The sequence below is a fragment of the Paenibacillus algorifonticola genome (assembly GCF_050481745.1).
GTDB classification, from domain to species: Bacteria; Bacillota; Bacilli; order Paenibacillales; family Paenibacillaceae; genus Pristimantibacillus; species Pristimantibacillus algorifonticola_A.
The window spans coordinates 1-52,749 of the sequence record NZ_JBCNGR010000051.1 but is presented as its reverse complement, the minus strand read 5'-3'; the positions used below and the strand labels follow the sequence as shown (position 1 = coordinate 52,749).

The window sequence follows — 52,749 nt, the reverse complement described above, 5'->3', positions numbered from 1 at the left end:
TCTCAGACACGCCCTAGTCAATTTCAAAATAAAAACGCTAAGCCATCGGACGACGTGGCTTAGCGTTTTTATTATTGGCAGGGGCATATTGGGCAAAGCCGCCGCATACATATAAAGCGGGAGCGAAGTTTCAAGTCACTTACAGAGGAGAAGCCGGAACGAAGGAGCATTTTGAACAGCAATGGAGGTATGAAAATGAGCGCTGAGCTACTCATTCAATTACTCGTGCTTGTCATCATGATCATCGGGCTGGCGAACAAATCGGGAGACTCCTGAAAGCAAAACGCTTAGGGAGGACGGAAAGCTGGGGCATGCGAACGTGCTGCTCCGGCTTTTTGGCGTGTTTATTAGCAAGCGGGCATGAGCAGCGGGGAAGACTTGCTTTTCTAACTAAAAGGTTATATACTTACAAATATAAAGTTACAATATAACTTGAAAGGGTGTTTAGAATGAATGTAAAAGGAATCCACCATTTATCTGCCATGACAGGCAGCGTATCTTTAAACTATAGCTTCTACACGCAAGTTCTTGGCATGAGACTGATTAAGAAGACGGTAAATCAGGACGACACCTCGGCTTACCATCTCTTTTATGGGGATGAGAGAGGCAATCCGGGTACCGAATTGACGTTTTTTGATTTTCCCGGCATTGGCAGCAATCGTCCTGGTGTAAGCAGCATCTCCGGTACGTCGCTGCGAGTAGCAAGCGACAAGGCGCTGGAATATTGGCTCCAGCGTTTCGACCAGCATGAGGTTAAGCATTCGGAAATAACATCGTTTGCCGGACGCAACGTTATCTTTTTTGAAGATCCAGAAAGGCAGCAGCTTGCCCTTGTCTCTGATGAAACGAACAGCGGTGTTGCAGCCGGAACACCTTGGGATCGCAGCCCAGTGCCGGTAGAATACGGGATTACAGGTCTCGGTCCAGTAAAGCTGACTGTCCGCAAGCCTGATTCAACCGTTGCCGCTCTTAAGCTGCTAGGCTTCAAAGAAACAGGGCGCGTTCCTGCTCTCTTCGAAGGACAGGACGATATTATCATTATGCAGGCTCATGAGGGCGGCTCTGGCTCTGAAGTACAGGTAGAGCCGCGCAGCGATTTATCGGTTGCTGGCCTTGGCAAAGGCGGCGTTCACCATGTTGCTTTCCGTGTAGAGGATAAGGAAGAGCTTATGGCATGGATCGACGTATTGAATAAAGCGGGCCTGCAAAACTCCGGCTTCGTGGAACGCTACTACTTCCGTTCGTTATATTTCCGTGAGCCGAATGGTATTTTGTTTGAATTGGCTACAGATGGTCCAGGCTTTGTGACGGATGAGCCTTTCGAGACGCTTGGCGAATCGCTGGCGCTTCCTCCATTTCTGGAACCGCGCCGCGAAGCAATCGAAGCACGGCTTAAACCAATAGATACGACGCTTAAGGCATAAGGCCTATTGAAATGAGGCTTGCTGAGTTGTCATTGTACTCCAAATTCTTTTATAATATGTATAAAGGAAATGGAATGGGGGAATGGGAATGAAGTTGTCTGAAAATGCGGTGCTGATCATTGAAGAGGAAGATGTTTCTGGAATGTATTGTTATCGCGATCGTGACGGCACAGATTTCATAGATGGCTTTAAATTTGAATTGCATCTTCAGGATATTGTCATTAAGCCTGGAAGCATTGCCGCTGTGCAGTTCCCAGAAGAATTGTACAATCAACCCGAAGATATCAAGCAGGCTGTATATACAGCGATTAAGGAATTGGAACAAGAAAAGGGGTAAATACTTGCCCAAAATCCAATTATTACAAAACCTGATTTTTTAGGTTCAATGGAGCATTCGGAAGCATTTCCGGATGCTCCATTTTATTTTGTGCTTAAACGGTGGTTGACATTTGAATAAGGTCTACTTATTATTATACCCATAGGGGTATACGTACCTGATATTTGAACTATAAACTATATTGGAGGTTTTTCTATTGTCGCAATTAGACGAAATGAAAGCGAATTATCAGCTCGATTGCAAAGGTCTTGCTTGTCCGCTGCCTATTGTCCGCACGAAAAAAGCAATGAATGGGCTAGCAGAGGGGCAGGTTATAGAAGTTCAGGCGACAGACAAAGGCTCCCTAGCAGATTTCCAAAGCTGGGCACGTACGGTAGGTCATCATTATTTAGGCACTGTTCAACAGGGTGATATACTGAAGCATTATTTGCGGAAGCTTAGCTCAGGCGAAACGGGAGACTCAGCAGATTTTGCGATAACGATTAGCAATGAAGAGCTGGAGCAATTGCTCACTGATGGCAGCAGCGGATTGGTGCTTCTGGATGTGCGTGAGCCAGCCGAATATGCTTTTGGCCACATAAATGGGGCGGTATCACTGCCGCTTGGCGAGCTGGAACAGCGCGTAGGAGAGCTTGACCAAGCCCAAACTATTTATGTGATCTGCCGTTCCGGCGTTCGCAGCAGTCTCGCTTGCAAGCTGCTGAACAGCAAAGGCATGGAGAAGGTGGTTAATGTATTGCCGGGAATGAGTGGCTGGCAAGGCACGACAATTTAGGCTGGCAATCGGAGAAGGAGTGGATAAGAGTGACAGAGCAAAGGAAGGTTACAGCAATGACCAGCGAGCAGTTGGCGAAATACATCTTGAAGAGGCAGTCCTTATGGATTTTGGATGTTCGTAATCACGAAGACGCTGCCGATTGGAAAGTGGAAGGTGAGGCGTTTCAATATGCAAATATTCCGTATTTTGAACTGCTTGAAGGGGTAGAGGCTGCGCTTGAGCAAATTCCTGCCGATGAGGAAACACTCGTCGTGTGTGCCAAAGAAGGCTCATCGATTTTTGTCGCTGAGCAGCTCGCCGCATATGGCAGACTAAATGTCCATTATTTGCAGGGTGGAATGAAGGAATGGAGCGAATATTTGCATCCGGTAAAAATCGGAGATTTGCCAAGCGGGGGCCAGCTGTTTCAATGGGTCCGTTTGGGTAAAGGATGTCTATCCTACATGATTGTATCGCAGGGTGAGGCGGCAGTTATCGACGCCGCCAGAATGACAGACGTTTATGAACGTCTGGCTGGCCAGCTGGGCGTTAAAATCACGAATACGATAGATACGCATTTGCATGCTGATCATATTTCTGGAGGCAGAAGGCTAGCCGAAGCGAATGGAGCAACATATTGGCTGCCGCCAAAGGATGCGGAAGAGATAAGCTTCGTCTATAACAGGCTGGACGAATCCACTGCAGCGGCTCACGGCATAATGGAACTAATAAGAGCGCTCTATTCACCAGGGCATACGATTGGCAGCACCTCACTCATTGTGGATGATACGTATTTGTTAAGTGGGGATATTTTGTTTATTTCCTCGATCGGGCGGCCCGATCTAGCTGGTCAAGCTGAGGATTGGGCCATGGATTTGCGCCATACCCTGTATGAAGGTTATAGGCAGCTGGCAGATACGCTAATTGTACTGCCTGCGCATTTTGGCCATATTTCCGAGCTTGGCGAGGACGGAATGGTTTCAGCGTCATTAGGCGAGCTATGTCTTCATAATCCTGGACTGCAAATGAGCGATGCGGCTGAATTCAGACATGCCGTGACCGATTTTCTGCCTGCGCAGCCTCACGCGTACAAAGAAATACGGCAAGTGAATATGGGGAAACTGCAGCCGGATGTAGACGAGCAGCGTGATATGGAGCTGGGCCCTAACCGTTGCGCCATTCACGATTCATAAATAAAGATCGGAGAAGGCTATATTTTTTTCTTCTCCATATACCTATAGGGGTATTAGTATACTTGGCAATTGAAAAGGAGTGGACGTTAAAAGCGATGGCAGAGAAAACGACGATTGTATTGTTTAGCGGAGAGTTGGATAAAGCGATAGCTGCATTTATTATTGCGAATGGGGCGGCGGCTTATGAGCATGAGGTAACGATTTTTTTCACCTTCTGGGGACTAAATACTCTTCGAAGAGATGAGTACATCCAAACAAATAAAGGCTTGCTGGAAAAAACGTTTGGCTGGATGATGCCTCGCGGCTCCAGACGTCTAGGGCTTTCAAAGATGAATTTCGCTGGAATGGGTCCAAAGATTATTCAGCATTTGCTGAAAAAGCATAATGCGCTTTCACTGCCTCAGCTCATTGAGCTTGCCCAGGAACAAGGTGTCAGGCTCGTCGCTTGCACGATGACGATGGAACTTCTAGGCCTTCAAGAGCAGGAGCTAATGGATGGCTTGGAATATGCAGGCGTTGCGGCCTATTTGGGCGACGCAGCAGAAGCCAAAGTCAACTTGTTTATCTAAAGGATGATTTAAGCTGCCGATTGCTTTATAATACCTGTACAGGTATAGGAATGAACGGAGGACAGGTTATGGATTATGAATACACAGATGAGATCAAAAAGCGGCTGCGCCGAATAGAAGGACAGGTTAGAGGGGTACTCCGCCTAATGGAGGAAGGCAAGCCGTGCAAAGATGTTGTCAGCCAAATTTCCGCTGTACGCAACGCATCGGATAAGGCGCTTGCCCAGATTGTCGCTGAAAACTTGCAAAAATGCATTATGGATGAACAGGAAGCTGGTAGAGATCCAGGCAAGCTCGTGCAGGAAGCAGTAGAATTGCTAGTCAAAAGCCGTTAAGTGCAAACGCAAAAAGACAGGAAAGCTCGCACTAGCGGGCTTTTTGTCGTATATAGAGAAAATGAAACAAAAGAAAATATTATATTTTTTGTAATCATGTAGAAAATAAAGGGTGTTTATGGTAAAGTTCCTTTAAGACCCTTTTTTGAATACGCTTCCATTTTATCGTATCTGTATAGGACAACCTATTAAAAAGGAGGAATTAAAGTGACAAAGAAACGATGGTCAAAAGCTTTTTTAATGTGCTTGGCTTTTACTTTGCTGCTCGGGGGGATAAGCTTGGGGCAGGGGGAGCAGGTTAGTGCAGCGGACAATTATAAATTTGATTTCGGCAATGGTGGTGTGGCCTCTGGTTACATTGGCGTCTCCGCTACGCTCGGCTATTCGGCTGCGACAGGCTATGGCTTCAATACACCAGCCAATATGCAAAATGTAACCGCTTCCGGATCGGGCGCAGGCAGTGATGCGGTACGCTTCCTGACATTCGGTACAAAAAGCACAAATACGTTTAATGTAAATTTGTCGAACGGCTTGTACGAAGTGAAGGTTATGCTTGGCAATACGTCAAGAGCGAGCGTGGCCGCAGAAGGCGTTTATCAAATTATGAATATGACAGGCAATAATGCAACGGACTCTTTTCAAATCCCAATTACCGATGGGCAGCTGAATATTTTGGTTACGGAAGGCAAGGTGGGCACTGTTTTTACGCTTAGCTCGCTGGAAATTACGAAAATCTCGAACAATCCGGTAACGAACCGGACAATTTATATTGGCGGCGACTCCACGGTCGCAAATTATTATCCCCTGGCAAGCAGCGTACAGGGCGGCTGGGGACAAATGCTGGGGCAATATGTAAACGGCAATACGTTCAAGGTACGGAATATGGCGACAGGCGGGCAATTCGCGAGAGGGTTCCGGGATGATGGACAGCTGGAAGCGATTTTAAAATATATTAAACCGGGCGATTATTTCATTCTCCAGTTCGGCATTAACGATACGACTGCCAAAAATGAAACGACCGAAGCGCAGTTCAAGGAAATTATGCGCGATATGGTTACTCAGGTCAAGGCGAAGGGAGCGACTGTTGTGCTTTCTACGCCGCAAGGCCGCGCAACTGATTTTAATGCGAGCAATGTCCACAGCTCAACGGGCAGATGGTACAGAGCCGCGACAATGGCGCTGGCTGCCGAGGAAAATGTGACGCTTGTAGATCTCAATGTGCTGAGCTCAGCGTATTTCACCTCCATTGGCCCTGCAGCGACATTGAACCTGTATATGACGGGCGATTCGCTGCATCCAAACTACGCAGGTGCTCAGAAGCTCGCTCAGCTTGTGAAAAACAATCTAAGCAGCCAAGGCTTGAGCGGATTTTAAGGAAATAGCCGGTGTGCAGCGAGAAATTCGCAACACGCCGGCTATTATTTTATTTAAAATATTGGAAAACATATGATTTTTCTATTCTTTCTCTATATTACACCCTCGAAACGGTAGCTTCGCCGCCAGAGGACGGCGATGGCCGTTTACGCTTGCTGCCCAGCAGATTAGTGCCGACTACCCCCGCAATAATAAACAACGAACCGATGACATGATACACCGTCAGCTCTTCACCAAGGAAAAGGGCACCGCCCGCCATCGATACGATCGTCGATAAATTGGTAAACACGCTCATTTTTGAAGCTTCAATCCGCCCCAAAATGTAGTTGGACGTCAGAGAAGTGATGAGCGAGGAGATAACTCCTAAATAAAAGATGGATAGCAGAAACGATCCGCTGCGCAGAGGCGTAAGGAAGCTGTCCATCGTCCCCGCAGTCGTGTGCTGTACCAACGATATAGAGAGAAACACGCCAAAACCAATCCCAAGCATCAAATACGTAAGTTCAGCTGGGCTAAAATGCTTGGAAAGCGAACGTGCCAGCACGCTATAGCCGGCAAAAGCGAAGCAGGTCAGAAACAGCAGGGAAATGCCCAGCATATTGGATAAATCGATGCTGCTGCCCTTCATCATGAAAATGAACACAACGCCGAATACTGAGAGGAAAATCGATAGCTTTTGCAGCAAGGATGTCCTTTCTCTCAGAAAGATGGAAGCGATGATCATCGTCACAACGGGCGTAAAGGCATATAAAATGCCGCCTTCAGCTGAGCTTGCATGCAGCAGGCCAAAAGCCTGAAGGGTAAAAAAGCCGAGCGGATACATCGCTGCAAGCAGTAGCGCTTTAAATAGAGGCTTGCCGCGATAATTCAGCTTAATCATGCCTAGTGCTACAGGAATCGTCATGATGAGGAATGAAAATGCAAACCGGAACGTGAGCGTATCTAGCGGCTGGGCGCTTTCGAGCGAGAGCTTGGCGAATAAAAAGGAGAAACCGATAATAACGGCATTTAATACAGCGAATATATAAGCGAGCTTAATACTTTTATCTTTCATAGGTATGACTTCCTTCCTAAGGTTAAGCGAGGTCGTGTTCGCGAACGGCTCATCTGTTACATTAAAGATAAACCATTCGGCAGTACCGCACGATAGCTGATTGAGCTAACTGTATCAATACAGTTAGGCGGTATGCGGTATAATAGGAGCAGGGAGGGACAGCATGAAAAAGTATTTTTCAATTTTATCCGACATGGAAGAGAAAATTCGCGACGGGCATTACCGTCCTGGCAGCAAGCTGCTGTCTGTTCGCAAAGCTGCGGAGCAGTACGGGTGCAGCACAAATACGATTACCCGTGCGTATACAGAGCTGGAGAAGCGCCATGCGATTTATTCTATCCCGCAGAGCGGTTATTATGTGGTAGACAAGGATGGCGGGGGAAGCGGGCAAAAGGAAGACGGCCTTCAAAGAGAGGGCATTGATTTTTCATCAGCATCGCCGGATTTGTTTGTGTTTCCGTACTTGGATTTTCAGCATTGCTTGAATAAAGCCATTGATACGTACAAATATCATTTGTTTACGTATGGCGATCCTCAAGGAATGGTTGAGCTTCGCGAAACGCTCGTTCGCCATTTGGCAAATGATCAGGTGTTTGCGAAAACCGAGCGGATTTTCGTGACGTCAGGCGCTCAGCAGGCGCTGGAAATATTAGCGAAAATGCCTTTCCCAAACGGCAAACGAACCATTCTCGTCGAACAGCCCACTTATAATCTTTATTTGCAGTTTCTGGAAATCGAGCAGCTGCCGACGGCGGTCATTGCCCGTACCACAGCAGGAATCAGCATGCAGGAGCTGGAGCGGCTTTTTCGCGATGAGGATATTAAATTTTTTTACACGATGTCGCGTTATCACAATCCGCTGGGCACTTCCTACACAACCGAGGAGCGAAAAGCAATTGCTGCCTTGGCGAAAAAATACGATGTCTACATTGTCGAGGACGACTATATGGCAGATTTGGGGGTTGAACGGGGGTTTGACCCGATTTATAGCTATGATTTGACGGGACATGTCGTTTATTTAAAAAGCTTTTCGAAAATCATTTTTCCCGGCCTGCGCCTTGGTGCTGCTGTATTGCCGGAGCAGCTTATTGAAACGTTTTACCGCCATAAAAAATACGGAGATACGTCATTCCTATCCCAAGCGGCTTTGGACATTTATATTAAAAATGGGATGTATGAACGCCATAAGCGCGCCATAAGCAGCCTGTACACCTCGCGAATGCTGGTACTGAACGAAGCGCTTACAAGGCATAATGGAGCAGGTCTCATTCAAGCCTCTGGAGTGAGCTCGGGCATCTATACCCAATATAGACTGCCTATTACCGTCAATATGGAGCAGCTGATGGAACGGCTATCGGCCAGACATATTCGGGCTGTCGACGGGAAAGGCTTCTATTTGCCGGGGTATCTGGAGCGGGAGAAGTTTTTGCGAATCAGCATCTCCCGGGCCAGTGAAGGGCAAATTGAAGAGGGCATTGCGGCTATTGTGGGGGAAGTAAAGCGGGCAAATCATTTTTATTAACGCGGATGAGCTATATTGCTCTATTCATAGTAGAGTGGGGCAAGCTTAACACCTTGAATAAAGAGGCTTCAATTTAAAAAGTGATTTTGACAAGTTTTAATGTAAAATAAAATTATTTTATGGAATTAACGATTTATCTACCGTTAAGTTTAATTTATGAGTTGTATTTATTTAAAAAGAGAAAAGGCAGGGAAGAGGGGCTTGCACGCCCGTTTCTCTGCCTTTTAAAAATGGACTGACAATCAGCAACGAAGTTACGCCTCTATTTGAGCGGCTTGCTGCTGCTTAATGTTGGCGCATGAGCTTTGCGCAGTGGGATAAGGATAGTCAAGCTGACCAAGGTGACGAAAATGGTGGCGCCCATATCGGATAAAATCGCGATCCACAGCGTGAGCCAGCCTGGTATGGTCAGCAGCAGCGCCAACACCTTAAGGCCGAGTGAAACCGCAATGTTGAAGCGAATCACCCGGTTTACCTGCTTGGCAACGGATATAGCCTCGGGCAGCTTGCCCAAATGATCCTGCATGAGCACAATGTCTGCTGTTTCAATAGCACTGTCTGTGCCCTTGCCCATGGCAATGCCAAGCTGGGCAGAGGCAAGAGCAGGAGCATCATTGATGCCGTCACCGATCATAGCGACTTTGCCGCTTTCCCCAAGCTCTTTAATGCGTGCGACCTTATCCTCAGGGAGCAACCCTGCGTAGAAAGTAGACACCCCGACAGCCGAAGCTACCTTATCGGCCGTTTTTCGGTGATCGCCCGTCAGCATGACGGTGCGTTTAATGCCCTGCTGATGAAGCGCAGCGATGACCGCATGGCTTTCCTCGCGAATTTCGTCAGCGATTCCGAACAGGCCAAGCACTCGTTTGGCATTTGCAACAATAACGAGCGTGAGTCCAGATGCTTTCATCTGCTCGATTGTGCGGCGCACCTGATCAGGAAAGCTTAAATGCGCGATGCTTTTCTCATTGCCGAGCCAGTAGCGCTCTCCATCAATGACAGCTTCCATTCCACGTCCGGCTACATTGATCATTTCCTCTGGCTCTGGCAAGTTGACTCCACTCTCTTCCACAGCTTTCATCACCGCTTTAGCAAGTGGATGGGAGGAGGAGCGTTCCAATGCGCCGGCAATCTTATAGAAAAGCTGCTCCTCATAAACTTCCATCTGTACGACATGCGGTTCGCCTTTGGTTAAGGTGCCTGTTTTATCAAAGGCAATCGTATCGATTTTTCCAAGCTGCTCCAAATATACGCCGCCTTTAATTAAAATGCCGTTTCGCGCATTGCGCGTAATACCTGAAACAATGGCGATGGGCGAAGAAAGAATAAGAGCACATGGGCAGCCAACAATCAGCACAGAAAGGCCTTGATAAAGCCATTTTGTCCAATCCCCTTGCAGCAGCAAAGGAGGGAGCAGAGCAACCAGCAAAGCAATGGCCATAATAAGCGGCGTATAATATTTGGCGAATTTATTAATAAACAGCTCGGTTGGCGTTTTTGTTTCCTGAGCTTCTTCTACCAAATGCAAAATCCTCGCTAGCGAGGAATCCTCATAAGCTTTATCAATTCGAATGATCAGTACGCCTTCATTGTTGATGCTGCCGCCAAATACGGTATCCCCAGCTGCTTTGTCGACGGGTAGCGATTCGCCAGTAAGTGCAGCTTCATTGACCGAGCTTTTTCCTTCCGTAACAGCACCATCTGATGGGATTTTCTCGCCTGGCTTGACGCGGACGATATCTTGCGCTTTCAGCGAGGTAATGGGAATAACCAATTCCTTGCCATCCACTAGCTTGGTTGCTTCCTTTGGCGCTACTTGCAGCAGCGTCTCCATTGAACGCCGCGCCTTCTCCATGCCGTAGCCTTCCAGCCATTCATTGATGCCGAACAATACGGCCACGAGCGTCGCTTCCTTCCATTCGCCGATGGCGATGGCGCCAACAAGCGCAATGGTCATTAGCGTATCAATGTTGAATTTTAGCTTGAACAAATTGCGCAGTCCGCGCCAAAAGGTCGTATAACCGCTGATGGCGATGGCTGCCAAGTATAAAGCGATTAACAGTGGAGCGCTTAGCGCCTGCTCCAGCAGCAGCGCTCCGCCATAGAGTACGCCGGAAGCAAGCAGCAGCTTCAGCATATGGGAGTTTCCGCCTCCATGGCTGTGATCATGTCCATGGTCGTCGTGAGCATGGCTGCCCTTATGCGAATGAGCAGCTTCCTCATGGCAATGACCGTCATCGCAAGCATGGTCATGAGCCGAATGAGCATGAGAATCAGCGCTATGTGCCGATCCAGTTCCTTTAATGACAGGGGGAGCAGAAAGCTTCTCTAGATAAGCGCCTTCCGATTTCAAAATTTGTTCAACCTTCTGCATCGAAATTTGCTCATTGACCAGCAGCTTGCCCGAATTATAGCTGAGCTTGGCATCTTCGCCAAACGTCAATTTTTGAATTTCCGTCTCCATCGTATGGGCGCAATGGCCGCAGGTCAGTCCTTTTACACGATACTCAACCATGATTCAGCCCTCTTTTCTACCAATGTATGAATAAGTGCTCATATATAAATAATATGCCTCGATGACAGCATCTGTCAAACCTATCTTTGCCAATTAGCTCCAGAATCATGAGGCAAGACTGTTTAAAAGCAGATTATGCAAGACATGGAGCAGCGTGTCTAATGCATATAAATAGGCAGTAGAAGGAGCGTGATAAATTGAATGAGAAGGTGAAGAAGTATTACCAGCTCAAGCAGAAGCAAAAGGAACTGGAACAGGAGCTGGCTGGTCTGCGAACGGAAATTTTAGCTTATTGTGCGGAGCAGGAAGCAGCGGAGCTGACTGTAGGCCGCTATAAAGTGAAAATTGTCGCACAGGAGAGACGGGAATACGATGAGGCGAAGCTGCTTGCAGCACTTCCCGAGCCCGATGCCTGGCGCCTCGTTTCCAAAGTGGACCCAGCAAAGGTATCCAGTCTGCTGCAGCTAAACGTCATTAGTGAAACCAGTCTGCAGGACACCTTTACAATGAAAAAAATTTCCTTATTGCAGGTTGATAAACTATAAATTCTACCCAAAAAGGCGATTGCAAACCGTTGGACTGAGATTATTTACGCTCAGACAGCCAACGCTGCAAACGTCTTTTTTTATTTCTTTTTCATGAATTAATTTCCATATATATCATAATGTAAATGGATTGCTTTAAGCAGAGCAGCGCCAATACAACAGCTGCAGCAGGCCAGCAAACTCCGAAAAACATTTTTCTACTTGACTTTGTTAAACCGGCAGTCGTAATATAATACCTACATCTTCATAACTGGCATTGACCAAAGACATGATTCCAATTTCGGGCCGCCCAGAGAGAGAAGCGATTGCTGCAAGCTTCTTCGGATACCGGATATGGTTTTACCCCTTTGCAGCCGTGCTGCTGAACCCGCTCCCTTGTGCGAAAGTAAGCTTCACCGCTTTATCCGCGATAACGGATACCAATAAGGGCCTTTTATCCGGGGGGCTGCAGCAAGGGCTGCGGCAAGCTGGCGATTAGGTCGAATAAGGGTGGAACCACGAGCCGAACGCACTCGTCCCTTTCCGGGATAGAGGCGTTTTTTTGCGTTCCCAAGGTGAAACGGCTATCGCCGTCCTTTGTCGGCGCAGCGCGTTACAGTCCGAGAAATATAAGCATGTTTATAAGGGGAAACTTATAAATTCTTATATTTTAAATAGGCAGAAGTGGAGGCTCAAGCGATGAAAAATCAAAGCGAAAATCAAAATCACATACAAATCAAGCTGCCGGATGGCGCAATTAGAAGGTGCCCAGCTGGCACAACAATGGAACAGCTCGCTGAATCGATCAGTCCTGGGCTGCGAAAAAAGGCCATCGCCGGCAAAATCAATGGGGAAGCTGTTGATTTAAGCTATTCTATAGAGGCAGACAGCGACGTGGAAATCATTATTTTGGACAGTCCGGAAGGTCTGGACATTTACCGGCACAGCACAGCTCATCTTTTGGCGCAGGCGTTGAAGCGGCTGTATGGCAAGCAAGAGGTTCAGCTCGGAATTGGGCCTGTCATCAGCGACGGTTTTTATTATGATATTGCCGTTGCAAGCCCGCTGCCGAATGAGCAGCTCGCCGTCATTGAGCAGGAGATGGCCCGAATTGCAGAGCAAAATCTGCCGATCGTTCGCCGTGTTGTCAGCCGGGAAGAAGCGCTGCAGCTATTTGCGCAGCTAGAGGAGCCGCTAAAGGTCGAGCTGATTCAAGCCTTGCCGGAAAATGCCGTTATTACACTTTATGAGCAGGGTGAATTTATCGATTTATGCCGCGGGCCGCATTTGCCATCAACAGGCTGGATTAAGGCGTTCAAGCTGCTGCACACAGCGGGAGCCTACTGGCGCGGTGATTCCAATAACCAAGTGCTGCAGCGCATTTATGGCACAGCGTTTCCAAAAAACAAGCAGTTGGAGGAGCATCTCCATATGCTCGAAGAAGCGAAAAAGCGCGATCACCGCAAGCTGGGCAAGGAGCTAGGGCTATTCATGTTTTCGGAGGAAGCGCCTGGCATGCCGTTTTATTTGCCGAATGGCATGATTATACGCAATGAGCTGGAGGAGCTGGAGCGCGGCATTCATCGCGAACGGGCCTATGATGAGGTTCGTACACCGCTGATGCTGAACAATCGGCTATGGGAGCAGTCCGGTCATTGGGAGCATTACAAAGACAATATGTATTTTACACATGTTGATGATGCGGTTTTTGCCCTCAAACCGATGAATTGTCCGGGTCATATGCTTATATTCAAAAATGAGCTCCGTTCTTACCGAGATTTGCCGATCCGCCTTGCCGAGTATGGACAGGTGCATCGCCATGAGTTTTCAGGGGCGCTCAATGGCATGATGCGGGTGCGGACATTTTGTCAGGATGATGCGCATTTATTCGTCCGGCCCGATCAGATCGAGGAGGAAATCGCTAAAGTAATGGCGCTCATTGACGATATTTATTCGATCTTTGGCTTTACTTATCGGGTGGAGCTGTCCACTAGGCCAGCCGATTCCATGGGCTCGGCACAATTATGGGATCAAGCGGAGGAAGCACTCAAAAATGTGCTGGTCCAGCAAAATGTCCCTTATATGCTCAATGAAGGAGACGGCGCCTTTTATGGGCCGAAAATCGACTTCCATATTCGCGATGCGCTTGGCCGCAGCTGGCAATGCGGAACAATCCAGCTTGATTTTCAAATGCCTGAAAAGTTTGATTTGACTTACATCGGCGAGGATGGCGGAAAGCACCGTCCTGTCGTTATCCATCGTGCTGTATATGGCTCCATTGATCGGTTTATGGGCATATTGACAGAGCATTTCAGCGGCGCATTCCCGCTGTGGCTCGCACCCGTACAGGTGAAGCTGCTTCCTGTTTCAAGCGTACATTTGGATTATGCCCTGCAAGTCAAGCAACAGCTTCTGAAAGCAGGCCTTCGTGTGCAAGTTGATGCTCGCAGCGAAAAGCTTGGCTACAAAATTCGGGAGGCGCAGCTGGCGAAGATCCCTTATACGCTCGTAATCGGGGACCAGGAGGCAAGCGAAGGGACGGTTTCGGTTCGCAGGCGCGGCGTGAATGAGCAGCAGGGGATGTCCATCGCACAGATAGTGGAGCAGCTTTCCCGGCAAGTTGCAGCTAAAGAGCTGAACGCTAAAGAGAGCGTATAGCGGAATGTGCTGCTTGGCTTTCTACAGGTGATAAGCTAAAAAGCAGGTAAGAGCACAAGGACGGCATTCAGGCTATAAAGCCTGGTTTGCCGTTCTTTTTCATTGGATTAAGAGGGCTGTCTTGTGTAAACAAGTACTGCATCGCGTAAAAATGCAGCAGCACCGGGCTGCTTCTCATCATAATAGGCAGTGAAGCGCTCATCGTCAACGTACATTTGTGCAACGCCGGCATGCGCTTCCTTCGAATAGCTGCCCCAGTAGAAGCTCAACCATTGCTTGTGCAAGTCAGCTGCTTTCTGTGCCAGCTCGCCCGCAGGATCACCTGTCAGGAAGGCTGCCGCCAGCGTCGTCAGCACCTCCTCGCCGAGCTTTTCTACTTCAGCGTGCTGCGCTTCTGTCCTGTTTTTAATAGCATCGTTTGAGCGGTTGACGGCTGCTTCACCATATTTGGTTCTGATTTCTTCGCCATACTTGGCCTCATTGTCATCCAGCAGCTGCTGCTTGAAGCCTGCAAACTTTTCTTTATCGTTCATCGTTTGTTTCCCTTCCTTCTGCAATAATGTTTGGTCGAGGTTGGCAATGAGTTGATCGAGCTGCTGCCTGCGCTCAAGCAGCTTGCTCCGATGCTCCCGCAAGGCCGCATGGACATCGAAATGAGGCGACGTAATAATCGCTTTAATTTCCTCCAAGCTGACGCCAAACTCCTTATAAAATAAAATTTGCTGCAGCAGTTCAACCTCGGTCTGACCATAAATCCGATACCCCGAAGAGTTGATACGCGCTGGCTTCAACAGGCCGATTTCACCATAATAACGCAGCGTTCTCGTACTAACGCCAGCCAAATAGCCTAGCTTTTGAATGGTGTATTCCATTTGCTCTCCTCCTGACAAATTTATCGTACACCTTGACGGCGCGTGAAGGTCAAATGTTATTTTTCCCGAATGAAAAAGGACACTGGATGGAGGGTAGGTCTGGCGGATAGCTCCATTTATAGAAGTATTGCATCCATCGGCCATCATACCCAGCAGAAGCTTTCGCTTGCTGATGGAGCGTCAAAGGCGATGACACCTATCTGTTCTGTTTTTCATCAAGACCGTCTTTCGATAGCTCATCTGAGTGATTTGAATAAGCTTGATAAAAAAAGTCAAAAGCCCCATCGGAAGAGAAAGCTCTCCTGATGGGGCTTATTGGATTTGGTTTACCTTTTATATTTTTAATTAAAATTTAATGCTGGCGCCTAGAAAATAGCCGATCGTAACAAAAATAAGCACCCATGTAAGTGAGCCGAGGCTCGTAACGAGCAAATATTTGCGGAAGGGCATTGATGTAATGCCGGAAATGTAGCTGGTCATACTTCTAACACCCGGTATGAAATAGCCGAAAAACAGCGTCCATATGCCAAAGCGGGCAAACCAGCCCTTTACCCTTTCAAAACGTTTGGTTGTGAGGCCGACCCACTTGCCATGCTTGTCGATTAAAGGCTGTCCAAATGTTTTGCCCAGCGTGTAGCTTAAAAGCATGCCCGTTATAGCCCCCATGAAACTGACTAGCAAAGACACAGAAAAATTTAACACCATAATCGAACATAAATATCCGATAAATAACATTAATAATTCGTCTGGAACCGGAAGCCCGATAATGCCGAGAGCCAGCAGTCCGAAGACGGCGTAATACCCGTACTGAGAAATCATTTCTATGGCGAAAGTCATTATCGGCTCACTTCCTTGCGTAGTCTTTTTTGAAGGCGGGAAATGGAATTCGGCTGACCATTAAGACAGAAAGCAGACCCATTAAGGCAAGAGCAGCAGTAGGCTTCATTTGACTATTCAAAAAAGGAGCAAGCGCTAAAATAACCCCAGCGGCTGTAATCGGCAAACCAACAAAACCTTTCACTTGGCCTTTTATATTGAATCTTGCCAGACGTAGCGCGCCGCAAGCTAGAAATAATACAGCGGCAATCGGCCCGAGCCACAATGAACCATCGAGCTTGTACTGCAGGACCAGAAATACAGGCGCAATTCCAAAGGAGACCAGATCAGCAAGCGAATCCAGCTGTTTACCGAAGTCGCTTGCACAATGAAGCCATCTGGCAAGCAATCCATCAAGTACATCCCATAAAGCTGCCGTCATAACCATGGCGAAAGCCAGTGTATACTCCGCTTTTATCGTAAAAAGTAAAGACAATGTCCCGGCTCCCAAATTCAATAATGTACAGAGGGAGGGCAGCCAGTCTTTATTCATGTCAATCAGCCCCTTGATGAATGAAATCCTTTTTTTACTTGCAGGTTAATAATGTAACAGGCGGCTGTGACTTTTATGTGTCCACTTGTCCCTCTTTTATATCTTTAACGACAAAATCCCTATTCATTCACTTTATTAAACGACAATGTTAAATTTTAATGTCGATTTTCATCCAAAAGAAAACCGCCTGTCCAAGGGCGGTCGATGAAGCTTTTAATTTCTCATATTCTTCGTCACTTAGGGGCTCCATAATTTAATGTCAATGCAATTTAAACCACTTTACATAAATGAATAGGCGCCTCCACCAGCAAGGGCAACCCCAAGCAGCGATGCAATCATCACCAAATTGTACTCAAACCCGCCGTTAACCGACCAGAGTCCTTTGCTGCCATGAACTTTGACGATGGCAACAATCATCGTCAATATCAGCAGCACAGCACCCGCTACAACCGATAGACCGGAAGCAAATAATACTCCGCCGAGCAGCTCGGCAAGTCCAGCGCATATGACCATCGTTGCACCGGGACGCAGGCCAATCGCTTCAAAAAAGCCGGCTGCTCCCTGGATGCCTTCGCCGCCAAACCAACCGAACAGCTTCTTGCAGCCATGACCAATCATAAGAAGTCCAATGACTAAACGAATTAATAATAACCCTAAATCTAACATTTATTATTCATCCTTCCTTATTTACACGTGCCGTTGCACTCGTTCTAAGAAGCAATCATACTGAACTCTGATTTTATAGTCAATATCGTACGGAAAATAAATTATTATCACTGCTTGCTTGTATCAGAGTAAGAAAATGTGCTAATGTCGTTGTCGATATGATGAATAGGAGCGATATAAAATGAGCCAAGCAAAACTTTGTTTTATCGGTGCAGGCTTTCATGCCTCGACGAATATTTTTCCATCCGCAGTAGAAGCAGGAGCTGAAATTGCAGCAGTATCCACCCGGAGCCTTGAGCGTTCACAAGCAGCCCTTACACGCTTCGGCAGCAGCGGTACGCCGTATGATGACTACAAGCAAATGCTCCATAATGAAGAGTGCGATGGCGTTGTTGTTGTAGCTCAACCTGGCGATCAAACCGAAATTGTTATGGACTGCATCAGAGCTGGTAAACATGTATTCGTCGACAAGCCGCTAGGCTGGACTGCCGAAGAAGCGGCAGCCATTGCGGAAGCAGCCGAGAAGGCTGGCGTCGTGCTGATGGTCGGCTTTATGAAACGTTATGCCCCGATCTATCTGAAGCTTCAAGAGCTGATTGAGTCTGGCGCGCTCGGAGCAGCGCGCTCGTTCCAAATTCGTTTTGCCTGCGATAGTACAGGCTTTAGCAAAAACGAGGAGCAATTCCTGAAGCTTGCTGCCATCCATCTCGTTGATCTCATGCGCGGTTTGTTTGGCGAAGTGGCGCAAGTTGCCGGATTTCACAACAATTTGGGCGAAAATATTTCCCAATCGTTTTCTTTGAAATTCAACAACGGTATTTCCGGCAGCGTTTATTTTGCAGGTATGCCCGCTTGGTCGAGCGAAAGTGAAAGCGTGCTGGTTACCTTCGACAACGGCCATGTTGCAGCCGAAGATTCCAAAAAGCTGTCGATTCACAAGTCGCCTATGTCTGGCTCCTCGTCGTACCAGACGCTGTCCGAGGAAACAATGGTGCTGACGCCGCCAGCTTCCACGATGTCCGGCTGCTTTGGCGACCTATACACACGCGGCTTTATCGGTGAAATGGCCCATTTTATCGCTTGCTGCAAGCGAAATTTGACGCCGAATTCGAGTGGTCGGGACAACATTGGCACGATGGATTTATGCGACCGCATTTTGGGAGCGCTGAACTAATATTAATCATATTAATCACTATAAATCTGCTAGGATCACCAGCATGAACGCTTCCAGCTCTAAAAGTTTGAAAATGCTTTGATTGCCGCGATGATTCGCGGCTTTTTTGCTGTCTTTTTGCCATGCGGGTGTCAGCGTTCTGTATGATGGCCAGTGACGGCTGAAATAAACTTTGCCAAAAAGGACATATGTCCTTTTTAAAAGGGTAAAATAGGTTTACATTTAAGAAGCTGAGGATGAGCGACAGCAGAGAAGGTGCTACATTGCGTACAGAATTGCGTACAGATACAGATTCTCTTGAACGGATCATTCAGGGACATGGCTGGCTGAAGGAGATGTTTGACGAGCTTCCGGAGCAGGTGCAGAACTGCTGGGAAGTGCGCCGCTTTCATCCGGGCGAGACGGTATGTGATCAAGCCAGCGATATGGTCTACGTGTATATTTTGATTTCCGGCGAACTTGCCGTAGAACGAAAGCTATCCGACGGGAAAATGTTCAGGCTCGCGATGCTGCTTCCGGGCGACGTCATCGGCGATATTGAGATTAGCCTGGATATGCCGTTTATTAATCAGGTCGAGACGACACGCGAGTCTACGCTGCTTGCCCTCGACAAGCAGCGCTTCAAAAAGTGGGTCATCAACAGTCCCGCTTTTCTGCACCGATTGAATGATCAGCTAGCGAATAAGCTATTCCAGCAGGGGAGAAAGACGCTTGAAAACAGCTTTTATTCAATGGAGCATAAGCTTCTGGCCTATTTTTACGAGGCATTGGGACATGCTGACTTTCAGAAAAAGCCCGTGTTTGAGCTCATTGCCACTCGTGAGGAAATGGCGCGGCAGCTTGGCGTGGCGGTGCGCAGCGTCAATCGAATTATGAAAATGCTGAAAGAGGAGAAGCTGTTCGTCGTAAAAAAAGGTCGATTGCTGTTTACCCAACAAAGCAAGCAGTCGATAGAGCAAATGCTGAACAGCAGCAACCGCGCGATGTTTTAATAAATGGGGATAGCACAGAATGGACGACGTTAAATGCTGCTAGTATTTAGGCTTGCCATTTGAACAGTGTGCGACGTGTTTCTTCTATATATAATAGAGTGCTGTTAGAGAGGCCTAATTTATCATTTTGATCTGCTGAAAGATCCGCTGCTGAAGCGGGTCTTTTTTATTTTGCAAACAAGCTTTTCAGGAAGTCGTTCGTATGCTAATGTTAGCTTATAAATGATTAACGAAACCTAACAAAACTAACCGATATCTCTATTTTAATTAAAGGATGTGCAGCTATGGCTAACAAGGTGACGATGCAGCAAATTGCTGACTATTTAAATGTTTCAAAATTCGCTGTTTCTAAAGCGCTTTCAGGAAAGCCGGGCGTTAGTGCGGAGACGCGCGAGAAAATAGTCAGCGTTGCCACGCAGCTCGGCTATTTTGCCGGGCAGAAGCTCAAAGCCCCTTCCTCCAGCTTAAGCGGAGACAAATCGAGCGAGCGTCAAACACGCGATACGGTGATTTTGCTCGTGCCGAACGTAAGATACCAGACGCGGGACTCTTTTTTCTGGGGCAAAATTTTGGATGGCATTACGATGGAGCTGGAGGAGCGGGAAATTGGCACGATGATGATTACGGAGCAGTTCAAAAATCATTTCTCGCAGTTCATTAACCCAAGCAGCATTCGCGGCATTATTGGCGTTGGCCAAATCACTTCGCAAATGCTGCTTGAAATTCGCAGTCTGGGCATTCCTTTCGTGCTGGTGGATCATGAAGACCCGCTGATTCCGTCAGATACGCTCTTTATGAACAATATGGAGTGCATGCGCAGAGTGACCAATTATTTAATCGGCTGCGGTCACCGCAAGCTGCAATTCGTCGGCAACACTCACTATTCACGCAGCTTTCTTGACCGTTTTCTTGGGTATTGCTCCATGCTGGAGGAGCATGGGCTTATGCAAGAGCAGGAGTCTGCGCTGTTGACGTTCGAGGGGAATAACCGTTCAGAAATGACCGAGGCACTGGAGCTGATTGTGAAAAAAATGGTCCAGGAAGCAGCGCTGCCGACCGCCTTCATTTGCGCCAATGATTCCATTGCCATCTGCATCATGACGGTGCTGGCTAAATTAAATGTTGCCGTTCCTGGAAAGTGCTCCGTTGTCGGCTTTGACAATATTGAGGATGCGGCTTGGTCAAAGCCTACGCTCAGCACCGTCGATGTGCAGAAGGAGGCTTTCGGCCGCCGCGCTGTCGAAATGCTGCTGCGCCGGCTGGAGCACCCGAGCAGCCCGCAAGAGAAAATTTTGCTGTCGGGTGATTTCGTCATGCGTGAATCGACGGCAAGCTCCATGACGCAAGCTTAAGGGGCGAACGCTATGGGAGACTCGAAATTTTGGCTGCGGCGCTGGACTTTTTTTCCGGCAACCCGCATGGAAGCGAAGCTGTTTATCGTGTTCGTGCTGCTGATCATTATTCCGGTTGGCGGGCTTACTTATATTTCTTCGCTGCGTTATACGAATACGATTGAGAAAAATACAGTCACCTATGCAGCGGAAATTTCCGACAAAATGGTCAGCAAGCTCGACGACTATACGAAGGATATGAAAAAAATTTCGATTATACCATCCTATCTCGGTGAGATTCAGGAGGGGCTTAAGCTCTCTAATCATTATTATTCGCAGGTGGAGGCCGAAACCGGAGGCAACCCAAATTTGCATGATGGAAATAATATACAAATGAAGCTGCAAATTCAGCGCAAAATCGAAAGCAGCATTTATTTTATGAACAATATTAAGGAAGGCGCCAGCAGCGTTTATTTATTTGATGCGTACGGCAATCCCTATTATGTCATGAAGAGCGGGGGGGCCCGCGCCAATTTGCCTGAGTTTTATAATCGTTGGCATGAAACCGCTGCTGCTGCAAATGGCAAGCCTGTGCTGATCAGCACGCAGGAGGTAAGCGGCGACGATACGAATCGCAAGCGCTATGTATTCACGATCGTACGCAATATTATTGACAGCACCTACCACTCCGTCGGCATGATTGCGGTCGATGCCAGCATTGAAGTCATTGAGAACGTTGTGAATGCTCTGGATGAGACGACGAAAGGCACAACGCTCATATTGGATGAGGCGGGTACCGTTATTTATGATAGCGAGCAAGCCTTTCTTGCTGAAAATTTATCCGGCGATGCTCTGCTCCAGCAGGCAGAAGGGCAAAACGGCAGCTACATCGTCGATAAAAATGGCAAGGAGCAGCTCGTCATTTACCGTAAATCCGAGGAATCCGGCTGGCTCACGCTTATTCTCATTCCGAAGGAGCAGGTGGAGGCCGAAGCGATTCAGACGCGTAATTACACGGCAGCGGCAGCAATTTTCATTATGACGCTGGCTCTGCTCATTTCGATTGTGCTGATTTTTGCACTGACGAAGCCGATGCGCGAAATGGTGAAGCTGATGAAGCAGGTACAGACGGGCAATCTCGATGTCGCCTTTCCGGTGCGCCGCCGCGATGAAGTCGGCATGCTTGGCAATGCCTTTAACCGCATGATGGTGAGAATCCAGCTGCTGATTGAAAACATTTACCGCATGGAGCAGCGTAAAAACCAGATCGAGCTGGAGAGCTTGCAGCGCCAGATTAATCCTCATTTTATATATAATACGCTGGAGTCGATTCGGATGACCGCTGTGCTGAACGATGATCCTGAGGCAGCTGAGATGGTTCAGCTTCTAGGGCAGCAGCTCAGGTACAGCATACATGCAGGAGATGAAACGGTGACGGCCAGCCAGGAATTTGAGCATTTGCGCATGTATATGCGGCTGATCAACGACCGCTTCGGCGATCGGTTTCAACTGGAGCTTCCGGAGGGAGAAGCAGCCTGGGGCATAAGGGTGATGAAGCTGCTGTTCCAGCCCATTGTGGAAAATGCCATCAACCATGCGTATGAGGATTCACGCGAAACGATGCTCATTCGCATTGACTGGGGAATCGTCGGCAAAGAGCAGTGGTTTACCGTTGCCGATGACGGCTGCGGGATGGAGGAAGCACAGCTGCTTCGGGTACGCAATGCCTTGTCTGCTGCCGAGCCGCTAGAGCCAAACGGAAGAGGCATTGGACTGCGCAATGTGCATGAGCGCCTGAAGCTGCGTTTTGGCGTCAGCTATGGCTTAACGATCGACAGCGAGCTGGGGAAGGGAACGCGGGTAACGATTCGTATGCCGCTGGAACAGGAATGAAAAGCGCAGCGAAAAGGAAGGAGTGGCAACAATGGACATAGTTGTTGTAGACGACGAGGAACGAATTAGGCTGGGATTATGCAAGCTCATTGAGCAGGCAGGCGAGGAATACCGAATTATTGGCGCATTTGGCAGCGGGCAGGAGCTGCTTGACCAACTAGATCATCTTAATCCCGATTTTGTGCTTACGGATATTAAAATGCCGCAGATGACTGGGCTCCAGCTCATTGCCAAAGTAAAGAAGCTAGGTAAAAATATTAAATTTGCGGTGCTCAGCGGGTTTAATGATTTCGAATATGCCAGAGAATCGCTGCGGCAGGGAGCAGAGGATTATTTATTAAAGCCAGTAAACCTGGATGAGCTCATTCGCCTGCTCGCCAAGGTGGACAGCAAGGTGAAGCAGGAGCGCAGCCGCAGCCGCCTGGAGTCGGGCGATTTAATCAGCCTGCTGCTTTACGCGGATGAGAAGCAGCTCCCTTCCTATGTCGTGGAGGATGTGTGCGGAACGCTCGATCAGCTGCCCTTGTTTCTCCATCACTACGCGGTGCTGCTATTAACGACTTCCCCAGAGCTGGATGAAATTCAGTTGGAGCGGTTTATGGCTGACTGGCTGCGCGAGCGAATGATTATAACAGGAGAAGGCGGGAGACGGATTATCCTCATCGCCATTCATGATTCCGACCATGCCGAGACCGTCAGGGAGCTTGCAGTTACGCTGCTCCAGCGAATGCCAGCCTTTACACGTGCAAAAGTAGGCTTCAGCAGCATTTTCCGCGGGAGCAGCTGGCTGACGAATGCTTATAGCGAAGCTTTTTCCGCCTATCAGCATGCTTGGTATAATACGGAGCCGCGCTGGTGCTCCGGCGCTGTTAGCCGTGTTGCACCTATTGATCATTTGCTGCGTTTGACGCACATTGTGGGCAAGGAGCTGCTGCCGGCACTGCAAATGAATGATTTCGCCTTGGCGCAGACTGCATTGGACAGCTGGCTGCAGGAGGCTGCCGCCCAGCGCATTTGCTGGAAGGAGCTGCATGAGGCATGCTTTGGCTTTAGAGCACTCATGGCCGAGGAGCTGAAAAAACGCAGCGTTCAGCTTGCATATGGGCAGGTGAATATGCCGATCGACCCGGAAGCTAGCGAAAATTGGGAAGCTTTCGCGCAGGGGCTGCGGGCTGGAATGGAGGAAATTAGCGCTTTGCTGGGCAGCGCGCGTTCAGATAATAGAGCTATAGATAAAGTGAAATCGTATATCCAGCAGCATTTTACCGAGGAGCTTGAGCTGCAGCGTCTTGCGGATATTGTATATTTGACGCCAAGCTATTTAAGCAAGCTGTTCAAGACGGAGACGGGCGAGACGATTACCGACTACATGATTTCTGTACGGATTGAGGCAGCAAAGCAGCTGCTGCGGCAGGAGCAGGGGCTGAAAACGTATATGGTCGGCGAACGGGTAGGGTATGCCGATCCGGCTTATTTCACTAAAGTGTTCAAAAAAATGACCGGCCTAACACCGAAGGAATATCGCGATAAAGTTAGGTGAAGAAAGTTAGGTTCCAGTTATCCAATTTGAAGACAATAAAACATAACAAAGACCATTATAATCGGGCCCGGCATCTCCTATAATGATGAAAACGCTAACAACGGTGTTCATTAAACGAAAGCGAGGGTGGCCTTATGCATCAGTTCTCTTACAAAACGCAGCGATATTTAATTTTGTTCGGGTTTTTGACAATTCCCGTCCTACTGTCGCTGACCTTCTCGTATTACCCGGCCGTATCTTTGCTGTATTACAGCTTGACGGATTGGAGCGGTCTTGGCTGGGATATGAATTTTATCGGCCTCGACAACTACAAGGAGATTTTCACCAAGCCCGAAGTATTCGGAGCGCTTAAAAACAATGCTTATTATTTCATCGGGGGTTTAATTCAGGTCGTCTTTTCCTTGTATTTTGCTGTCATATTGACTGGCAAGCTGCGGGGACGCAATGGGTTTCGGGTCATTTTGTTTCTGCCCTATGTGCTGCACAGCGTAGCAACGGTCATTATGTTCAAAAACGTTTACCATGTCGAATACGGCTCGCTAAACACGCTGCTTGGGGCAATCGGACTTGAATCATGGCAGCAAAGCTGGCTGGGCGACAAGCATTTGGTCAATTTCTCGCTTGCTTTCATCTCCATGTGGAAGTATATGGGGCTGAACATGGTTATTTTCATCGGCGCCTTGCAGTCGATTCCAGACGATTTGTATGAAGCAGGCTCGATCGACGGCGCATCGGGCTGGCAGAAGTTCAGGTTCATTACGCTGCCAAGCATTCGCAAAGTGCTGGAACTTATGCTTATTTTAACGCTGACTGGAGCGCTTGAAGCATTCGATATTCCTTATGTCATGCTGCTTGGTGCGAACGATACGTCAACCTTCGTCATTAAGACGGTGGATACGGCATTTAAATATCAAAACTTCGGCCTTGCCTCGGCGATGGCGGTTGTGCTGCTATTGATGGTTCTGCTCTTTATCGTTATTCAGCGCAAATTTTTATTCAAAGGAGGGGAATAGAGGATGAGGCAGAGTAGAGAAGGTTCGCCGTTATTTACAATTTTCAAATATGTGACGCTGGTTCTTGCGCTGTTCGTCGTCTTATTCCCACTGTACTCCATTGTAACCGGGGCGTTTAAGACACAGGTCGAGTATTATCAATCCGGCCTTGCTTTGCCAGCAAACTTCTTGAATTTTGATAATTTTCAAAAGGTGTTCGACATCGGCAAGCTCGGGCTTGGCTTCCGCAATATAGCAATCATTTTGGTCATCGCTGTAGCGGGCAATATTATGTTCGGCACGATGGTGGCGTACGCGCTGGGAAGATTTGATTTTAAGCTGAAAAAGGGAATTATGGGCATGTACCTTGTGGCCCAAGTCATTCCTATGGTCACGACGCAGGTTGCTACATTTAGCGTCATTAAGTATTTCTCGCTTTACAACACGATGGGGGCGCCAATCATTCTTTATTTGGGAGCCGACGTGCTGCAAATCGTCATCTATTTGCAATTCGTCAACAGTATTCCGAAAGATTTGGACGAAAGCGCAATGATGGAAGGCGCTTCGCTATTTAAAATTTATCGCTCGATTATTTTCCCGCTGCTCGGGCCAGCAACAGCGACGCTCGTTATTTTGAAGACGATCTCGATTTACAATGACTTCTACACGCCTTATCTGTATATGCCGAGCCAGAAGCTAAAGGTTGTATCGACGGCTATTTATGCCTTTGTCGGGCCGAATGCCGCCCAGTTGAACGTCATTTCCGCAGGCATTTTAATTATTTTCATCCCGACGGTTGCGATTTTCCTCTCGATGCAAAAGTTTATTTTTGCCGGAGTAACGAGCGGTGCGGTCAAATAACGAGAAGATCAAAAACAGGGTTAGCGAATTGAAGGGGGAAACACACTTGCAGCAGTGGAATGAACAGGTTTTTGGAATGACATGGGGCTGGACGGGAGTTCGTGGTACGTGGGCGGGACCCGACGCGGCAGCTTCCATCGCTGAAATGGCCAAACTGAACGTAAACTGGGCGGCCATTGCGTTCGCAGCGGTTCAAGAAACGCCGCAATCGACGGAAATTCCCCATTGGAGCGAGCCGACGGTTAGTGATGAGGAAATACGCTGGGCGATTCGCGAGGTGAAAAGCTACGGCATTAAAGTATGCCTCAAGCCGGTAGTCAATGTGGGAAATGGCACGTGGCGGGCACATATCGGCTTCTTCGACCAGGATACGCCAGGGGAGCCAAGCTGGGGGGAATGGTTCGCTTCCTACGGGAAATTCATTGCCTATTATGCAGCGATAGCCGAGGAAGAGGGCTGCGAAATGTTCTGTATCGGCTGTGAAATGGTACAGACGGACAAGCGAGAGCAGGAATGGCGCGATTTAATTGCTTTGGTGCGGACGCTTTACAGTGGACCTATAACTTACAACTGCGATAAATATCAGGAAGAGCGTGTGGGCTGGTGGGATGCTGTCGATATTATTTCGTCCAGCGGCTATTACCCGATTGACCAATTCGAGGAGCAGCTAGATCGTATAGAGGCGGGCATTGCAAAATGGAATAAGCCGTTTTTCTTTATGGAGGCAGGCTGTCCAAGCCGCGAAGGCTCGGCTGCAAAGCCAAATGACTGGTCGCTTCCAGGAGCACCGTCTGAAATCGAGCAGGAGCGTTATTATGAAGCAATGTTCGCTGCTTGTGCCAAACGCGATTGGATGCTCGGCTACATGCTGTGGGATTGGCCAGCTCAGCTGTACGATGAGAAAGACGCTGCCCGCAACGATGATTATTGCATGTATGGCAAACGTTCGGCAGCGGTTATCCGCTCCTTCTATGCCAAAGGACAAGGACAGCCGGTAGGCTAGGGAGGCAGAATTAAGATGAGCAACGTTGCAGGAACGCAAAATAGGCTGGATTTCGTCCAGTGGCAAAATGCGCTGACAGAGGAAGTGCGCGAGCAAATTCTTGGCTTCTGGATGAACCATACGATAGATGAGAAGAACGGTGGATTTATTGGCCATATGGCAAGCGACGGGGCCGTTTCGGAAGATGCAGATAAGGGCCTTGTGCTGAATGCGCGGATTTTATGGTCTTTCTCGTCAGCGTACCGCATTTATAAGGAAGCGCCATATTTGGAAATGGCAGAGCGGGCTCTGGACGCGCTGCGGAAACATTTTCACGATCAGGAGTATGGCGGTTTGTACTGGATGGTAGATAAGGACGGGCAGCCGGTTCAGACGAAAAAGCAAGTGTATGGACAGGCATTCGTTATTTATGCCCTAGCGGAATATGTAAGGGCTACTGGCAAGCATGACGTGCTGCCGTGGGCCGAGGAGATTTACAGATTGCTGGAGAAGCATGCTTTTGATCCCGTTAATCTAGGCTATATTGAAGCGCTGGCGCAAAACTGGCAGGAAACGGAGGATTTGAGCCTCAGCGGCAAGGATCTCAATGAACGTAAATCGATGAACACGCATTTGCATGTGCTGGAGGCTTATACAAATTTGTATCGGGTATGGAAGCCGGAAGGGCTTCGCGACAAGCTGAAGACGCTCATTGAGCTGCATTTGGATTACATCATCGATCCGCAAAACCATCATTTCAAGCTGTTTTTTGATGATGAATGGAACTCCAAATCCCGACATATCTCGTACGGCCATGACATTGAAGGTAGCTGGCTGCTGTGGGAGGCGGCTGAAGTGCTGGGCGATAAAGCGCTTGAGGAACGCGTGCGGGAGGCAGCTATTCAAATGGCGCATGTCACGCTTGCCGAGGGCGTAGATGCGGATGGCGGCGTTTATAACGAGGCCGATGGAGACGGACATCTGGATGCAGCGAAGGATTGGTGGCCGCAGGCGGAAGCGATGGTTGGTTTTCTGAATGCTTATGAACTGACGCAGGAGCAGCGGTATTTGGATGCGGCGTGGAGCAGCTGGCAGTTTATTACGGCTTTCGTATCCAACAAGGAAACGGGAGAATGGCACTGGCAAGTATCCCGCGAAGGTGTTGCGGACGAAAGCTATCCTAAAATCGATCCATGGAAATGCCCGTACCACAACAGCCGGGCCTGCTTCGAAGCTATCGAGCGCTTGGAACGAATTAAGATTAATGGCATTAATAATTAATGGACATAAATAAAGCAGGCATAACTAAGCTATTAATAATTAGGAGGCCCTTATGAATCAATGGTTGGAACAGCTTAAAGAAATATCGGATCGGCATGAGCAGCTGCTTCATGCGCCTAATAAACAAGTTCAGCAGTCCAATGGTGTATTTGCAAGATTCGAGCATCCCGTTATAACGAATGAGCACACGCCTCTATACTGGCGTTATGATTTGGACCCGGTGACCAATCCATATTTAATGGAGCGTATTGGCGTAAATGCCGCTTTCAATCCGGGAGCCATTGAGCTCGGTGGCAAGTTTTATTTGATGGTTCGGGTAGAGGGTGCTGACCGCAAGTCCTTTTTCGCAGTTGCTGAAAGCGACTCTCCGGCAGAAGGCTTCCGCTTCTGGGATTATCCCGTGCTGCTGCCGGAAACGGAAGATCCGGATATAAACGTGTATGATATGCGGCTTGTGAAGCATGAGGACGGCTGGATATACGGCCTGTTCTGCACCGAGCGTAAAGATCCGGAGGCGCCAGCTGGCGATACGTCAAGCGCGGTTGCCCAAGGCGGCATTGCCCGCACGAAGGATTTGCGCACGTGGGAGCGTCTGCCTGATCTTGCTTCCCCATCGCCTCAGCAGCGTAATGTGGTGCTGCATCCTGAATTTGTCGATGGCAAATATGCCTTTTATACGCGACCTCAGGACGGCTTCATTAATACCGGAGCAGGCGGCGGTATCGGCTGGGGATTGTCGGAGAGCATGAATCCGGCTGTCATCGCCGAAGAGACCATCGTCGACAGCAAGCTATACCATACGATTAAAGAAGTGAAAAATGGACAGGGGCCAGCACCGCTCAAGACGGCTGATGGCTGGCTGCATATTGCCCACGGTGTGCGCAATACAGCGGCAGGCTTGCGTTATGTATTGTATGCTTTTATGACGGATCTGAATGAACCGAACAAAGTTACGTATGCGCCGGGCGGACATTTGCTTGCACCGGAAGGCATAGAGCGTGTAGGCGATGTATCTAATGTTGTATTTAGTAATGGCGCCGTTCAGCTCCCGGGCGGCGAAGTGTACATTTATTACGCTTCCTCCGATACAAGGGTGCATGCAGCTGTAACGAGCATTGACCAACTGGTGGATTATGTGAAGCAAACGCCGCCAGATCATCTGCGTTCCCGCGCAAGCGTGGAGCAGCGTACTGAGCTGATCAGCCGCAATCTTGAGTTGATGGAGCAGGCGGAATACGCTTTTCTGCGCCGCAGCTAAGCAAGCTAACAAAAGATGACGCTGTTAGCATAATTCATGACAATAAAAACAAAACAGCGTCATATTATTTTGTTTTCAGAGCGTATATGATTACGATGTAAGCGATACCAAATATGACTCAGGGGGTAACAAAATGAAAAAAGGCTTGGCTTTATCTTCCGCAATTTTATTAATGACGACTATTCTCGCTGCCTGTGGCGGCAATAATGCGCCAGCAGAAAGCGCTCCAGCGGCGTCAGCTTCCGCAAGCCCTAGCGATTCCGCGGCAAGCCCGGAAGCAAGCGCAGCTAGCGAGCTGAGCGGCAAAATTAAAGTTTTGACGCATCGTACCGATTTTCTCAACGATGGGACGCTAGATAAATACGCAGCAGCTTTTAAAGAAAAATATCCGAAAGCTGAAATTGAGTTTGAAGGCTTGACCAACTATGCGACAGACATCCAAGTTCGCCTAACAACTGGCGAAGCGGGCGACGTATTGATGCTTCCGGCTGGACTTGCCGTTTCGGAATATCCAAAATATTTTGAACCGCTGCCGGATGAATTTTTCACCAATACTTTTTTCGCTGATCTGTCGCTGTTCGATGGCAAACGTTATGGATTGTCGACTGGCGTAAATACGCAAGGGATTGTGTATAACAAAAAAGCTTTTGCAGCAGCAGGCATCGACAAAGTTCCAACTACGCTTGATGAGCTGTATGCGGATGCGGAAAAGCTGAAAGCTGCGGGCATCATTCCGCTTTATATGAACTATGGCGCACAATGGCCAATGGGCAACTGGGGTGACGGCTCTGCATGGTACGTTGCGGGCGATCCGCAATTTGTATCCAAGCTCGTAACAGATGAAGCGCCGTTCAAGGTGGACAATGCTTGGGGCATTCTTGCCAATATCGGCCGTACTTTCATTGAAAAAGGCTGGGTTGAAAAAGATCTGTCGACAAACAACTGGGAAATGTCGAAAGGCGAGGTTGCATCGGGTAAAGCGGCTATGTACTTCCTTGGCAACTGGGTCATTCCACAAATTGTAGGCGCTGGCGCATCGTCAGACGACATTGGCTTCTTCCCGCTTCCATACGACAATAGCGGCAAATACAATGCACCGCTTGGTTCGGATTATTTGGTTGGCGTAAGCAAAGACAGCAAAAACAAAGAGCTTGCGACAGCTTGGGTCAACTTCTTCGTGAAAGAGTCCGGTTATGTAGAGCAATCCGGATTCATGCCAATCGACAAATCGGCACAATCGACAATTGCTCAATTGGCTGAGTTCCAAGCAACTAACCCAACACTGCTGGAAAGCGAAGCTACAGATCCAAAATTCAATGAAATTGCCAATAAAGCGCAAATCGGCATCGGTACTGGCAACTATGTACAAGAGTACCTCGTTGCTGACGATCTGCAAGCAGCTTTCGACAAGCTGAATGCAAAATGGAAAGAAGCTAAAACAGCTTTGGGCTACTAGAATAACAGCCTCTTCTAGCTGATTTATCTGAATAGAGCAGCACTAGCAATACTCAATAAATTTTAGTGTTAAATTAGCAGTAAAATGCATGGCAACCTTGCTTCGGCGGCTCAGTCCCCGGAGTAAGGTTTCATGTGTTTAGCTGACTTTTTCATTTTCAGGAGGATACGATGAAAGAGCAATGGGCGATTGGGAATTGGCGATTTAAGGAACAAGAGCAGGGAGAATGGCTGCCTGCTGCCGTGCCAGGGTATGTACATACGGATTTAATTCAAAATGGCCGGCTGACAAATCCTTTCTACGGAACGAATGAGAAGGACGCGCAGTGGGTGGACAAAAAAGACTGGGAATACGTTTCGAGCTTTCAGCCTTCACCGGAGCAGCTTGCTGGGGCGAGGCAGGAGCTCGTATTCGAGGGGCTTGATACGTATGCGGATGTTTATTTGAATGGTTTGCATGTACTGGCCGCAGATAATATGTTTCGAACGTGGAAAGTTGATGTTACGGACATCGTGACGGCTGGCGACAATGAGCTGCGTATTTTGTTCCGCTCTCCGATTAAAGAAGATTTGCCGAAGCTGGCTCAGCTTGGTTATGCGCTGCCAGCTCCAAATGATCAATCAGAAGTAGGTGGACTTGGCGATCAGAAGATCAGCGTATTTGCCCGTAAAGCACCCTACCACTATGGCTGGGACTGGGGCCCGCGTTTCGTAACGAGCGGTATTTGGCGTCCCGTATATTTGGAGGGCTGGTCCTATGTCCGGATTACGGATGTGTACATCCGTCAGGACGAGGTGCGGGCAGAGCTGGCGAAGCTTACAGCCATCATTGAACTGGAGGCTGAGCGCGAATGCGATGTCATACTGAAGCTGGCAGCAGCCGATAATGGCATGTTCAGCGGGCATTCTGCTTCTTTAGCCGCAGGCAAACAGACGATTGAAATTCCGTTTGAAGTTGAAAATCCGCGCCTATGGTGGTGCAGAGGGCTAGGGGAGCCAGAACTGTACACGTTCCAGATCGAATGCTGGCATAGCAATAATGAAGTTAGATATGATTCGCAAAAGGTTACGACGGGACTTCGCACAATCCGGCTCGTTAGGCAGCAGGGCGAGGTCGGCACTTCCTTTTATATGGAGCTCAATGGGGTTCAGGTTTTCGCCAAGGGGGCGAATCATATTCCAAATGACAGCTTTACGACGAGAGTCGGCTACGAGCGTTATAAGCATGAAATCGTAAGCGCCGTACAATCAAATATGAACATGCTTCGTGTCTGGGGCGGGGGCTTTTACGAGGAAAAAGCCTTCTATGAGCTGTGTGATCAATATGGCCTCCTCGTGTGGCAGGATTTCATGTTCGCATGCAGCATGTATCCGGGTGACGAAGCGTTTTTGCGCAGCGTACAGCTGGAAGCTGAAGACAACATTAGGCGTCTGCGCAATCATCCGTCGATTGCCCTATGGTGCGGCAATAATGAGATCGATGCCGCATGGTCGCATTATATTCCTGATGGCGGCTGGGGCTGGAAAAAATCCTACACGCAGGAGCAGCAAACGAAACTATGGGCAGACTATGAGGCGATTTTCCATCGCATTTTGCCTGAAGCTGTAGCGTCCTTAACGGCAGGAATCGATTATTGGCCTTCCTCGCCAATGGTTGATTTGACCGGCGATCTTACGCAGCACTCGGATTCGTCCTCGATTAGCGGAGATATTCATTATTGGGGCGTCTGGCACAATGTAGAGCCATTCGAAAACTATAATCTCTACGTTGGACGCTTCATGAGTGAATATGGCTTCCAGTCGTTCCCGGAATACAAATCGGTGCGCAGCTATGCGGAAGAGGCGGATATGGAGCTGGAATCCACAGTCATGCTCGCCCATCAGAAAAATGGCGCCGGCAACCGTCTCATTAAGCAATATATGGAGATGTATATGTCCGAGCCAAAGGATTTCCCTTCGTTTTTGTATATGAGCCAAATTTTGCAGGCAGAGGCGATGAAAATGGCCATAGAAGCGCATCGCCGCCGCAAGCCGTATTGCATGGGCTCCTTGTATTGGCAGATGAATGATTGCTGGCCTGTAGCCTCCTGGGCGGGCATGGATTATTACGGGCGCTGGAAGGCGCTGCAATATTATGCAGCACGAAGCTTCGCAGACTGCCTGCTGTCGGTAGATGATCGCAAGGAAGCAGGGGAAATCAGCTTCCACATCGTATCCGATCAGCTTGTTCCCGTACGAGGCCAGCTGCGACTGCGACTGTACAGCTTTAGCGGCGAGCTGCTGGGCGAGCAAAGTGCTCCTGTACGCGTAACAGCAAATACTGCCGCTAATGTGCTGACGCTTCAGCGCTCCGAGCTGCTTGGAGCTGCCGACACCGCGGCAAGCGTATTGCTGGCAGAGCTGCTGGATGAAACAGATGGCCACACTCTGGCAAGCGAGCTGCATTATTTTGAGGCAATGAAGGACATCACGCTGGCGCAGGCCGAGCTCAAAATAACAGAGTCCGAGCACAACGGCGTTGCACGGTGGACGCTGGAGACGAATACGCTGGCCAAAGGCGTCTGGCTGACTTGCGAGCGTGAAGGCCGCTTCAGTGATAATTTCTTTGATTTGCTGCCAGGCACGGTTAAGACGGTCACGTTTATTCCACATGAACGGGGAGATTTCAACGCAGGTGCAGGCAAAAGCGGAGAAGAGCAGGAAAGCCGCGTGACGGCCCGTTCAATGGTTGATTTTATTGTTCAAGCGAATGAATAAATAGCCTGAGCAAAAAATAGGGGCGTTTTTTTTGAAAAAAAGAGATGACAGAATGAAGCGCTTTCAGCTATAATGGCTGCATAAGGTTTAAAATTCAATACCGCGTCATGTAAATTGCCAATTGATTGGCGATTGCAAGCGCGGTTCATTTTTACCAAGTTAAGCGCTATACCTAATCGCTTTTTCATAAAATAGATTAACGGATAGCAAGCTACGCCATGGAAAGGATTTGTGATCATTCGATGTCGATTTATTTTCAAGCAGAGGAAAGTGCACAGCATCGTTTTGGCGACAAAGATAGTGCCATTTTGAAGCTGCTGGCCGACCGTTATGTGGGTGCGAATCCGCAGGCGGGATTTATTTTCCGCGCTTTCAACAAAAATGGCGTTTTGCAAAATGCAGAAGGGCTTTACGAACTGGATTTGGCTTCACGGTTTCCGGAGGCCAAAGCTGGACAGCTGAGCTATGGAGCAGGGCTCGTATGGAGCGATGAGGAGCGCAGCTTGGATATTAACGTGCGCTGCCTAGGTCCTGTAAGGCTATATTTCAACGGCGAGCTAGTCTTTCGTTCGAATGTAATTGAGGAAATTAGCCCAGATGCGACGGTTAAGCTGAGCCTAGTTTTTGCAAAGGGCTGGAACAGTTTATGGCTGTCGATGACTTGCACGCCAGCGGGCTTCGGCTGTCAAATCGGCTCTGACGAGGCCAAGGTGCGGATTATGAATGTCCGTGCACCGTTTGAGGAGCGTTATGGGCAAGCAGGATGGATTTTCTCGCAGCCGGTTGATGCTGGGCTTGAGTCAGGCAAACGGGTGGAAGCGGCGCAGCCGGACTTATTGGGATCACAGCAGCAGGAACCGGGACTGGACTGGCTGCCGATCAACGATTGGACAGAGGAGGAGCGCGGCCTTGGCCAGCTGGAACGGATTTTCGGAGAGCAGCTTGGCAAAGCAGCCTATGCGTGGACGACATTGTATCAGCCGCTGCCTGGGAAACAAGCGGTCGTGCTTGAAGGCGAGTCCTCTGGCGAGCTTACCTTGTGGCTCGAAGGAAAACAGGTAGGTCAAAGCACAGCGTCAGGACCGTTTCGCATTGAGCTTTTGCTGGAAGCTGGCAAGCATCATTTCGTAGCTCGCAGCGTGTGCGGCCAGCAGCCTTGGGGCTTTGAGCTGACAGCGGCTAACGCCAATGATGGCAGCGCTGTCACAATGAGTCTGCCGCAGCAAGTGCATGGTTCGGGAGCAGGACAATGGTTATATGTCGGTCCGTTTGAAGCTGGGGAAGCTAACCTAGCTTGGGAGCAGCTTGTTCGCACGGATTGTCTATATGCTCTAAACAAGGCATCGCAGCCTGTTCAGCAGGGACAGATGAAGCACACCTACTGGCGGCTCGACCGACCGAACACTTGGGTACGACCTTATTATGAAAATGCCATGCTAAGCAATAAATGGACAGTCGGTACGGTATCCAATTATGCGCGGTGGGATTATCCGCTTGGGGTCACGATATACGGCTTGCTGCAAACCGGTCGGTTTCTGGATCGCCCAGATATCGTCAGCTATGCGACTCATCATGTTGAGGCATGTACGGAAATGTATGACTATTCCTTCTGGGATCGTGAGCAGTATGGGTTCCCAGCCATTAATCAACAGCTTGTCATGATGAAAATGCTCGATAATTGCGGCTCATTCGGCTCGGCTATGCTGGAGTCTAGACACGGGCTCGCTACTGCAAGCGTAGAGCCAATTGCCGAGCGCATCGCTGATTTTATGCTAAATAAGCTGGAGCGCAAGCCCGATGGCGCGTTTTACCGCACCTGCGAGGGCGAATATGCTGCCAATACAATGTGGGCCGATGATTTGTACATGAGTACGCCATTCCTGTGCCGCTATGCTCGCTTAACGGGCAATCATAAGGCGCTGGATGAAGCGGCGAAGCAATTTTTGCGCTTCAAAAGCTATTTGTTTATGCCGGGTGAGAAGCTAATGTCCCATGTGTATGATTTTAAATATGACAGGGCGACAGGCATTCCTTGGGGACGGGGCAATGGCTGGACGATTTTTTCACTGACAGAAGTGCTGGAAGCGTTGCCGCAGACGCATGAGCTGCGCGATGAGCTTCTGGACTTCTTTAATGAGCTATGCGAAGGCTATGCCGCTCGTCAATCAGAACGCGGGTTATGGCATCAGGTAGTCAATCGTCCAGATACTTATTTGGAGGCGTCCTGCACGGCCATGTTTGCTTATGGCTTCGCTCGGGGCGTTCGCTTCGGCTGGGTGAAGCAGCCAGCCGCTATCACGAATGCTGCGTTCCGCGCATGGGACGGCTTAACGCGTTACGCCATTGACCGGCAGGGCAATGTGCATGGCGTATGCAGCGGCTCGCGCTACGCTTTCACAGCGGATTATTATGAACAGGATTTGCGGACGGTTGTCAACGACAATCACGGCATTGGCATTATGATGCTTGCCGGCACAGAAGTCGCCAAGCTGAAGCGGCATTTGCAAACGCAAACAAACGACGATAACGCAAAATAAGATGTGGTAAAAGCAAGGCCAAAAGAAAAAACTTGTCAGCGGCACTATGTTGTAGTAGCCTATGGGTGAAGCGCTTAATCTAAAATATTAGGCGCCATTCCTCTGTTGAGTTAAGCGCTTAATCCAAAGCATAGAACGAGCAGAAGCAAACTTATTATAACTGTGGTGAAAAGGATCAAATCATATATTTGCGATAGGAGGAAATGGGCATGACGACGATTCGACTGACGATGGCGCAAGCGCTGCTGCGATTTCTGGATCAGCAATACATTTCGTTAGATGGCGAGGAAACGAAGTTCGTTGAAGGGGTATTCGGCATCTTCGGTCATGGCAATGTGACCGGCATGGGAGAGGCGCTGGAAAGAAGCGCAGGCAGCTTAACCTTTATTCAAGGGAAAAATGAACAGGGCATGGTGCATACAGCAGCAGCCTTCGCCAAGCAGCGTAACCGCAAGCAGATTTATGCCTGCACAACCTCGATTGGCCCAGGTGCCCTGAACATGGTAACGGCTGCGGCAACAGCGACCGTTAATCGCATTCCGGTGCTGCTGCTGCCCGGCGATAACTTCGCTTCGCGACAGCCCGACCCGGTGCTGCAACAGCTTGAGGTAAGCAGCGATTATACCCTTTCGGCTACGGATTCTTTCAAGGCTGTCAGCCGCTACTGGGATCGCATCGTTCGTCCAGAGCAGCTGATTACCGCAGCGCTGCAGGCGATGCGCGTGCTCACAGATCCGGCAGAGACAGGAGCGGTCACGCTCGCGCTGCCGCAGGATGTTCAGGCAGAAGCTTACGACTATCCAGAAAGCTTCTTCGCAAAACGCGTGCATTATGTGGACCGCCGCGAACCGGCGGCGGATGCGGTAGCCCGTGCAGCAGAGCGCATTGCAGCGAGCAAGCATCCGCTTATCGTAGCAGGGGGCGGCGTCTTGTATTCGTCCGCAACCTCTGAGCTGCAAGCCTTCGCCGAAGCTTTCGGCATTCCGGTAACGGAAACGCAGGCCGGAAAAAGCGCATTCGATTGGCGCCATCCGCTGTATGCGGGAGCCATTGGCGTCACCGGTGCACTGGCAGCGAATCAATGGGCCAAACAAGCTGATCTGGTCATTGGCGTTGGCACGCGCTACTCGGATTTCACAACTGCTTCCAAGTCCGCATACGCGAACCCCGATGTGCAGTTTATCAACATTAACTTAAATGGCGCTGACGCAGCGAAGCTGGGCGGGGAAGCGGTAATTGCCGATGCCCGCACAGGTTTGCAAGCACTGCAAAGTGCGCTGCAAGCAGCGAATTACAAGAGCAGCTACACCAATGCGGAATTGGCACAGCGCAAAGCGGCATGGGATGCAGAGGTTGATCGGCTTTACAAGGAAGAGCATGAAGACGGCTTCTCCCAAACTAGAGCGCTTGGCGTTATTAATGAAACGATTGATTCGTCGTCCGTCGTTGTTGGCGCTGCCGGAAGCCTGCCTGGCGATTTGCACCGCTTATGGCGTTCGACAGAGCCGAAAACGTATCATATGGAATATGGTTTTTCCTGCATGGGCTACGAAGTCAGCGGCGCTTTCGGAGCAGCACTCGCCGAGCCGCAGCGCGAGGTGTATGCGATGGTCGGCGATGGCAGCTACTTGATGCTGCATTCCGAGCTGGTGACGAGCTTGCAGGAGCAGCGCAAGTTTACGATATTGCTTTTTGATAACCATGGGTTCCAGTGTATTCATAATTTGCAGCGCGAGCATGGCAGTGATGGCTTCGGCAATGAATTCCGCTACCGCGAAGCGAGCACAGGCAGATATACGGGACAGCCGCTGCCGATTGATTTTGCCGCCCATGCCCGCAGTCTTGGGGCAAGTGCTTACAAAGCAACAAATGCGGAGGAGCTGCGCGAAGCTTTGCTTCAGGCGAAGCAGGAAGAGCGCACGACGCTGATTGAAATTAGCGTATTGCCGGGAACGAACTCCGGGGGCTATGAATCCTGGTGGCATGTTGGCGTTCCTGCTGTATCCGAGAGCGACAAGGTTCTTAAGGCGCATGAAGCAATGCAGACAAAGCTCAGCAAGGCGAAGCAGCTGTAACAGGTTGATCCTATTTTTGAATAAGGAGCTGGGGTAAGCGATGAAGCCATTTACATTTTCACTCGGCATTCACCCGATTAACTGGGTGGGCGAGGATGTGCGGGAGCATGGGGCGGATACGACCTATGAGCAGATTTTGGATGATATTCAGCGGCTGGGGCTGACCGGAACGGAAATGGGGCGCAAATACCCGGCCGACACTGCCGTATTGCGCGAGGAATTGGGCAAGCGAGACATTCAGCTCGTATCCCAGTGGAAATCGGTGCTGCTTTCTGACCCAGCATACCGCGAGGCCGAGCTTGAGGGCTACCGAAAGCATGCCGAGTTTTTGCAAAGCATGGGGAGCAAGGTCATTAGCACGGCTGAGGTTGGCGGCTCGCTGCATTTTGATCCGCGGCGTACGCCGAATGAGACGGAAGTGCTGCGGCTGGATGAAGCGGGCTGGCAGTCACTGGCGACAGGCCTGAACGCTGCCGGAAAAATAGCGGCTGATTACGGCTTAAAGCTGGCTTACCACCATCATGGCGGAACTGTAGTTGAGCAGCCGGAGGAAATCGACAAGCTGATGGAGCTGACGGACCCTGCCTATGTGCATCTGTTGTTTGATACAGGCCATGCCTATTATGGCGGAGCGAAGCCGCTGGAAGTGCTGAATAAACATTATGACCGCATCGCATATATTCATTTGAAGGATATTCGCCAGTCTGTACTCGATGAAGCCCGCTCAGAGCAGGCTGATTTCGTCACTTGTATTCGCAAAGGCGTATTTACGGTGCCGGGTGATGGCTGCCTTGATTTTGGGCCAATTATTCAAGAGCTCACGGCTCGAGGCTATAACGGCTGGGCGATGCTTGAAGGCGAGCAGGACCCTGCGACTCATAATCCATATGAATATGCAAAGAAAGCGATTCGTTACTTAACGTCATTGAATAAGTCGCAATAAATATTTTATATCATTAAATAACCTTAGGAGGTGGGCCCTCAGATGTCTTATATCACATATGACGCAGCGAAGCCGCTGGATTTTACGGCTATTGGACGCTTGTGCATCGATCTGAATGCCAATGAAATTAATCGCCCGATGGAAGAGACCATGACGTTTACCAAATACGTTGGAGGCTCTCCGGCGAATATTGCGATTGGCATGTCCCGACTCGGGATGAAAACATCGTTTATTGGCAAGGTTGCCGATGACCAGATGGGCCGTTTTATAACGACTTATTTGGAAAATAATCAAATTGCCACCTCGGGCGTCGTGACGGATGACAGCGGTGCAGTGACAGGGCTTGCTTTTACCGAAATTAAAAGCCCGTCGGAGTGCAGCATTCTGATGTACCGCGACAATGTAGCTGATCTGTTGCTTAAGCCGCAGGAGGTAAGCGAGGAGCAGATTGCCCAGTCTAAAATGCTGCTTATCTCAGGTACGGCGCTGGCACAAAACCCTTCACGCGAAGCCGTGTTCCTTGCAATCGATTATGCCCGCAAGCATGGCGTCGTTATTGCCTTTGATCTTGACTATCGTCCATATACGTGGAATTCGCCGGAGGAAACCGCCATCTATTACAACCTGGCGGCTGAAAAATGCGATATTATTATGGGTACTAGAGAAGAATTTGACAATATGGAAACCTTCGAGCCAAATCCGGAGCGTGATGACCATGTAACCGCAGCGAAATGGTTTAATTATGCCGCGCAAATTGTCATTATCAAGCACGGCAAGGACGGCTCCATTGCTTACACGAAGGATGGCGCTTCACACCGGGCCAAAAGCTTCCCGGCCAAAGTCATTAAAACGTTCGGAGCAGGCGATTCGTATGCGGCAGGCTTTTTGTACGGCAGCATGCAGGGCTGGTCGATTGAAAAAAGCATGGAGTTCGGCAGCGCCGCTGCATGTATCGTTATTTCCAGCCACAGCTGCTCTGACGCTATGCCGTCTGCCGAGCAGGTTCAAGACTATATTGACCGCTGCAACCGCGGTGAAATCATCGTTTAATTTTAAAACAGAGAGGATTGAGTAGATATGACAGCAACATTAAGCAATTGGATTGGCGGAAAATGGGTGGCATCGGCATCGGGGCAGACAGAAGCCGTTTACAATCCGGCAACGGAAGAGGTGCTGGCTTATGTGCCGCTATCTTCGAATGAAGATGTGGAGCAGGCTGTAGCCAATTCGAAGGAAGCATTCGCTTCCTGGAGCCGTACACCAGTACCGAAGCGGGCACGCGTGTTGTTCAAATACCAGCAGCTGCTCGTTGATCACTGGGAAGAGCTGGCACAGCTTGTAACGAAAGAAAACGGCAAAAGCTATGCCGAAGCTTACGGCGAGGTGCTGCGCGGCATTGAGTGCGTTGAGTTCGCGGCGGGTGCGCCTAACTTGATGATGGGCAAGCAGCTTCCTGACATTGCTACTGGATTAGAATCTGGCATGTACCGCTATCCGATTGGCGTAATCGGCGGTATTACGCCGTTTAACTTCCCTATGATGGTGCCATGCTGGATGTTCCCGCTTGCAATCGCCTGCGGCAATACGTTTGTGCTCAAGCCATCGGAGCGGACGCCGCTGCTAGCGAATCGTCTTGCCGAGCTGTTCCAGGAAGCGGGTCTTCCGGCTGGCGTGCTCAACATCGTTCACGGTGCGCATGATGTCGTTAACGGCTTGCTGAAGCATCCTGATGTAAAAGGCATTTCCTTCGTTGGCTCGCAGCCGGTAGCGGAGTATGTATATCGCACAGGAACGGCGGAAGGCAAACGCGTTCAAGCGCTCGCTGGCGCGAAAAACCATTCCATCGTTATGCCGGATGCCGACCTTGACCTGACAGTTAAAGAAATTACGAACGCGGCCTTCGGCTCGGCAGGCGAGCGCTGCATGGCTTGTGCGGTTGTCGTCGCTGTCGGTGACGTGGCTGACAAGCTCGTAGCCAAGCTTCTGCAAACAGCGGATTCGCTAACGATTGGCAACGGTTTGGAGGAAGGCATCTTCCTCGGTCCGGTCATTCGCGGGCCACATAAAGAGCGGACGCTTCGCTATATTGAAATCGGCGAGCAGGAAGGCGCACAGCTGCTGCGCGATGGACGCAAGGATGCTGCGGCAGCTGCGGATGCGAAGGGCTATTTTGTCGGCCCGACCTTGTTTGATGGCGTTCAGAAGGAAATGACGATCTGGAAAGATGAGATTTTCGCTCCGGTACTGGCGATTGCGCGGGTAGCGACGCTGGAAGAAGCGATTGAGCTTGCCAATGCGTCGGAGTTTGCAAATGGAGCCTGCCTGTTCACGAAGGATGGCAGCAACGTCCGTACATTCCGCGAAACGATTGAAGCGGGCATGCTTGGCGTCAACCTTGGCGTTCCAGCGCCAATGGCATTTTTCCCTTTCTCCGGCTGGAAAAAATCATTCTATGGCGATCTGCATGCCAACGGCACAGATGGCGTCGAATTTTATACACGCAAAAAAATGGTGACCGCTCGTTGGTAGTCTGAAGGGCAGCCAAATGAATATCGGATAATCGCATAAAGGAGACCAATCAGAATGGTACAAAAAATTAAAATCGGCATTATCGGCGCAGGCCGCATCGGAAAAATCCATGCCGACAACTTGCTGCGGCTCCCCCAAGTGGAAATTGCCGCAATCAGCGATTTGTTCGCAAACGCGGAGCTGGAAGCATGGGCTGCTGAACGCGGCATCGCTACCGTTACGAAAGACAGCGCTGCGCTTATCGCAGACCCTTCTATTAACGCCATTTTCATTTGCTCTTCAACAGATACACATGTGCCGCTCATTAAACAGGCTGCGGAAGCAGGCAAGCATATTTTTTGCGAGAAACCGGTCAGCATGACGCTTTCGCAAACAGAGGAAGCGGTCGAAGCGGTACAGAAAGCGGGCGTAAAGCTGCAAATCGGCTTTAACCGCCGCTTTGACCACAACTTTAAACGGATCCGTGAGCATGTGGAGCAAGGAACGATTGGCGAGACGCATATTATAAAAATTACGTCACGCGATCCGAACCCGCCTCATAAGGATTACATCAAGGTGTCCGGCGGCATTTTCATGGATATGATGATTCATGATTTCGATATGGCAAGATTTTTGGCAGGCAGCGAGGTTGAGGAGGTTTTTGCCCAAGGCAATGTTCTCATTGATCCTGTATTTGCAGAATGCGATGATCTCGATACTGCGATTGTGACGCTGCGCTTTCAAAACGGGGCGCTTGGCGTAATCGACAATAGCCGCCAGGCCGTATACGGCTATGATCAGCGGGTAGAGGTATTCGGCTCCAAAGGCAGTGCCGCAGCAACGAATGATCACCCGAATACAGCGGAAATTAGCACAGCTGAGGGCATCGTGCGGGATAAGCCGCTGCACTTCTTCCTTGAGCGCTACAATGCTGCTTATGTAGAGGAAACCCAGTTGTTTATCGAAGCGCTGCTGCTGGATAAGAAGGTAAAGGTCGATGGTCACGATGCGCTGCAGGCCGAGCGGATTGCAAGAGCGGCGAAGTTGTCAGTGAAGCTTAGACGGCCAGTGAAGCTATGCGAGCTTCATGAGCTGACGTAAGTAGACGGATACAAGAAAGGTTGTGTGCGCAAGTGTCTGATTTAATCGTAAAACCAAACGCTGCTCCGGGCGAGCAGGGTGAGCTTATGAACATAACACCTCAAAGCGCAGGATGGGAGTATGTTGGTTTTCGCGTCGTCCATCTGGAGCCGGGCGAGCAGCTTAAGCAGAACACGGATGAAAATGAAGTATGCCTCGTGCTGCTGAGCGGACGCGCGGATGTACAGACGCAGAATGAAAAATGGAGCAATATCGGCCAGCGGATGAGCGTATTTGAGAAAATCCCGCCGTTTTCGGTTTATGTGCCGAATGACGATTTTTATCATATTGAAGCCGTAACTGCGCTGGATATAGCCATTTGCTCTGCTCCTGGCCAAGGCCGGCATCAAGCGAGGCTCATTGCCCCGGATGCTGTAGGTGTAGAACAGCGTGGATACGGCAATCTGGAGCGCCAAATTCATAATATTTTGCCAGAGACAGCGCCGGCGGACAGCCTGCTTGTCGTTGAAGTTTTTACGCCGAGCGGACATTGGTCCAGCTACCCGCCGCATAAGCATGACCAGGATGCGCTGCCGAATGAATCGCTGCTGGAGGAAACGTATTATTTTCGCGTAGAGCCTGAACAGGGCTTCGCCATTCAACGTGTCTATACGGATGACCGTTCGCTTGACGAAACGCTTGCCATTCGCAATGGGGAAGCAGTTCTCGTGCCGCGCGGCTACCACCCTGTAAGTGCGCCTCCAGGCTATGAGGTGTATTATTTAAACGTAATGGCTGGACCTGTACGCATTTGGAAATTTCACAATGATCCGGACCATGCCTGGATTATGACGAAGCCTGCTGAAGATACGGCTAAAGTCTAAAAAGCAGCGCCGTTTCACAAGGCAACAACTATAGTGGAAACCAGCTTTCGTTTTGCGGAGGCTGGTTTCTATTATTTAAAGCCAATTACACCAATTTCATTGCAAGATAACATGCTGTGATACATAATAAATCTACCAGTTCAAAAGTAACGGAGGTCGTTTATGAAAGCTACTATTTATGATATCGCCAGAGAAGCGGGCGTCTCCATTGCGACGGTCTCCCAAGTCATTAATGGCAAGGGGAAAATCAGCGAGGAGCGGCGAAATGAAGTGATGCGCATTATGGAGCGGCTTAACTATCAGCCGAGTGTAATCGCTTCCGCGCTGACCGGGAAACGGACGTTTACGCTAGGCTTGCTCGTTCCGGACATATCCAACCCCTTTTTTGCCGAAATTGCCCGTGCCGTAGAGGATCAGAGCCGTCGCTTAGGCTACAGCCTCGTCATTTGCAGCACGGACAATAAAGACGAGCGCGTAGAGCGCTATTTGTCGCTGCTGCGGCAGAAAAGCGTCGACGGCATCATTATCGGTACCGGAATCGACAACGAAGATATTATTAAGCCGCTGCTGACGCAGTCCATTGCTGTAGCGCTCATTGCGCGGGACATGCCTGCTCTGGCTGTGCATACGGTCATCGTGGAGGATTTTAAAGGAGGAGCGCTTGGCGCCCGGCATTTGCTTGAGGAAGGGCATCACCTTGTCGCAGTGCTTGCCGAGCATATGAAGGTCAGCAGCAGCCGCGAGCGGGTTAGCGGATTTAGAAGCATCGTCGAAGCGGCGGGGCTGCCTTGGTCCGACGCCTCAGTGAAATTTTGCGACTATACGCTGGAGGATGGCAAGCGCAAAGCGCTGGAACTGCTGAAGCAGACTGAGCGTCCGACAGCCTTGTTTTGCTGTAATGAGCTGCTCGCTATTGGCGCGCTGCAAGCAGCAAAGGAACTTAAGCTGCGCATCCCGTGCGACGTATCGGTAATCGGATTCGATAATACGATTTTAGCCTCGGTCAGTGACCCGCCGCTAACGACCATTGCACAGCCGATTGAAGCGATGGGAAAAAAGGTTGTAGATCTGCTGGTTGAAGCATTGCAGGACAAATCAGCTGCCGCAAAAGCAGAGCGCATCGTACTTGAGCCTGAGCTCATCGTTAGACAATCTACGAGTTCCATTCATGTATAACAAACATTGGACCACGTTTGACTTAAGGGTGAACCGCTCAAGAAGAAGAGCGGCTCGCCCTATTTTTGATCATAGCCCAAATAAAAATGAACGTCATTAAGCCGCCTTCAATAATGAGCGATATGAGCGGAAACCAATAGCTTAAATAACGATCAACCACGCTACCTTCGTTGCTGTACGGGAACATAGGGCTCAATATAAGTACTACGCCGAACACATATACCCATGGTTTATGAGACTTCATTCCGAGCCACTGCGCGGTTCCTTCCGTAATAGCGAAATACAAGGTGGAGATCGTAATGAACGATCCCGAAATAAAGATGAGCAGCAGCAGCACCTCAATTCTCTCGAAAATAAGAAACTGCGTAATTCTTGACAGGATATAGATGGGATTTTCAAAATGCGCTGCCATCACAGGACCCAACACCACTATACTGTACAATAAATAAATCGTCATGACCGATGTGCCGAGCACAACGGCGTAAATCTTCATTTTTAAGATGCTCTTTTGTTTTTTGATATGCGGCATCAGCATCCCCATCATTATGCAAATGCCAAACCAGCTGCCGGGATAGATCGCACCTTGTATGGCAGGGAAAATGCCACGCTCAAAGGGCGGGAGCATATAGTGCAGCTGGATATAAGGAATGGAACTGGCAAATAAAATAATGGAGGTCAACAAAATAATGACGCCAATAATTTGGCTCAGTCTCGCAATCGCCTCAACACCTTGTATGGCAGCGAGCCCGGCACATATCGTCAACGAGATGGAGAAGACCAAGCGAGGCGTCTCGGGCATAAGTGTCCGAGACAAAAAATCACAATAAATCCACATCGCCGTAACCATCACACCGAGAAAAAACAGCAGGAAAATGAAACCGACAACCTTACCCGCTTTTCCTAAAATAGAGCGTGTATATTGAATTAACGATTGTCCGGCGTACAATGTGCCCAGCCGATAAAGGAGAATAGCGACATAAATATCTATTACAGCACCCAAAGCCATCGACAACCACAAGTCCTGCTTTACCTTTGCGATCAGCTGGCTCGGAACCGAGAAAAACGTGAGCGAGGTAATCGATACAAAAATGATGAAAAAGAATTCACCAGATGAAATTAGACTCTTTTTCACGGTACATCATCCTTTTTTATATTGGTGTCAATTAGCAAACCGGTTTTTACAATCTCAATCGAAATGCTGCTCTGCACCTTAATATTAACAAGCTCCTCATTCCAGACGTCTTTCAATGGATTCCATTTTTTGGGAAGCTTGCGATGGATCGTTTCTCCAAAACCAACAGCGTCACTATTATAGGAGCGAAAGAGCTTATAGAGGGTTTTCTCTATCGATGCTGTAATCGCGTTGCTCAACTCTGCTTTGATTAAGTCTGTCGTCTTCTTATCCGTCAAATCCATCGCATCGGTGGAGGTCTTAATGGAAGCATTGGTTTTCATACGTACGTTCATTTGCAACTGTCCATTTTCAAATATTGGCTTCATAGCAATATGGATGTTCTTCAACTCAAACATGATTGATTTCTTATCCTCCGTAGTCATTTGGAACAAGCCCTGCGCGGATAGCTGGGTCAACCAGCTTACAACCTGCGTTTCCTCACTGTTCAGCCAGCCTACCATCTTATTATTGCGAAAGACAGCAAGGTTCGTAATTTCCATCAAGACATCCTTAGAGTCCGACTTGCCAACCTGAAGCAATCCAGGCACTGCTACTTGAAAGCTTGACTGATCCAGTCTAGGCAAAAATTGATAAAGCTGAATGCCGCCGCTTGTCGGCTTATAGGTTTTATTTATAAAATAAGCTTTCCATTCATCGGCGGATACAGCTTGCAGCTCTTTGGAGTCAGTCAGCACTTCCTTGACAGGACGCTGTGTAACCATTACCCAGCAGTTGAAATTCTGATTCGGCTCCCGCCAGAAGAAATCCATCATATGATCCATGCCTTGTTTGGCTAAACGTTCTCCAATGAGAAGAATCTTCGTTTGGGAGAAAAAGAGGCTTTTCTTCGCCTGCTTGCGAATCGTCTCGAGTGCATCTTCAACTGTTACCCCACTTGCCGAATACGTGGCAATCGCTCTGCGCTGCTGTCCGCCTCCACCAGCGGCAACGGGAAGTGTCGGATTCACGAGCTGAACGGTAACCTGAAGCTGCCCCTGTTTATTTACATCCAAGCCAATGGCTGAAACCACCGTCAATTGATCAAAATTGATTTGGCTCCAGCAGCCGCTGAGCAGCAGCAGCATACTAAGGAAACAGGCATATTTACTAAGGTGGAGAAACATATAGTAGTCCCCTTTTTTAAAATATAGGAAAGGATATGATTGTTCCATCCTTACTCTCTATTTCTCGGATTGAAACGCGCCGCCAAAGGACGGCGAAAGCCGTTTCACCTTGGACTTCAATTTTAACGTTTATTGCGAAGCGTAAACCAAGGAACACGAAATATAGCTTTCTCGGCTTCTTTTTTCTTAAATGGAGCGAATGGCGATAGATAGGGCAAACCAACCGATTGAATGGAAGCAAGCTGAACTCCCAGCATAAATAGCCCAATAATAATGCCGTAAAGCCCTAGCCAGGAAGCTAACATCAGCATGAAAAACCGCAGCATCCGAATCGTTCCTGACAGCGAGATTGAAGGAATCGTGAACGAGGCAATTGCTGTGCTGGCAACAATCATGACTGATGGGGATGAGATAATACCGGCTTGTACGGCGGATTCGCCAATAACGAGCGCTCCTACGATACTGATAGCAGATCCAATTGAACGGGGCATCCGAATGCTCGCCTCGCGCAGCCCCTCAAAAATAATTTCCATAATCAATGCCTCCATCAAGACGGGAAACGGAACACCATCCCGTGCCGACAATATGCTGCTAAGCAACTGCGGAGGAACCATTTCCGGGTGGTAGGTCAAAATGCCGACATAGGTAGAGGGCAGCAGCAGTGTAATGAGAAAACCGGCATAACGAATCCAGCGAATGAAAGTAGCTACAGGGTAAGCCAAATATAAATCCTCGGCCGTCTTGAGCAAATGAAACAGCGTACAAGGCAGGGCGAGCACAAATGGAGTGCCATCGACCACAATAGCTACACGCCCATCGAGTATAATGCCAGCCACATCATCAGGCCGCTCAGTACTGTATACCGTCGGGAAAAAGGAGCTCGGGCTGTCTTTAATAATTTCCTCAATATAATGGGACTCCAATACCGCATCGATATCGATTTTTTGGAGCCGTTTGCGTATTTCGTCAACCGTTTCCTTTGCTGCCCGGTCATGAATATAGACCATTGCTATTTTGGTATGCGACAAATTGCCAACCGTCAGCGTTTCCACGCGAAAAGCCTTGTTGCGAATACGTCGGCGTATGAGCGAAATGTTGACGTTTAAAGCCTCCACAAAGCCATCTCGTGGCCCGCGGATGACGCTGGCCGAAGCTGGTTCATCAATGCTGCGGGTTTCAAAGCCTTGCGTATTGACAGCAATGGCCCCCTCGTTGTCCTTTACTAAAATAATCGTCCAGCCGCAAACGAGCAAAGGTACGCATTCCTCAGAGGTGTAGACCATTTTCACATGATTCGCTGTTAGTATAAAGCTGCAAAGCAGCTCATAGGGAGACTCACTTTGATGAAGTAGCTTGAGCTGCTGGGTTCCTGAAATAAGAGGCGAAATGACGTCAGAATTTAAATTTTGCTTGCTGACGAGTCCGTCAATCCAAACGATGGAGGCGGAAATACGTTCCTCGCCGATCAAGCAGTTTCTCGTTGATAAATCTGAGCTGTTGCCAAGATCTGACACTAGCTCATTATAAAGGTCGCGCTTCGTGTTTTCTTTGCTCTCGGGCATTTTGCTGCAGCTCCTTTTGTTAAAGCATGTCAAGTTCGTACGTATCACATAGTTATTGTGGCTAAAATTGGCTATATTATTCGATCCATGCAGGGCTTAATTTGAATGCAACAGCTAGTCAATATTTTGGAAAGCAAGTAAAATGGTATTTAAGCTAATAATGGAATCAAGCTAACGCTGAAAGGGGCTTATTGAAATGGCAAAAACAATTGGACTAATCGTAGGAAGCTTGCGAAAAAATTCCTATAATCGGATGGTGGCGCAAACGCTGAGCGAGCTGGATGCTTCTATCGTATTCAAGTGGATTGAGCTCAAGGAGCTTCCTTTGTTTAATGAAGATTTAGAGGCGGGCGATGGACCAGAGGCAGTACAAGTGTTCAAAGCAGCTATTCAAGCAGTCGATGGCGTTATTATTGTGTCGCCAGAGTACAATTCCGGCATTCCGGGCGTACTCAAAAATGCGATTGACTGGGCATCCAGGCCCTCACGCGGCTCCGTACTGCGCAGAAAACCATTTGGCCTCATCGGCGCAACGCCAGGGGGCATGGGAACCGTTCATGCCCAGCTTCAAACCCGGCACATCCTGGAGTCCGTCCAGGCGCAGGTGCTTCCTTTTCAAAAGCTGCTTATATCACAAGTTCACACAAAGGTGGACGCAGAGCAGCATCGCCTAACGGATGAGAAGACGAAAGAATATTTGCAGGCTTACTTGCAAAAGTTTGTGCATTGGATTGATCATGTTCCTGCTTTAGATTAAGTGATAGCTATAACCCAAGCAGCATTTACATCCTGGTCATTGCAGCCGAAGCAAATCGTTGTTAAAGATACGGAGCACTACATTCATCAATACCAGCCGGATCTTGTTACGAGTTCTCTTGCTAGAGATGGATAATAGGAAAAGAGGGACCGAATGCTTACTATACTGGTTGCTGACGACGATGCGAACATTCGCGAACTTGTTTGTTTATTTTTACGCAACGACGGATTCGCAACAGTCGAAGCTGAGGATGGCAAGGAAGCACTAACCGTCTACGCCTCAACGCAGGTTGATCTCGTCGTGCTCGATATTATGATGCCGATTATGGATGGATGGACGTTATGCAAGGAGCTCAGAAGAGCCAATCCTGATCTGCCGTTGCTTATGCTAACTGCGCGAGGCGAAACATGGGAGAAAGTGAAGGGGTTCGAGCTTGGGACGGACGACTATTTGACGAAACCATTCGACCCATTGGAGTTGACAGCTCGGGTAAGGGCATTACTGAAACGATATCGGATTGGCTCCACGCAGACAATCCAGTTTGGCAACCTCATCCTTGATCGGCAGTCTTATAAGGTCATGAGAGGGAGCGAGTCACTCACTTTGCCGCTCAAGGAGTTTGAATTGCTCTATAAGCTTGCTGGAACTCCCGGACAAGTGTATACGCGCGAGCAGTTAATCGATCAAATTTGGGGAATCAATTACGCTGGGGATGATCGAACGATAGACGTACATATTAAACGCCTGCGCGAACGCTTTGGGACTACACCGGAATTTCGCATTGAGACGGTGCGCGGACTTGGCTACCGTCTTGAGGTTTATGAATGATCCGCTCAAATCTAAGTAAATGCCACAAGCTCTTGTCCCTAGCTGGGACAAGAGCTTGTTTTTAAATCGGAGCTCATTGAGAAAGCATCCGTATCGATAATATGAATAAAAAATAACTAAGGAAACAAAATAAGGAGGCAAAGATTTTAAGAAGGGAAGCGAGCAAATTGTATATTTTGTTAGCGATTTTAGGATTAGCGGCTTGTGTTTACGGAGTGTTCGGATCAATCATGGTTTCCCGAAGGCTGCAAATGAAAAATACGACCCTTGATAAGGATGCAAGCTCAACAACGGTCAAGCATCCGATCATCGCGAATCCGATCTTCATGATATATGTTATCGCCCCTGTGATAACGATCGTGCTTGCAATGATATGGATTTTCCTGAAGGAGTCATAAGAGGAGGCAGGCATATGGAGAAGCAAAAATATTATGTTTCAGTTCAATCCAAAACAATAATGACTACGCAAGGAGATGCCTCATACGAATTCGAGATTGAAGCAACGTTGAAGGAATTACAGGAATTATTGTATTTGTTTGATCAAATGGAGGATTTCGACAATGAAAGCATGTTGAGAAATTCCATTCCAGGAATTCCATATCATCACGATCTCGAGAATGACGGATATGATTACTATCTAAGAGAAATATATAATACCATACGGCATCTAGGAACGGTAGAGACAAAAGAGCATATCCAGTCAATGAACCTATGAAAGCTGCTGGCACCTTGGAAAAATCCTTGATAAACTTTATCAAGACGATCCTTCCCGTTTCGATTAAGAGCGAACCTGAAGAAGGCATAACATTTACAGTCCAATTAAAAGTTGAAAAGTAATCGGCGCGCAGCAGAGCAGTCTGGATTCGAATAATCGAATCCAGACTGCTTATTTTGTTTAGTCGTATGGAAGCAGCAAGGTGGAGGGAATAAAAGCTTCATCGCGGTTAAAGTTGACAAGAGGAGAGCTCTCCGTTTAATCTAAAGAAGAGATTAAATGGAAAGTTGTCCACTTAATCTCAATAAAAGGAGGGGAGTAGGATAACGTACGTCTCCATTTATATATTCCATTTTCAATAAAATAAAAGGCAGTAGAGAAAGGATGTTAAAGATGAATGACTCTGATAATAGTGTATGTGAAAAAGCAGCGCTTAGCCTGTTTAGTAGTAACAGTCCTGAAAACCCCTTTCCGATTTTCGCGCAGCTGCGTGAAACGGGAGCTGTTATTCCTATTACTGTGCCCATGGGTGGCACAGATCGCCAACAATGGTTGGTTACGCGAATGGAGGAAGTGTCTCAGGTACTTAAGGATCATGCCCACTTCACTGTAGACCCAGAAACGATCGATGGCAGCAACGAATTTAAAAAAGCCTTTATGGAAAACACAGATCCATCCGCTCCAGATACCTTTTTCACCGGAAAATCAATGCTTTCTGTCGATGACCCTGATCATCGGCGGTTACGCAAGCTGGTCTCCAAAGCCTTCACGCCCAAATACATGGAAAGCCTTCGGCCACGTGTACAGAAGATTGCGGATGAATTGCTGGATAAGGTGCAGGCTCGCGGTGAGATGGACCTTGTCAAAGATTATGCCTATCCTTTACCCATTCACGTAATATCCGATATGCTTGGGGTACCTGAAGCAGACCGCGCGCAAATCCATGACTGGTCAAAAGCGATTTCACATGGTCTGGGTCTTGGTGTGCGCGCACCGGGAGTGGAAGAACATTTGCGTGCTTTCGGTGAATACACGGCGGAGCTTGTAGCGGACAAACGCAAGCATCCAGCTGATGACTTGATCAGCCAGTTAATCGCCATCGAAGAAGAGGGGGATAAGCTGAGTCAGCCAGAGTTGATCTCAATGATTACCCTATTGATCTTTGCTGGCCATGAGACAACCTCAAATCTCATTGCTACAGGAACATTGATGCTGTTAGATCATCCACAGCAGCTGGAGAAGCTTAAATCTGATCTTAGTCTGGCTCCGTCCGCCTTCGAAGAGCTGCTTCGTTTCAATGGACCAGCTACCATGTCGGGACCTCGCTTTGCAACGCAAGATATTGTACTTGCTGGTCAGCAGATTAAAAAGGGAGATATGCTGATTCCTTTATTAAAATCTGCAAACCGGGATGAATGCCCGTTCGCACAAGCAGAAGAACTGGATATTACTCGTACTATAAATCGCCATCTTGCTTTCGGTCATGGCATCCATTCCTGCTTGGGCGCGCCACTAGCTCGCGTAGAGGGAGACATTGCATTTCAAACGCTGCTGAGACGGATGCCCAACCTGCGGCTCAGCATTCCCCGGGAAGACATCTCCTGGCATTTCGCGCTGAGCTCACAGAGTTTAGCTGCCCTGCCAGTCGCTTTTTAGGGAAAAGACTACAAAACATGCTTCATTCATGAGAACAAGCCTAAT

General features: G+C 48.9%; 45 protein-coding genes. 36 read left to right on the top strand and 9 right to left on the bottom strand.

Features of this window, described 5'->3' with window-relative positions; translation table 11 throughout:
* Window positions 1-449 precede the first annotated feature (449 nt).
* From ABEW34_RS30060 to ABEW34_RS30030, 7 genes are all read left to right on the top strand, one after another.
* Window positions 450-1,424 (top strand): ring-cleaving dioxygenase, encoded by a 975-nt coding sequence (locus tag ABEW34_RS30060; protein ID WP_430164963.1) that lies wholly within the window; start codon window positions 450-452, stop codon window positions 1,422-1,424.
* An 88-nt stretch (window positions 1,425-1,512) separates the two neighbouring features.
* The gene (locus tag ABEW34_RS30055) at window positions 1,513-1,761 is read left to right on the top strand and encodes a hypothetical protein (protein ID WP_430164960.1); all 249 of its coding nucleotides are present in this window, start codon (window positions 1,513-1,515) and stop codon (window positions 1,759-1,761) included.
* Between the two features lie 196 nt (window positions 1,762-1,957).
* Window positions 1,958-2,536 (top strand): sulfurtransferase TusA family protein, encoded by a 579-nt coding sequence (locus ABEW34_RS30050; RefSeq protein WP_430164957.1) that lies wholly within the window; start codon window positions 1,958-1,960, stop codon window positions 2,534-2,536.
* A 56-nt stretch (window positions 2,537-2,592) separates the two neighbouring features.
* A complete protein-coding gene (locus ABEW34_RS30045; RefSeq protein WP_430164975.1) occupies window positions 2,593-3,711 on the top strand; it encodes an MBL fold metallo-hydrolase in 1,119 nt (372 codons plus the stop codon).
* A gap of 95 nt (window positions 3,712-3,806) precedes the next feature.
* Entirely contained in the window at window positions 3,807-4,280 is a 474-nt protein-coding gene (locus tag ABEW34_RS30040; protein ID WP_430164972.1) for a DsrE/DsrF/DrsH-like family protein, read from the top strand.
* Between the two features lie 68 nt (window positions 4,281-4,348).
* Window positions 4,349-4,615, top strand: a complete 267-nt coding sequence (locus ABEW34_RS30035; protein ID WP_430164954.1) for a metal-sensitive transcriptional regulator — start codon at window positions 4,349-4,351, stop codon at window positions 4,613-4,615.
* Between the two features lie 240 nt (window positions 4,616-4,855).
* On the top strand, window positions 4,856-5,989 hold the full coding sequence (locus ABEW34_RS30030) for a rhamnogalacturonan acetylesterase (RefSeq protein WP_430164969.1): 1,134 nt from the start codon (window positions 4,856-4,858) through the stop codon (window positions 5,987-5,989).
* 97 nt (window positions 5,990-6,086) lie between these two features.
* On the opposite strand, the gene ABEW34_RS30025 is transcribed toward ABEW34_RS30030, so the two are convergent.
* Entirely contained in the window at window positions 6,087-7,043 is a 957-nt protein-coding gene (locus ABEW34_RS30025; protein WP_430164951.1) for a DMT family transporter, read from the bottom strand.
* Between the two features lie 163 nt (window positions 7,044-7,206).
* Here ABEW34_RS30025 and ABEW34_RS30020 point away from each other — a divergent pair, with 163 nt between their 5' ends.
* Window positions 7,207-8,565 (top strand): PLP-dependent aminotransferase family protein, encoded by a 1,359-nt coding sequence (locus ABEW34_RS30020; RefSeq protein ID WP_430164948.1) that lies wholly within the window; start codon window positions 7,207-7,209, stop codon window positions 8,563-8,565.
* Between the two features lie 262 nt (window positions 8,566-8,827).
* Here ABEW34_RS30020 and ABEW34_RS30015 read toward each other — a convergent pair whose 3' ends face one another.
* Complete coding sequence (locus tag ABEW34_RS30015) at window positions 8,828-11,080, bottom strand: heavy metal translocating P-type ATPase (RefSeq protein ID WP_430164945.1); 2,253 nt, start codon at window positions 11,078-11,080, stop codon at window positions 8,828-8,830.
* A gap of 197 nt (window positions 11,081-11,277) precedes the next feature.
* Between ABEW34_RS30015 and ABEW34_RS30010 the strand changes: the two genes are divergently transcribed.
* From ABEW34_RS30010 to thrS, 3 genes are all read left to right on the top strand, one after another.
* Window positions 11,278-11,625, top strand: coding sequence for a hypothetical protein (locus tag ABEW34_RS30010; RefSeq protein ID WP_430164942.1), 348 nt, complete (start codon window positions 11,278-11,280; stop codon window positions 11,623-11,625).
* Between the two features lie 268 nt (window positions 11,626-11,893).
* A complete protein-coding gene (locus ABEW34_RS30005) occupies window positions 11,894-12,103 on the top strand; it encodes a hypothetical protein (RefSeq protein WP_430164940.1) in 210 nt (69 codons plus the stop codon).
* Window positions 12,104-12,303: 200 nt separating this feature from the next.
* Window positions 12,304-14,262, top strand: a complete 1,959-nt coding sequence (gene thrS, locus ABEW34_RS30000) for a threonine--tRNA ligase (RefSeq protein WP_430164937.1) — start codon at window positions 12,304-12,306, stop codon at window positions 14,260-14,262.
* A 107-nt stretch (window positions 14,263-14,369) separates the two neighbouring features.
* Here thrS and ABEW34_RS29995 read toward each other — a convergent pair whose 3' ends face one another.
* The 4 genes from ABEW34_RS29995 to ABEW34_RS29980 form a co-directional block, all read right to left on the bottom strand.
* On the bottom strand, window positions 14,370-15,134 hold the full coding sequence (locus tag ABEW34_RS29995; protein ID WP_430164934.1) for a MerR family transcriptional regulator: 765 nt from the start codon (window positions 15,132-15,134) through the stop codon (window positions 14,370-14,372).
* 345 nt (window positions 15,135-15,479) lie between these two features.
* On the bottom strand, window positions 15,480-15,971 hold the full coding sequence (locus ABEW34_RS29990; protein WP_430164931.1) for a DedA family protein: 492 nt from the start codon (window positions 15,969-15,971) through the stop codon (window positions 15,480-15,482).
* A 7-nt stretch (window positions 15,972-15,978) separates the two neighbouring features.
* Window positions 15,979-16,503, bottom strand: coding sequence for a CDP-diacylglycerol--serine O-phosphatidyltransferase (gene pssA / locus ABEW34_RS29985; RefSeq protein WP_430164928.1), 525 nt, complete (start codon window positions 16,501-16,503; stop codon window positions 15,979-15,981).
* 279 nt (window positions 16,504-16,782) lie between these two features.
* Complete coding sequence (locus ABEW34_RS29980) at window positions 16,783-17,169, bottom strand: DoxX family protein (RefSeq protein ID WP_430164926.1); 387 nt, start codon at window positions 17,167-17,169, stop codon at window positions 16,783-16,785.
* Between the two features lie 181 nt (window positions 17,170-17,350).
* Here ABEW34_RS29980 and ABEW34_RS29975 point away from each other — a divergent pair, with 181 nt between their 5' ends.
* The 20 genes from ABEW34_RS29975 to ABEW34_RS29880 all read left to right on the top strand — a co-directional run bounded on the left by ABEW34_RS29975 (window position 17,351) and on the right by ABEW34_RS29880 (window position 44,888).
* Entirely contained in the window at window positions 17,351-18,343 is a 993-nt protein-coding gene (locus ABEW34_RS29975) for a Gfo/Idh/MocA family protein (protein ID WP_430164923.1), read from the top strand.
* 236 nt (window positions 18,344-18,579) lie between these two features.
* On the top strand, window positions 18,580-19,335 hold the full coding sequence (locus ABEW34_RS29970; protein WP_430164920.1) for a Crp/Fnr family transcriptional regulator: 756 nt from the start codon (window positions 18,580-18,582) through the stop codon (window positions 19,333-19,335).
* Between the two features lie 284 nt (window positions 19,336-19,619).
* Entirely contained in the window at window positions 19,620-20,687 is a 1,068-nt protein-coding gene (locus ABEW34_RS29965) for a LacI family DNA-binding transcriptional regulator (RefSeq protein ID WP_430164917.1), read from the top strand.
* Between the two features lie 12 nt (window positions 20,688-20,699).
* On the top strand, window positions 20,700-22,559 hold the full coding sequence (locus ABEW34_RS29960) for a sensor histidine kinase (protein ID WP_430164916.1): 1,860 nt from the start codon (window positions 20,700-20,702) through the stop codon (window positions 22,557-22,559).
* Between the two features lie 31 nt (window positions 22,560-22,590).
* The gene (locus ABEW34_RS29955; RefSeq protein ID WP_430164913.1) at window positions 22,591-24,099 is read left to right on the top strand and encodes a response regulator transcription factor; all 1,509 of its coding nucleotides are present in this window, start codon (window positions 22,591-22,593) and stop codon (window positions 24,097-24,099) included.
* 134 nt (window positions 24,100-24,233) lie between these two features.
* Window positions 24,234-25,112 (top strand): carbohydrate ABC transporter permease, encoded by an 879-nt coding sequence (locus tag ABEW34_RS29950; RefSeq protein ID WP_056040451.1) that lies wholly within the window; start codon window positions 24,234-24,236, stop codon window positions 25,110-25,112.
* A gap of 3 nt (window positions 25,113-25,115) precedes the next feature.
* Entirely contained in the window at window positions 25,116-25,952 is an 837-nt protein-coding gene (locus ABEW34_RS29945; RefSeq protein WP_430164910.1) for a carbohydrate ABC transporter permease, read from the top strand.
* 76 nt (window positions 25,953-26,028) lie between these two features.
* Window positions 26,029-26,955: a glycoside hydrolase family 113 gene (locus tag ABEW34_RS29940; protein ID WP_430164966.1), complete on the top strand. Its 927-nt coding sequence runs from the start codon at window positions 26,029-26,031 to the stop codon at window positions 26,953-26,955.
* 15 nt (window positions 26,956-26,970) lie between these two features.
* Complete coding sequence (locus ABEW34_RS29935) at window positions 26,971-28,215, top strand: AGE family epimerase/isomerase (protein ID WP_430164908.1); 1,245 nt, start codon at window positions 26,971-26,973, stop codon at window positions 28,213-28,215.
* 52 nt (window positions 28,216-28,267) lie between these two features.
* The gene (locus ABEW34_RS29930) at window positions 28,268-29,473 is read left to right on the top strand and encodes a glycoside hydrolase family 130 protein (RefSeq protein WP_430164906.1); all 1,206 of its coding nucleotides are present in this window, start codon (window positions 28,268-28,270) and stop codon (window positions 29,471-29,473) included.
* 133 nt (window positions 29,474-29,606) lie between these two features.
* Complete coding sequence (locus ABEW34_RS29925) at window positions 29,607-30,929, top strand: ABC transporter substrate-binding protein (protein WP_430164903.1); 1,323 nt, start codon at window positions 29,607-29,609, stop codon at window positions 30,927-30,929.
* A gap of 170 nt (window positions 30,930-31,099) precedes the next feature.
* Window positions 31,100-33,685, top strand: a complete 2,586-nt coding sequence (locus tag ABEW34_RS29920; RefSeq protein WP_430164900.1) for a beta-mannosidase — start codon at window positions 31,100-31,102, stop codon at window positions 33,683-33,685.
* Window positions 33,686-33,903: 218 nt separating this feature from the next.
* Entirely contained in the window at window positions 33,904-36,222 is a 2,319-nt protein-coding gene (locus ABEW34_RS29915; RefSeq protein ID WP_430164897.1) for a glycoside hydrolase family 88/105 protein, read from the top strand.
* Window positions 36,223-36,431: 209 nt separating this feature from the next.
* Window positions 36,432-38,297 (top strand): 3D-(3,5/4)-trihydroxycyclohexane-1,2-dione acylhydrolase (decyclizing), encoded by a 1,866-nt coding sequence (gene iolD / locus ABEW34_RS29910; protein WP_430164894.1) that lies wholly within the window; start codon window positions 36,432-36,434, stop codon window positions 38,295-38,297.
* 40 nt (window positions 38,298-38,337) lie between these two features.
* Window positions 38,338-39,240 (top strand): myo-inosose-2 dehydratase, encoded by a 903-nt coding sequence (gene iolE, locus ABEW34_RS29905; RefSeq protein WP_430164892.1) that lies wholly within the window; start codon window positions 38,338-38,340, stop codon window positions 39,238-39,240.
* Window positions 39,241-39,282: 42 nt separating this feature from the next.
* Complete coding sequence (gene iolC / locus ABEW34_RS29900; RefSeq protein ID WP_430164890.1) at window positions 39,283-40,290, top strand: 5-dehydro-2-deoxygluconokinase; 1,008 nt, start codon at window positions 39,283-39,285, stop codon at window positions 40,288-40,290.
* Window positions 40,291-40,317: 27 nt separating this feature from the next.
* Entirely contained in the window at window positions 40,318-41,769 is a 1,452-nt protein-coding gene (locus ABEW34_RS29895; protein ID WP_430164887.1) for a CoA-acylating methylmalonate-semialdehyde dehydrogenase, read from the top strand.
* A gap of 54 nt (window positions 41,770-41,823) precedes the next feature.
* Window positions 41,824-42,849, top strand: coding sequence for an inositol 2-dehydrogenase (gene iolG / locus ABEW34_RS29890; RefSeq protein WP_430164884.1), 1,026 nt, complete (start codon window positions 41,824-41,826; stop codon window positions 42,847-42,849).
* 32 nt (window positions 42,850-42,881) lie between these two features.
* Complete coding sequence (gene iolB / locus ABEW34_RS29885) at window positions 42,882-43,712, top strand: 5-deoxy-glucuronate isomerase (RefSeq protein ID WP_430164881.1); 831 nt, start codon at window positions 42,882-42,884, stop codon at window positions 43,710-43,712.
* Between the two features lie 162 nt (window positions 43,713-43,874).
* On the top strand, window positions 43,875-44,888 hold the full coding sequence (locus ABEW34_RS29880) for a LacI family DNA-binding transcriptional regulator (RefSeq protein ID WP_430164878.1): 1,014 nt from the start codon (window positions 43,875-43,877) through the stop codon (window positions 44,886-44,888).
* 37 nt (window positions 44,889-44,925) lie between these two features.
* On the opposite strand, the gene ABEW34_RS29875 is transcribed toward ABEW34_RS29880, so the two are convergent.
* The 3 genes from ABEW34_RS29875 to ABEW34_RS29865 all read right to left on the bottom strand — a co-directional run bounded on the left by ABEW34_RS29875 (window position 44,926) and on the right by ABEW34_RS29865 (window position 48,748).
* Entirely contained in the window at window positions 44,926-46,020 is a 1,095-nt protein-coding gene (locus ABEW34_RS29875; RefSeq protein ID WP_430164875.1) for a GerAB/ArcD/ProY family transporter, read from the bottom strand.
* Window positions 46,017-47,186 carry a Ger(x)C family spore germination protein gene (locus ABEW34_RS29870; protein ID WP_430164872.1) on the bottom strand — a complete coding sequence of 390 codons (1,170 nt, stop codon included), beginning with the start codon at window positions 47,184-47,186 and terminating at the stop codon, window positions 46,017-46,019. The genes ABEW34_RS29875 and ABEW34_RS29870 overlap by 4 nt, the downstream gene beginning before the upstream one ends.
* A gap of 122 nt (window positions 47,187-47,308) precedes the next feature.
* Window positions 47,309-48,748 carry a spore germination protein gene (locus ABEW34_RS29865; protein ID WP_430164869.1) on the bottom strand — a complete coding sequence of 480 codons (1,440 nt, stop codon included), beginning with the start codon at window positions 48,746-48,748 and terminating at the stop codon, window positions 47,309-47,311.
* A gap of 196 nt (window positions 48,749-48,944) precedes the next feature.
* Between ABEW34_RS29865 and ABEW34_RS29860 the strand changes: the two genes are divergently transcribed.
* From ABEW34_RS29860 to ABEW34_RS29840, 5 genes are all read left to right on the top strand, one after another.
* Window positions 48,945-49,505, top strand: coding sequence for an NADPH-dependent FMN reductase (locus ABEW34_RS29860; RefSeq protein WP_430164867.1), 561 nt, complete (start codon window positions 48,945-48,947; stop codon window positions 49,503-49,505).
* Between the two features lie 153 nt (window positions 49,506-49,658).
* On the top strand, window positions 49,659-50,333 hold the full coding sequence (locus tag ABEW34_RS29855) for a response regulator transcription factor (RefSeq protein WP_430164864.1): 675 nt from the start codon (window positions 49,659-49,661) through the stop codon (window positions 50,331-50,333).
* 251 nt (window positions 50,334-50,584) lie between these two features.
* Complete coding sequence (locus ABEW34_RS29850) at window positions 50,585-50,731, top strand: hypothetical protein (protein ID WP_430164861.1); 147 nt, start codon at window positions 50,585-50,587, stop codon at window positions 50,729-50,731.
* A 14-nt stretch (window positions 50,732-50,745) separates the two neighbouring features.
* Window positions 50,746-51,048: a hypothetical protein gene (locus tag ABEW34_RS29845; RefSeq protein ID WP_430164858.1), complete on the top strand. Its 303-nt coding sequence runs from the start codon at window positions 50,746-50,748 to the stop codon at window positions 51,046-51,048.
* A 393-nt stretch (window positions 51,049-51,441) separates the two neighbouring features.
* The gene (locus tag ABEW34_RS29840) at window positions 51,442-52,704 is read left to right on the top strand and encodes a cytochrome P450 family protein (RefSeq protein ID WP_430164856.1); all 1,263 of its coding nucleotides are present in this window, start codon (window positions 51,442-51,444) and stop codon (window positions 52,702-52,704) included.
* The last annotated feature ends 45 nt before the right edge of the window (window positions 52,705-52,749 follow it).

Excerpts from the sequence above, each read along its gene's own strand:
- ABEW34_RS30060 (WP_430164963.1), top strand. The coding sequence starts at position 450 with ATGAATGTAAAAGGAATCCACCATTTATCTGCCATGACAGGCAGCGTA.
- ABEW34_RS30055 (WP_430164960.1), top strand. The coding sequence starts at position 1,513 with ATGAAGTTGTCTGAAAATGCGGTGCTGATCATTGAAGAGGAAGATGTT.
- ABEW34_RS30045 (WP_430164975.1), top strand. The coding sequence starts at position 2,593 with ATGACCAGCGAGCAGTTGGCGAAATACATCTTGAAGAGGCAGTCCTTA.
- ABEW34_RS30040 (WP_430164972.1), top strand. The coding sequence starts at position 3,807 with ATGGCAGAGAAAACGACGATTGTATTGTTTAGCGGAGAGTTGGATAAA.
- ABEW34_RS30035 (WP_430164954.1), top strand. The coding sequence starts at position 4,349 with ATGGATTATGAATACACAGATGAGATCAAAAAGCGGCTGCGCCGAATA.
- ABEW34_RS30030 (WP_430164969.1), top strand. The coding sequence starts at position 4,856 with ATGTGCTTGGCTTTTACTTTGCTGCTCGGGGGGATAAGCTTGGGGCAG.
- ABEW34_RS30025 (WP_430164951.1), bottom strand. The coding sequence starts at position 7,043 with ATGAAAGATAAAAGTATTAAGCTCGCTTATATATTCGCTGTATTAAAT.
- ABEW34_RS30020 (WP_430164948.1), top strand. The coding sequence starts at position 7,207 with ATGAAAAAGTATTTTTCAATTTTATCCGACATGGAAGAGAAAATTCGC.
- ABEW34_RS30015 (WP_430164945.1), bottom strand. The coding sequence starts at position 11,080 with ATGGTTGAGTATCGTGTAAAAGGACTGACCTGCGGCCATTGCGCCCAT.
- ABEW34_RS30005 (WP_430164940.1), top strand. The coding sequence starts at position 11,894 with ATGATTCCAATTTCGGGCCGCCCAGAGAGAGAAGCGATTGCTGCAAGC.
- thrS (WP_430164937.1), top strand. The coding sequence starts at position 12,304 with ATGAAAAATCAAAGCGAAAATCAAAATCACATACAAATCAAGCTGCCG.
- ABEW34_RS29995 (WP_430164934.1), bottom strand. The coding sequence starts at position 15,134 with ATGGAATACACCATTCAAAAGCTAGGCTATTTGGCTGGCGTTAGTACG.
- ABEW34_RS29990 (WP_430164931.1), bottom strand. The coding sequence starts at position 15,971 with ATGACTTTCGCCATAGAAATGATTTCTCAGTACGGGTATTACGCCGTC.
- pssA (WP_430164928.1), bottom strand. The coding sequence starts at position 16,503 with ATGAATAAAGACTGGCTGCCCTCCCTCTGTACATTATTGAATTTGGGA.
- ABEW34_RS29980 (WP_430164926.1), bottom strand. The coding sequence starts at position 17,169 with ATGTTAGATTTAGGGTTATTATTAATTCGTTTAGTCATTGGACTTCTT.
- ABEW34_RS29975 (WP_430164923.1), top strand. The coding sequence starts at position 17,351 with ATGAGCCAAGCAAAACTTTGTTTTATCGGTGCAGGCTTTCATGCCTCG.
- ABEW34_RS29970 (WP_430164920.1), top strand. The coding sequence starts at position 18,580 with ATGAGCGACAGCAGAGAAGGTGCTACATTGCGTACAGAATTGCGTACA.
- ABEW34_RS29965 (WP_430164917.1), top strand. The coding sequence starts at position 19,620 with ATGGCTAACAAGGTGACGATGCAGCAAATTGCTGACTATTTAAATGTT.
- ABEW34_RS29960 (WP_430164916.1), top strand. The coding sequence starts at position 20,700 with ATGGGAGACTCGAAATTTTGGCTGCGGCGCTGGACTTTTTTTCCGGCA.
- ABEW34_RS29955 (WP_430164913.1), top strand. The coding sequence starts at position 22,591 with ATGGACATAGTTGTTGTAGACGACGAGGAACGAATTAGGCTGGGATTA.
- ABEW34_RS29950 (WP_056040451.1), top strand. The coding sequence starts at position 24,234 with ATGCATCAGTTCTCTTACAAAACGCAGCGATATTTAATTTTGTTCGGG.
- ABEW34_RS29945 (WP_430164910.1), top strand. The coding sequence starts at position 25,116 with ATGAGGCAGAGTAGAGAAGGTTCGCCGTTATTTACAATTTTCAAATAT.
- ABEW34_RS29940 (WP_430164966.1), top strand. The coding sequence starts at position 26,029 with ATGACATGGGGCTGGACGGGAGTTCGTGGTACGTGGGCGGGACCCGAC.
- ABEW34_RS29935 (WP_430164908.1), top strand. The coding sequence starts at position 26,971 with ATGAGCAACGTTGCAGGAACGCAAAATAGGCTGGATTTCGTCCAGTGG.
- ABEW34_RS29930 (WP_430164906.1), top strand. The coding sequence starts at position 28,268 with ATGAATCAATGGTTGGAACAGCTTAAAGAAATATCGGATCGGCATGAG.
- ABEW34_RS29925 (WP_430164903.1), top strand. The coding sequence starts at position 29,607 with ATGAAAAAAGGCTTGGCTTTATCTTCCGCAATTTTATTAATGACGACT.
- ABEW34_RS29920 (WP_430164900.1), top strand. The coding sequence starts at position 31,100 with ATGAAAGAGCAATGGGCGATTGGGAATTGGCGATTTAAGGAACAAGAG.
- ABEW34_RS29915 (WP_430164897.1), top strand. The coding sequence starts at position 33,904 with ATGGAAAGGATTTGTGATCATTCGATGTCGATTTATTTTCAAGCAGAG.
- iolD (WP_430164894.1), top strand. The coding sequence starts at position 36,432 with ATGACGACGATTCGACTGACGATGGCGCAAGCGCTGCTGCGATTTCTG.
- iolE (WP_430164892.1), top strand. The coding sequence starts at position 38,338 with ATGAAGCCATTTACATTTTCACTCGGCATTCACCCGATTAACTGGGTG.
- iolC (WP_430164890.1), top strand. The coding sequence starts at position 39,283 with ATGTCTTATATCACATATGACGCAGCGAAGCCGCTGGATTTTACGGCT.
- ABEW34_RS29895 (WP_430164887.1), top strand. The coding sequence starts at position 40,318 with ATGACAGCAACATTAAGCAATTGGATTGGCGGAAAATGGGTGGCATCG.
- iolG (WP_430164884.1), top strand. The coding sequence starts at position 41,824 with ATGGTACAAAAAATTAAAATCGGCATTATCGGCGCAGGCCGCATCGGA.
- ABEW34_RS29880 (WP_430164878.1), top strand. The coding sequence starts at position 43,875 with ATGAAAGCTACTATTTATGATATCGCCAGAGAAGCGGGCGTCTCCATT.
- ABEW34_RS29870 (WP_430164872.1), bottom strand. The coding sequence starts at position 47,186 with ATGTTTCTCCACCTTAGTAAATATGCCTGTTTCCTTAGTATGCTGCTG.
- ABEW34_RS29865 (WP_430164869.1), bottom strand. The coding sequence starts at position 48,748 with ATGCCCGAGAGCAAAGAAAACACGAAGCGCGACCTTTATAATGAGCTA.
- ABEW34_RS29860 (WP_430164867.1), top strand. The coding sequence starts at position 48,945 with ATGGCAAAAACAATTGGACTAATCGTAGGAAGCTTGCGAAAAAATTCC.
- ABEW34_RS29855 (WP_430164864.1), top strand. The coding sequence starts at position 49,659 with ATGCTTACTATACTGGTTGCTGACGACGATGCGAACATTCGCGAACTT.
- ABEW34_RS29850 (WP_430164861.1), top strand. The coding sequence starts at position 50,585 with ATGAAAAATACGACCCTTGATAAGGATGCAAGCTCAACAACGGTCAAG.
- ABEW34_RS29845 (WP_430164858.1), top strand. The coding sequence starts at position 50,746 with ATGGAGAAGCAAAAATATTATGTTTCAGTTCAATCCAAAACAATAATG.
- ABEW34_RS29840 (WP_430164856.1), top strand. The coding sequence starts at position 51,442 with ATGAATGACTCTGATAATAGTGTATGTGAAAAAGCAGCGCTTAGCCTG.